The following is a 55,876-nucleotide window of genomic DNA, read 5'->3' as shown; positions in this document are numbered from 1 at the left end:
CGCGGGTCCGCCGATCAGGAAGGCGAGCAGATTGCCGTTCGGGTCCAGACCGCGCTCGGAGAGCGCGATCAGGGCGCCGGCGAGCGGCAGGCCCTTCGGCACGACTACCAACGCTTCCAGTCCCTTGTTGTGGGGTAGCCGCTTGGCGGCCGGCGGCAGCGGCACGATCTCGCCGCGCGCGCCGGTTCCGCCCTTGGCGAAATCGTAGCGCAAGAGCTGGTTGACGCGCTCGAGGCCGACATAGACGATGTCGCCATCGCGAGCGAGCGACTCGGAATCATACCAGCCGCGATCGGTGATGGGCCGTCCGTCCGGACCGAGCAGCGGCGCCGCTTCGACATCGGCGAGCCCCGCGATTTCGCGGCCGGAATAAGCAATGCGGCCGGTGAACCAACCGCCCTTGTCGCTGACCGCGAGGAAGCGTTCACCCTTGGCATCGAGCCGGATGCCAGACAGGCCGCCGAAGCCGGGATAGGACGAGGTCAGCGCCACGCCGCTGCGATACTGCAGCATCCCGAAGCGCAGATGGGTCCTATCGCGGAGGTCGAACGCAGGCAGCGGTCGCGCATTGACCTCGATCTTCGCCGGCGACGTGACGGAGTGCTCGTCGGAAGCTGCGCGTCTGCGGACAGGCGTCGGAGCGAGTTGCGCACGAGCCGTCGTGGACCATGCGAATGCCGACACTCCGCCGATGGTCAGCGCGAGAAAGCGCCTGCGGTCGGCAATCGCCTGCAGCGACATCGTCAGCGGAGCCCCCTCCCCCACCTCCTCCGAAGCGGAGGAGGGACGCAGCCGGCCGACGGCCGCTTACGAATGCAGCCTGCGCTTTTGCCCCGGCGCAGGCTGCGGCGCAGCGTGGGTCTCCGTGAACAATTCGGCGAGCTTCTCGGTGATGGCGCCACCGAGCTCCTCGGCATCGACGATGGTCACCGCACGACGGTAGTAGCGCGTGACGTCGTGGCCGATGCCGATCGCGATCAGCTCGACCGGCGAGCGAGTCTCGATCTCCTCGATGATGTGGCGCAGATGCCGCTCCAGATAGTTGCCCGGATTGACCGACAGCGTGGAGTCATCGACCGGCGCACCGTCCGAGATCATCATCAGGATCTTGCGCTGCTCGGTACGCCCGAGCAGGCGCTTGTGCGCCCAGTCGAGCGCCTCGCCGTCGATGTTCTCCTTCAGCAGCCCCTCGCGCATCATCAGGCCGAGATTCTTGCGCGCCCGCCGCCACGGCGCATCGGCCGACTTGTAGATGATGTGGCGGAGATCGTTGAGGCGGCCGGGATTGGCCGGCTTGCCGGCGGCGAGCCACGCCTCGCGCGACTGCCCGCCCTTCCAGGCCCGCGTCGTGAAGCCGAGGATCTCGACCTTGACGCCGCAGCGCTCGAGCGTGCGGGCGAGAATGTCGGCGCAGGTCGCGGCCACCGTGATCGGGCGTCCGCGCATCGAGCCGGAATTGTCGAGCAGCAGCGTGACGACCGTATCGCGGAAGGTCGCCTCCTTCTCGCGCATGAACGACAGCGGCTGATAGGGATCGATGACCACGCGCGACAGCCGCGCCGGATCGAGGACGCCTTCCTCGAGATCGAACTCCCAGGCGCGGTTCTGCTGCGCCATCAGCCGGCGCTGCAGCCGGTTGGCGAGCCGCGCCACGATGCCTTGCAGGTGCGCAAGCTGCTTGTCGAGATAGGAGCGCAGGCGCTCCAGCTCGTCGTGGTCGCACAGGTCCTCCGCCGCGATGATCTCGTCGAACTTCGGCGCGAAGGCGTGATATTCGGGGCCGCGCGGCTCGTTCGCACCGCCTCGGTTCGGACGCGTCGCCTCACCCGGCGTCTCGTCGTCGCCGAGTTCGCCGTCATCGAGCGTGTCGGACGCCGAGGCCTGTGCCGCCTCCATGGCGCTCTCCGACATCTCGTCCGACGTCGTCTGCGCCTGGTCTGCGCTCATCTCCTGCGCAGCGTCGGATTCGGGCGAGCCCTCGGCGCCGGACTGCTCATTGTCGCCGTCGCGGTTGTCGTCGTTGTCCTCGTCCTCTTCCGAATCGGCGTTGCGCTCATCGCCGAGATCGAGCGCCGACAAGAGATCGTGGACGAGGTCGCCGAACTTGGCCTGATCCTCGGTGAAGCGGCCGAGCTCATCGAGACGCTGGCCGATCCTGTCCTCCAGGAACGGACGCCAGAGATCGACCACCTTGCGCGCCGCATTCGGCGGCGCCATGCCGGTGAGGCGCTCGCGCACCATCATGGCCAGCGCATCCGACAGCGGCGCGTCGGCGCGGTCGGTGATCTCGTCATATTTGCCGCGATGGAAGTGATCGTCGAGCATCGCCGTGAGATTCCTGGCGACGCCGGCCATGCGTTTTGCACCGATCGCCTCGACGCGGGCCTGCTCGACCGCCTCGAACACGCCGCGCGCCTGCGGATTGCCCGGGATCAGCTTGCGATGGATTTTCGGATCATGACAGGCGAGCTTCAGCGCGATCGAGTCGGCATGGCCGCGCACCACGGCGGCGTCGCGCTTGGTCATCTTGCGCGCCGGCTCCGGCAGCCGGGCCTTGCCCGGCGCAAGGCCGGGACGCTCGGCCGCGAAGGAGACTTCGAGCTCGGGCGCCCTGGCGATCGCGCGCAGGCACCCCGTGACCGACCTCTTGAAAGGTTCGGTTGGTGCTTCCTTGACGCCAGGACGGGGCTTGTTGCTCGGTGTGGTCATCTGATTCCTGCGGCTATCGTCCCGGCGAACGCCAGGCCCGATAACCACCGGCGTTCGTTTGTTCGCACTCGCTCTCCCGCATCACCCGACGAGAGAGGCCGCGGCGTATGGGTCCCGGCCCGAGGCCAGGACGACGCCGGTGTGTCAGCTCAGCGCCACGTTGATGGAGGATTCCGGCAGCTCCGCATTGAAGCAGCGCTGATAGAATTCCGCGACCAGCGGACGCTCGAGCTCGTCGCACTTGTTGAGGAACGTCACACGGAAGGCGAAGCCGATGTCGCCGAAGATCTCGGAGTTCTCGGCCCAGGTGATCACCGTGCGCGGGCTCATCACCGTCGACAGATCGCCATTGGCGAAGGCGTTGCGCGTGAGGTCGGCGAGCCGCACCATCTTGTTGACGGTGTCGCGGCCCTGTGCGTTCTGATAGTGCTTGGCCTTGGCCAGCACGATCTCGACCTCCTCGTCATGGGCGAGGTAGTTGAGCGTGGTGACGATCGACCAGCGGTCCATCTGGCCCTGGTTGATCTGCTGGGTGCCGTGATAGAGGCCCGAAGTGTCGCCGAGCCCGATGGTGTTGGCGGTCGCGAACAGACGGAACGCCGGGTGCGGCTTGATCACCTTGTTCTGGTCGAGCAGGGTCAGCCGGCCCGACACTTCAAGCACGCGCTGGATCACGAACATCACGTCCGGACGGCCGGCATCATATTCGTCGAACACCAGCGCGACGTTGTGCTGCAGCGCCCAGGGCAGGATACCATCCCGAAACTCGGTGACCTGCTTGCCGTCTCTGACCACGATCGCGTCCTTGCCGACGAGGTCGATACGGCTGATGTGGCTGTCGAGGTTGACGCGCACGCACGGCCAGTTGAGTCGCGCCGCGACCTGCTCGATATGGGTCGACTTGCCGGTGCCATGGTATCCGGTCACCATCACACGGCGATTCTTGGCGAAGCCGGCCAGGATCGCCAGCGTCGTGGCGCGGTCGAAGCGGTAGTCGGCGTCGACCTCGGGGACATGCGGGTCGCTTGCGGAAAAAGCCGGCACCTCAAGGTCGCTGTCGATCCCAAACACCTGCCGCACCGACACCTTCATGTCGGGCACACCGGTCATCTCCTGCGCATTGGTCGTAGCGGCGGTCGTCATTCATCCTCCGAGGTCCCGGGCATTCCCGAAACCAGATTTCATGTTTGGCTGCGGTTGAAGGGCTTCAACGCCAGCCTAGCAGAGAGCACGCGCGGGCAGAAGCCTAAGCCTTGATCAAAGTTCCGTCGTTATATCATCGAGATAGGCATGAGTGGCCGTTTTCGAAAGGCTGCCCTGCGAATCGTGCCACCTTTTCGCCCACCGGCTCTTCCCAGGATCTCGACGTGGCACCCGGAGCCGGGGTTCCTACTTATCGAGGAGCTCCCGCCCACCCTCTCCACCAACAGGAACCGCGTGGCCCATCTGTTCGATCCCCTCATTGCCTTCGTCTCAGCGCATGCGGGACTGGCCTATCTCACCCTGTTTCTGGCCGCCCTGCTGGAGGCGATCCCGATCATGGGCTCGGTGGTTCCAGGCACGACCATCATCCTGGCGCTGAGCGCGTTGATTCCGGGCGGCGAGCTGACCCTGCAATGGGTGCTGGCGGCGGCCATCCTGGGCGCGGTGCTGGGGGACGGCGGGGCGTTCTGGGTCGGCCATCGCAGGCAGCGCGAGATCCTGACGAGTTGGCCGTTCTCGAACTATCCGCGCCTGGTGGCGCAGAGCGAGGCCTTCTTCCACCGTTTCGGCACCCTGGCGATCTTCTTCGCCCGCTTTGTCGCGCCGATCCGCGCCGTCGTGCCGATCACGGCCGGCGCGCTCGACATCCCTCCGCCGCGCTTCTACGCCGTGAACATCCCTGCCATCGTGCTGTGGGCCTGCGCCCATGTCCTGCCCGGAGTATTCGCCGTGCAGCTGTTGCACCGCTATGGCGGCATTCCGCATCATAGCCATATCGCCAAATCCACCTGGATCATCGCGGCGATCGCCGGAACGATCGTGGTCTGGCTGGTCCTCAGATTGACGCGGAAGCGGCGCGAGACGCAGCTGGCGGCCGGCGCCGCGGATTAGAACGGCTACAGCGAATCCAACATGGCGCCGCGGCCGGGTGCGGGTCCGATATAGCGGGCGCGCGGGCGGATCAGGCGGCCATGCTGCAGCTGCTCGCAGGCGTGGGCGATCCAGCCGACGCAGCGGGCCATCGCGAACAGCGCCAGCTCGCTGCCGGCGGGCAGACGCAGACTATGCACCAGCACCGCAAGCGCGTAGTCGATGTTAACGAACTCGCCGGTCGCCTCTGCGATCCGCTCCGGCACCTCGCGGGTGAATTTGCGCGGCGCGCCGGCCCGCGTCAGCGCCTCCAGCAGCGAGATCGCGCGCGGATCACCGCGCTTGTAGACGCCATGCCCGAACCCGGCGAAGCGCTCGCCCAGCGCCACCCGCTCGCGGATCAGCGGCGCGACATCGCGATCGATGAGTGCCTTCACCAGTTGCGACGCCAGCACGCCGGCACCGCCGTGCTGCGGCCCTTTGAGCGCCACAAGACCCGCGATGACGGCATCGTAGAGGCTGAGGCCCGTCGACGCCGCACAGCGGACGGTGAAGGTCGACGCGTTCAGCTCATGATCGGCAAGCAGCACCAAGGTGCGGCGGATCAGGTCCGGCGCATGTTCGTGTCCGGGCGCCCAGCTCCGCGCGACCTGAACATGGAGCGGATCGGCTGACGCGGGCTGGTTCAGCATGGTTGCGACCACAAGCCGAACGATGCGGGCGCCGACCAGCGCCCGACCGTCGGGTGCGCGGTTGAAGGCCGCGGGATCAGCATGTGTCGCCAGCGCCAGCACCGCGATGGCGCGGTCGATCGGCGCCGCGCGCCGCGCGGCATCGGCGATGAGACTCATCTCCTCCGACGCGGCCGGAAGGTTGTCTGGCGCAAACGGATCGAGCGCGGTCACGTCCCACAACAGTGTCGCGGCATGCTCCAGCGTGTCGCGCTCGGCCAGGTCGACGCAATTGACGCCGCGATAGATCGGACCGGCTTCGGTGATCGTCGACACAGCGGAATCGAACACGGGGAGATCCGCATCGAAGCTGCGGAAAGCGCGCGGCTCAGGGGCCGGCGCACGACGCTCCTTCAGGGCGCGGATGTCCTCGGCGCGATAGCGGCTGCTGCGCGAGTTCGGCGACGGCTCGGAGCGGACCAGGCCGCGGCTGACATAGGCGTAGAGGGTGGCCGGCGAGATCGCGAGCTCGGCCGAAGCTTCACGGGCAGATAGGTAAAGTCCGCTGTCTTTTTTCATATTGATCAGCTTAATCAAGATTGATCAAGTTGTCGACTGGGCGGATCTTGCCGGCGTGACCACTCGTGAAGGAGACCCGCCATGACCATCCACCTCGGCAAGACCCCGATCGGCCTCGACGGCATCGCCGCCGCCGAGACCGTGCTCAGCCACGTCGACGGCCAGCAGGGAGAGCTCATCATCGCCGGCGCCCGTGTGGCCGATCTCGCCGCTGCCAACGGCTTCGAGGGCGTGACGGCCCGGCTATGGAGCGCGGCCACGAAGCGCACCGTCGGCGAGGCCGAGGTCCGCGCCAGCCTTGGTCGTGCCCGCGAGCGTGCCTTTGCCCGGCTGCCCGAGCTGCTCGCCGCGACCTCCGGCCTGTCGATCATCGACGGCTTCCGCGCCGCGGTCGCGGCGCTGCGCCACGAACCCGGGCTCGACGACGAAGCCACGATCGTCGGCGCCTGCCCGGTGATCGCCGGCGCCTTGGTCCAGCGCGCGCAGGGAGCGCAGCCGATTGCCCCCGACCCTGATGCCAGCCACGCCGCCGATACGTTACGGATGGTGCGTGGCGATAGGCCCGAGAGCGGGGAGGTGGCGGCCTTGGACACCTATCTCGTCACCGTCAGCGATCACGGCATGAACGCCTCGACATTCGCCGCGCGGGTCGTGGCCTCGACCCAGGCCGACCTGTTCGCGTCGGTGACCGCCGGCTATTGCGCGCTCACCGGCCCGCTGCATGGCGGAGCGCCGGAGCCGGTGCTGGAGATGCTCAATGCGATCGGGACGCGCGACAACATCAAGCCGTGGGTCGACGCGGCGCTAGGCCGCGGAGAGCGGCTGATGGGGTTCGGGCATCGGATCTATCGCGTGCGCGATCCGCGCGCCGACGTGCTCAAGGGCGCGATCGAGCGGCTGGCGGGCAGCGGGGCTGATCTGCCGTTTGCGAGCGAGGTAGAGGCTTACATCCGCCAAGCGCTGCGGCAGAAGAATCCGGAGCGCGTGCTCGACACCAATGTGGAGTTCTTCACCGCCATCCTGCTCGATGCACTGAAGATTCCGCGGCAGGCGTTCACGCCGATCTTCGCGGTGGCGCGTGCGGCAGGCTGGACGGCGCATGCCCGCGAGCAGCAGCGGACGGGGCGGCTGATCCGGCCCAGCTCGGCCTATATCGGGCCGAAGCCCTGAACCGTCGAGCGCGACGCGCGGCAGCCTCGCGCGCTGTCGCGCATCAGCCCTTCACCACCGTCTTCAGATAGTTGTAGGCCTTGATGATCTCGATCAGGCGATCCTCGGTGGAGCGGTCGCCGCCATTGGCGTCGGGATGGTGCTGCTTCACCAGCGCCTTGTACTTGACCTTGACGTCTTCGAGCGTCGCATCGGGACCGAGGCCCATCACCTGCAGCGCCTTGCGCTCGGCGTTGAAGACCTTGCGCGTCTCGGCCTTGGGGGCCGACTGGGGATCCGGACGCCAGCTGCCGCGGCCGTTGATCTCGGCGAAGACGCTGAACGGATCGGCGGCATCGCCGAGATCGCCCTCGGCGCTGCCGGTGCCGCGCTTGGCCGACGTGTTGGCACCCATCTTCCAGGTCGGGCGATGTCCGGTCAGCGCATCCTTCTGATAGCGCGCGACCGCCTCGGCGTTCATCCCCGAGAAGAAATTATAGGACTGGTTGTACTCGCGCACGTGGTCGAGGCAAAAGTGCCAATACTCGCGCACGTTCTCGCGTCCCTTGGGCGCGCGGTGCGAGCCCTTGTTCTTGCAGTCCGGCCACTGACAGGGCTGGGCCTCCTCGCGCACCACCGGCTGCCGCGCAGCCTGCTTCTTGGGCTTGATGCGGATGGAGTCGAAGAATTTGTTTGAATCGATCGGCATGGCGGACTTTGACTACGCAACGCCGAAAGCTTCAAGTCTTGACATTGCGAATACCTCTGGCGGGGACCGCCGATTGACGAAAAATAATTTGATGCGTATTTCCAGAGACCATGCGGACCCGAGATGCTATCATCGAAAAGTTGCGCGAAGCTTTCTCGCCGGAAAGCCTCGATGTTCAGGACGAATCACATCTGCACGAAGGCCATATGGGCCATCAGCCGAGCGGTGAGACCCATTTCCGCGTGTATATTGTGTCGCAGGCCTTCGCCGGCAAGAGCCGTGTCGATCGCCACCGCCTGATCAACGCCGCATTGGCAGCGGAACTTGCCGGCTCGGTGCACGCGCTCGCGCTGCATGCGAAGGCGCCGGGCGAGGTTTGATCCCCAATTAGAACGCCGTGCCCGCACGGCGCGGCCGCGTCTCCTCGGTTTCGCCGCGGGGCACCGGTACGATGCGCAGCGCGGTGATGCGATTGCGCTCCCGGCGCAGCACGCGAAAGCGGAAGCCGTAGAACGTGAAGCTCTGGCCGCGCTCGGGGATCGAGCGCGCCTCGTGAATCACGAGACCTGCGACAGTGGTCGCCTCCTCGTCCGGCAGCGTCCAGTCCATCGCGCGATTGAGATCACGGATCGGCACCGAACCGTCGACGACGACGGATCCGTCTGGCTGCACGCGCACGCCGGCGACCTGCACGTCCTGCTCGTCGGAGATGTCGCCGACGATTTCTTCCAGGATGTCCTCGAGCGTGACGATGCCTTCGACCTCGCCATACTCGTCGACCACGAGCGCGAAATGCGTCTTGCGGCGGCGGAACGCTTTCAGCTGTTCCGACACCGAACGCATCTCCGGCACGAACCAAGGCGGCAGCGCCAGCGAGGCGACGTCGATGTGCGACACATCGCCCTCGGCGGCGCGGATCGCACGCAGCAGGTCCTTCGCATGCAGCACGCCGATGATGTTCTCCGGCGTCCCGCGCCATAGCGGGATGCGGGTATACTCGGTGGCGAGCACCTCGCGCACCAGTTCCTCCTGCGGCAGGTCCGCATTCACCATCACCATCTCGGTGCGATGGACCATCACGTCGGACACCTGCAATTCGCGCAAGTCGAGCAGGCCGCCGAGCATGTCGCGGTCCTGCTTCTCGACCTTGCCTTCATGATGTAGGAGATCGACGGCGCCGCGCAGGCGTTCGGTCGGCGACAGGATCGGCTGATTGGCCCCGACCTTGAAGCCGATCAGCCGCATCAGCCCACGCACGATCGCTTCGATCACGGCCAGCACGGGACCGAGCACGATCACGGCGGCCCGCATCGGTCTGGCAACCGTGAGCGAGACGCGATCGGGCGCATTGATCGCGATCGTCTTCGGCAGCACCTCGGCGAAGATCACCACCAGCGCGGTCATCACGCCGGTCGCATAGAGCACGCCGACCTCGCCGAACCAGGCGGTGAAGATGCCGGTCGCCAATGCGGAAGCGGCGATATTGGCGATGTTGTTGCCGAGCAGCAGCGCGCCGATCAGCCGCTCGCGCATGTCGAACAGGCTCGACACCACGTCGGCGTCGCGATTGCCCTGCTTCGACAGCCGCAGCATCGAGGCGCGGGAGGCACCGGTCAGCGCGGTCTCGCTCAGCGCAAAGAAGGCAGAGGCGGCGAGGAGGATGATGACGACGGAGAGTGTGATCCAGTCCATGACGCCGATGTCGCTCTGTAGGGAGGCCGCCGATGATCCGTTGGCACTGCTCAACACGGCGTAAAGCCCGGGATCAGCTTCTGCTGCGCAATTTGGCCTGCAGGAAGTCGCGAACGCGCGCCGGATCGACGTCCTTCGCGATGACGGCGCGGCCGATGGCTTCCATCAGGATGAAGGTGAGCTTGCCCCGCTTGACCTTCTTGTCCTGCGCCATCAAGGCCAAAAGCCGGTCGGCGTCGCCGATCCCCTCCTGGGCGAAGCCGGCGATATCCTGCAGATGGGTCGGCAGACCGACCGCGGCAAGGTGACGCTCGATGCGTGTGACGTCGTCGGGCGGCAGCATGCCGAGCTCGGCCGAGAACTGCGCCGCCAGCACCATGCCGACCGCGACGCCCTCGCCATGGAACAGCCGGTCGGAGAAGCCGGTCACGGCCTCCAGCGCATGGCCGAAGGTGTGGCCGAGATTGAGCAGCGCCCGATCACCGGTCTCGCGCTCGTCGCGGGCGACGATCGCCGCCTTGGCGCGGCAGGAGGTTGCAACCGCGTGCTCGCGCGCCGCACCGCCCTTGACGACGTCGGCGTGGTTGGCTTCCAGCCAGGCGAAGAAGCTGGCATCGCCGAGCAGGCCGTATTTGGCGACCTCGGCATAGCCGGCGCGGAACTGGCGCGGCGACAACGTGTCGAGCACCGCGGTGTCGGCGATCACCAGCACCGGCTGGTGGAAGGCGCCGAGCAGGTTCTTGCCCTGCGGCGAGTTGATGCCGGTCTTGCCGCCGACGGAGGAATCGACCTGCGCCAGCAGCGAGGTCGGGACCTGCACGAAGTCGACCCCGCGGCGCAGGATGGCGGCCGCGAAGCCGGCGAGATCGCCGACCACGCCGCCGCCGAGCGCGACGACGAGGTCGTTGCGCTCGATCTTGGCGGCGATCAGTGCCTCGCTGACCTTCTCGAGGCCGGCATAGGTCTTGGAGCCCTCGCCCTCCTCGACCACGATCGTGGACGACGGGATTCCCGCCTCCGCCAGGATCGCCTCGGTCGGCTTCAGCCAGTGCGCGGCCACGGTGCGGTCGGTGACGATGGCCGTCCGGACACCCGGCCGCAGCGCCGAGATGCGCTGGCCAAGCGAGGCGATCACGCCACGGCCGATGACGATGTCATAGGCGCGCTCGCCGAGCGCGACGTCGACGATCATCGGATCGGAATGCTTCAGTGGTGCCGTCATCGGAGCGCGCCCATCGCCTGCGGAGGATCGGATTGAACTGGATCGGGTTGTGGTCCGGTGGGCCTCGCCGCGGTCTCCGGTGGAGAGAAGAACGCCTGCAGCGCCTCCAGGCAGTCCTCGACGACCCGGTCGTGCGGCACGTCGCGCGAGAAGATCGTGAGGTCGGCGAGCTGGTAGACCGGCTCGCGCTCGGTCAGGAGCCGCGCGACCGTGCCTTCGGGATCAGCCGTCTGCAGCAGCGGGCGGTCGGCCCGCCGCCGGACGCGGCGCATGATCACGTCGGCATCGGCCTTCAGCCACACCGAGACCGCCTTCTCCTGGATGCGCCGCCGTGTATCCTCGCGCATGAAGGCGCCGCCACCGGTTGCCAGCACCGCCGGACCATTTTCGAGCAGGCGGGCGATCACCCTCGCCTCGCCGTTGCGGAAATAGTCCTCGCCGCGCGACTCGAAGATTTCCGGTATGGTCATGCCGGCTGCGGTCTCGATCTCGGTATCCGCATCGACGAACGGCAGCCGGAGCCGCGCCGCGAGCCGCCGGCCCACGGTCGATTTGCCGACCCCCATCATGCCGACCAGCACGATCAGCCGCTTGCCGAGGCCTGCGAGAATCGCGGCCTCCTGGGCGACAGGTCCAGATGCTGGTTGCGTCGGTTCGGTCATTTCTCCGCTTCTAACCCAGGCCCTGCTGCTTTCAAAGGCATCCTGTTCCGCTCCCCGAGCCAAGGCGAGCTGCCCGGTCTGCCGACGGGCTTGCAAGGCCGATGCGAACATGTTGGATGAAACCGTTCCCTTTCTGGTGGCCTGCGCGACCGACATGCCCAGCCTGTTCCGCTTCCTGACCGTCATCGCCATCATCGTCGGCGTGGTCTATGGCGCGATCTACGCGCTGGCGAATTTCGTCAACCCGAAGCCGCGCGAGATGACGGTGACGATCCCGCCGGACAGGTTCCAGAAGAGATGATCGGCACCGCTGCGGCGAACCGAAAAGCCACAGGGCATTGATTAAGAATTTTACGATTGTCTGAGGCGGCCGGGCGCCGCGATATCGGCCAGATTTGCAGTCACCGCTCGCCGTGCCGGCACGAATACCTCGTAGTGATTCGATCGCCTCGGACGCAGCGGATTTCACAACATGAAGGTCAAGGCCTCCGACGCCAGGCTGATGAGCCTGTTCCTCGACATGATGGCCGCCGAGCAGGGTGCCGGTCAGAACACGCTGGACGCCTATCGCCGCGACCTCACCGATCTCTCCGACTTTCTCGGCGGCAAGGCCAACGGCTTCGCCACGGCCGACACCCAGGCATTGCGCGACTATCTCGCCGATCTCGACACCAGGGGCTTCAAGTCCTCCAGCGTGGCGCGGCGGTTGTCGGCGATGCGACACCTGTTTCGCTTCCTGCTGAGCGAGCGCATCCGCAGCGACGATCCCGCCGCGATCCTGTCCGGCCCGAAACGCGGCCGGCCGCTGCCCAAGGTACTGTCGATCGGCGATGTCGACCGGATGCTGACCCGCGCGAAGGAGCTGAGCGAGGGCACGGACGCTTCGCCGGCGCAGCGGCTGCGCGCGCTGCGGCTGTATTGCCTGCTCGAGGTGCTCTACGCGACCGGCTTGCGCGTCTCCGAGCTGGTGGCGCTGCCGCGGACGGCCGCCCGCAACGATGCCCGCATGATCGTAGTGCGCGGCAAGGGCAACAAGGAGCGGCTGGTGCCGCTGAACCAGGCCTCGCGCCAGGCGATGGCCGACTATCTCGCCGCCCTGGATGCGTTGAAGCCCGAGAAGAAGGCCAGCGCGACGTTCGGCAAATGGCTGTTTCCCTCGTTCGGCGAGAGCGGCCACCTCACCCGCCAGCACTTCGCCCGCGACCTCAAGGAGCTGGCGGTGGCGAGCGGCCTGCCAGCCCGGCTGGTGTCGCCGCACGTGCTGCGCCATGCCTTCGCCAGCCATCTGCTGCACAACGGCGCCGACCTGCGCATCGTCCAGACCCTGCTCGGCCACACCGACATCTCGACCACCCAGATCTACACCCATGTGGTCGAGGAACGGCTCAAGAGCCTGGTGCGCGACCTGCACCCGCTGGCCGAGACCTGACGTCGCTTCACACCTTCCCGAAACCAAATCCGCCGGCGTGACGCCCGGCCGGCTTGACTTCGCGCCCGTCTGCCCCGAAAGAGCGCCATCCTGCCCGCGATCCCGGCGCGATGCCGGGAGGCTGGGCACCGATCGTACCCTAAGCTCCTGAAGTCCTTCGGCTTCAGGTCCGAAGGCCGAACCGATTTCGTCTCCCAGCGCTCTTCCTTCAGCTCTTCCATGCCGGATCCCATGCGCAGCTACCTCGATTTCGAAAAGCCTGTTGCCGAGCTCGATTCCAAGGTCGACGAACTCCGGGCGATGGCCGCCTCCGGCACCGATATCGGCGAGGAGGTCAGCCGGATCGAGGAGAAGGCCGGCCAGGCGCTGGCCGAGCTCTACGCCACGCTCACGCCATGGCAGAAGACCATGGTGGCCCGCCATCCGCAGCGGCCGCACTTCACGGACTTCGTGGGCGGGCTGATCACCGAGTTCACCCCGCTCGCCGGCGACCGCAAGTTCGGCGAAGACGCCGCTTTGCTCGGCGGCTTCGGCCGCTTCCGCGGCGAGCCGATCTGCGTCATGGGCCAGGAAAAGGGCGCCACCACCGAATCCCGCCTCAAGCACAATTTCGGCATGGCCCGCCCGGAAGGCTACCGCAAGGCGGTCCGCCTGATGGAAATGGCCGAGCGGTTCGGCATCCCCGTGCTGTCGCTGGTGGATTCCGCCGGCGCCTATCCCGGCATCGGCGCCGAGGAGCGCGGCCAGGCCGAGGCCATCGCGCGCTCGACCGATGCCTGCCTGGCGCTCGGCGTTCCCAACGTCGCGATCATCACCGGCGAGGGCATGTCGGGCGGCGCCATCGCGCTGACCACCGCCAACCGCGTCCTGATGCTGGAGCATGCGATCTACAGCGTGATCTCGCCGGAAGCCGCCTCCTCGATCCTCTGGCGCGACGGCACCAAGGCGCAGGAAGCCGCCAACAGCATGAAGATCACCGCCCAGGACATGCTGCGCTTCGGCGTGGTCGACACCATCCTGAAGGAGCCGGTCGGCGGCGCCCACCGCGATCCCGCGGCGATGATCGCGGCCACCGGCGAGGCGATCGCCCAGGCGCTTGACGAGCTGAAGGGCCTCGACGCCGACGCCATCCGCAAGCAGCGCCGGCAGAAGTTCATCGAGATCGGCCGTAAGCTCGGCTGAGCGGGCGGGAGCCGAGCGCTCGGCGCTCGCGGTTTTGTGAGTCTTTCCAGCCGTTTGGCCGCATTTCGGCCCCGCCGGCGGGCTCTGCTGTTTAGAAGTTGTTGACCAAAGCGGCCAGGGCCTCGCGGCTCCACCGGAGCGCGGGTTGCGGGTCGTGGGGTCAAAGGCTACAATTTTAATCAATGGTTTGACGGCATGACGCAGGGTCGACCCGTGATTTATCCAGCTTTCGGGCCGATCGGGTGAGATGAGACTGGGGTGTTGCGGCATGCCGGGTTTGCGGGGAGCATTGTCTTGATCAACCGCGCTTTCGTCCGGGTTCTGATGACCTCGGCGGTGTTGGCCGCCGGTGCGCTGCTGACGGGTTGCAACAGCGATCAGGTCGCGCTCGCCACCAACGCCAAGGCCAACCAGCCGGTGTCGCCGAAGCTCGTCGCGACCATGGGCGAGAAGGACATGGATCTGCAGTCGCCGATCCTGGTCCGCGTGTTCAAGCAGGAGGCCGAGCTCGAGGTCTGGAAGCAGGACCGCTCCGGCAAGTTCGCGCTGCTCAAGACCTATCCGATCTGCCGCTGGTCCGGCGACCTCGGACCCAAGGTGCGCGAGGGCGACCGCCAGGCGCCGGAGGGTTTCTACTCGATCAATCCGAGCCAGATGAATCCGCAGTCGGCCTACTACCTGTCCTTCAACACCGGCTATCCGAACGCCTTCGACAAGGCGCTGGGCCGCAGCGGCTCGCAGCTGATGGTGCATGGCGACTGCTCCTCGCGCGGCTGCTTCGCCATGACCGACGAGCAGATCGCCGAGATCTATGCGCTTGGGCGCGAGTCGTTCTTCGGCGGCCAGCGGGCCTTCCAGTTCCAGGCCTATCCGTTCCGGATGACGCCGGTGAACATGGCCAGGCACCGCAACAATCCGAACATGCCGTTCTGGCGCATGATCAAGGAAGGCTACGACCATTTCGAAGTCACCCGGCAGGAGCCGAAGGTCGACTTCTGCGAAAAGAAGTACGTCTTCGACGCCCAGAAGCCGCCGGGCGCGACGCATGATCCGGTGTTCGACGCCGCCGCCAAGTGCCCGGCCTATGTCGTTCCCGACGAGATCACCGCCGCCGTGCGCGACAAGCAGCAGGCGGACGAGGTGGAATACGCCAAGCTCGTCGCCAAGGGCACGCCGGTCGCGAAGCTCAACACCGGCATCGATGGCGGCATGAATCCGATCTTCGCCAGCCGCGTGCCGGGCGCCTCCACCGGCCTGTCCGATGCCGGCGAAGCGCCGGGACTGTCGCTCGCCAACTTCTCGCCGGCGCCAGGCACGATCCCCGGTCATGTCAACCCGCCGCGCGCGCCCGGCGCCGACGAGGTCGCCGCGATGCCGGCCAGTGCGACTCCGGCTCCCGCAGCGGCGCCCTCCACCCGCGTGGCAGCCGTCAGTGCGCCGGAGAAGCCGAGCTTCATGTCGAGCCTCGCCCGCAAGGTTGGGATCGGCGGCAATGCGGCGGCCGACACCAAGGCTGCGACGGCGAAGCCCGAGACCAGGACCGCGGAGGCCAGGCCCTCGGAGATCAAGCCCGCCGAGATCAAACCTGCGCCCAAGCCGGTCGCGGCCAAGCCGGCCGAGGCCAGGCAGGCTGCCGCGCGGCCGCCGTTCAAGCCCGCCAGCAGCGACGCGCCTACCACCACGGCGCCGGCACAGACCCAGACCGCACTGGTCTCCGGCGCCGTCCCGGTGCTGCAGTCGAACTCGTTCGACAGCCGGTTCGCAGGATTCAAGTAAGCCCGACTATCGAAGCCGTCGTCAGTCGCGCGGCCAGGCGTGACCGATTTGAGTGGCCAATTGCCTGCCCGGCCGTCATTGCGAGCGCAGCGAAGCAATCCAGAGTCCCACCCGAGCCCTGGATTGCTTCGCTGCGCTCGCAATGACGAAGACATGCGTTCCTGTTCTCGCGGCGCCCCTGGCGTCCGAGTGATCCATCGATCTCACCCTCCGAAGCGAGGGTGCAGGGAAGGCCGGACCTCGACTGAGGCCCGTGGCCCGCCTGCGAAAAAAATGCAGGCGGCAGGTACCACAGGTCCAGCCGGACGACCCGGCCCTCCCTGCGCGATAGTCTTAACGGCTGCTTCGCGATCTCCCTGGGGACCGGGCTGTCTTGCCCCCATCACCGGCGAGATGCGCGGGGCATCATCAGCCGACTTGACCTCAGCATCGGGAGGCCAGGACCACGCGACTTGACCGTGCGAGCCGATGTTGTTCGTCCGCGCGAATGATCACGCTGCAAACCGGCCCGCCCATCGCATCCCGCACTCCACGCTTCGTGACGACCGCGCAGCGCCCCTCGTCGATGAGGCGGGACGAACGGAATAAATCACGAAATTCCGAAAACGAGAAGCGGCATATTTTTGCTAAGGGGACTGGACAGCCCAAATCAGCTTGAACGCGCAGGAAAATTCAGTTTTTGCGCGCAGCGCATTTCTCATCGCTGCGAGGCATGGACCCGCCCGCCGCACGCGGGACGCAGGACCGAATCGCCCGACGGGCAGAGGCGCCGGCGTCGTCGCCCAAGCCTTCATGGCCGGGCCGGCCGGTTGACGGCTGGAATATCATGCCATATTAAAAGTTACATGAGACCCAACAGCCAGTTGTCCGGCATCCTGCACGTCCTGCTCCACATGGCGGAGCACGACGGTCCGGTCACGTCCGAGGCGCTCGCAGCGATGATGCAGACCAATCCGGTCGTGATCCGCAGGATCATGGCCGGCCTCCGGGACAGCGGCTATGTGCGCTCCGAGAAAGGCCATGGCGGCGGCTGGACGCTCGCCTGCGATCTGGCGACCGTCACCCTGCGCGACGTCTATGATTCACTCGGGCGCCCGTCGCTGTTCGCCATCGGCCATCGGAGCGAGACTCCCGACTGCCTCGTCGAGCAGGCGGTCAATGCGGCGCTCGACACCTCCATCCGGGCCGCCGAGACCTTGCTGCTGTCCCGTCTCGGCGCCATCACGCTGGCGGCGCTGAGCGCTGATTTCCACGACCGCCTCGAACGACGGAAGCGACCCCGCAAAGGAGACATTTGTCATGCCGGCTGACATCGCCGACGGCGCCCAGCAGTTCATCCGCGCGTTTTCCGATCCCGAGTTCGTCGCGCGCTACACGGATGGTCCGCGGCGCTTCGTGCCCGGTCTCGACGGGCTGCACCGGATGACGGCGGTCCTGCTGGCCGAGCGGGCGCCCGAACACGCGAGGGTGCTCGTGCTGGGCGCGGGCGGCGGGCTCGAGCTCAATGCGTTGGCGGAAGCGCAACCATCGTGGACCTTCGTCGGCGTCGATCCGGCACCGCAGATGCTGCGACTCGCCGAACGCACGCTCGGCCCGCGGACGAGCCGGGTCGAACTGATCGAGGGCACCATCGACGACGCGCCGGCCGGCCCGTTTCACGCGGCGACATGCCTGCTGACGCTGCATTTTCTGGCAGCGCCGGAACGGTTGCGGACAGTCCGCGCCGTGCACGACCGGCTCCGCCCTGGAGCGCCGTTCGTGGTGGCCCATAGCTGCCTGCCCAACGAGCCAGTCGAAAGGTCGCTGTGGCTGGATCGGTACGCGGCCTATGCCGTTGCGTCCGGCACAGACCCCGAGCAGGCCAGGACGATGCGCGCGACCGTCGATGCCAGCGTCAACATGCTGAGCCCAGGGGAGGATGAAGCCATCCTGCGTGACGGCGGCTTTCGCGATGTTCGTCCATTCTTCACAGCGCTGACCTGGCATGGCTGGATCGGCCACGCCTGAACCGCCGCCGAGCATCACGCCGATGCCGCCCTGAACGATCGCGATCAGGGCCTGCTAATTAGTTGCCCGGCCTGCGCCGGCATCCGCGCATGTCCCTCCCTGCGCCCCCCGAAGAGGTGGATGACGCGGCTTACGGACAGGCTTCCACCGGAGCCCTGCCACGTCTCAGCTTGCGTGACGTCGCGCACGGAGCGCGGGGCCGCGATCTGCGACAAACGGCGCCGTCACCCGAGGCGAGGTGACGCAACCGAGAGGAGCAGGTCATGAGCTTTTGGGATGATATCGGAGATGCCGTCAGTTCCGCCGTGGACGACGTGAAGGACGTCGCGAAGGATGTGGCGGGTGCGGTCGGCGGCGCGGCGGGCGCCGTGGTCCATACGGTCGAGCACGTCGCCGGCGATGCGGCCCATGCCGTGGGCAGCGTGGTGCACGGCATCGGCGCGCTCGGCGGCGAGGCCATCCATACCGTGGGTGGCGTGCTCGGTGCGATCGGGCACGGTGCCGAGGCGATCGGCGGCGGCCTGCTTCACACCGTAGGCGACGTGGCCTCGACCGTGGTCCATGTCGGCGGCGACGTCCTCCATACCGGGATCAACGTCGCCGGCGACGTGGCGTCCGGGGTGGGCCATCTGGTGCATGGTGACATCGACGGCGTCATCAACGACGTGAAGCATATCGGCGGCGACATCGTCGACGGCGGGCTCAAGGTCGGGGGCGACGTGGCGCATGGCGCCCTCGACGTCGCTGGCGACCTCGCACACACCGCGGTCGGCCTCGGCGAGGCCGGGTTGGAGGCGGCCGGCGCGGTCGGCCACGGCGCGCTCGGCATGGCCGGCACCATCGTCGGAACGGCCGGCGAGGTCGGCATGGACGCGCTCGACGCCGCAGGCGCGGTGGTGAAGGGCGGCTTCGACGCCGGCGTGGCGGTGGCCGACGGCGCCATCGGCGTGGTCACCGACACGGCGTCGGCGGCGGGCCACCTGGTCGGCGGACCGATCGGCGAGGCGATCTCCGGCATCGCCCACGGCGCCGATGCGGTCGGCACCGGCATCGTCGATGGCATCGGCCATTTCGTCGGCGAGGGTCTCAACGGGCTGGCACAGACCGCCGGCGATTTGAGCCACTCGCTGGGGCAGCAGCTCGACGCGATCGGCCACGACCTGGGCTCGCTCGTCAACGACCTCAGCCATGGCGATCTCGGCGCGGCGATCGGCGATATCTTCAAGCTGGCCCAGGACGGCCTGCGCAGCGACGGCAGCATCCAGATCGCTCATGCGGGACAGGACGGCGGCAGCCATGGCGGGTTCTGGGACTCGATCGCGCAGGCGATCCATCAGTCCGGCGACAACGTCCAGGGCGGCCAGGGCCCCGGCCCCGGCTTCCCCGGCCCGTTGCACGGCGAGGGCTCGTCGCACAACCCGATCATCGTCGACAATTTCGGCGACCATGGCCATGCGGGCAACACCGGCATCGTGCCGCCGAATTTCGACCACGCGCCGGTGGCCGTGCACGACGCGCCGCACGCCGACTACAGCCACATCGTCCAGATGGACGATTCGCATCACTTCGCGATGCATGGCTGAGACACCGGCGCTCAGCCGGCAGGCATCCCGCCGTGACCGTCACGGCGGGATGTCGCGTCAGGACCGATCGGCGGCGTGCTGGACGATGGCCGGCGGCGCGCCGATCGCCTGCGCGCGATCATGCGGCTGATCGTTCATCGCCGAGAGCGCACACAGCGCCAGCGAGCCCCAGACAGCGGCGCTGAAATACAGCGACATCCAGGCGATCTCTTCCTTCCAGTGCTCGAACTCGTGGGTGACGGTCCAGCGCGTCGCGGAGTCGCGCAGGCCGACGAGCGGATGCAGCAGCGGCGTGCCGGCGGCGCGCTCGATGCGCCAGCGCTTCACATACATCGGGACATCGATCACGACGAGGAAGGCGAGATAGCAGGCGACGCCGACGAGGCCAGCGATCAGAAGCCCGCGCACCATACCGTCGAACTCCGGCAGCAGCCGGCCGAGGCCGATGCCGACGAACAGGAAGGCCACCGCCCACAGCGAGTTCTCGATCGCGTTGTAGAGGAAATTCCTGGTGACGACCGCGTACCAGGAACAGATCTCGGCAACGACGATCAGCGGCACGATGATGCGGGCCATGTTGACCGCGGTCTCGGCATCCGCGATCGCGCCGAGCTGCGCCAGGATGATGGCCCATTGCGCCGCGAAGGCGATCTCGGCGATGGTCGCCACGGTGCGGCCGACGAACACGCTCGACAGCCAGCTGTCGACCAGACAGATGCGCTGCACGTCGGCGCGCGGCAGCACCGAGCGGAAGGCGCAGCCGAACACATAGGCCGCCGATAGCACCAGCATCGAACCGGTCTGGGAAGCCTGGCCCAGGGTATTGCTGCCGCCGTTGAGCTGGCGGTACAGGATGAACCAGAACACGATGTTGGCGAGGCTGACGAGCGTCAGCATGGCCCACCACAGACCGACCGGGTTCGACAGGGCTCGCGACTGCGCACGCATCCGGGCACTCCAACTTTCATGTGACTGACATTTGATCGTATTAATTCCGTCACGGAGCGGCAACCCGTTCCGGCCACGGAGGGTCGCAAAAGGCCGTGTGCCGGCGAGCCCTGCGGCCGGCGTCGGGAGTTGCCCGAGTTCCTTGCAGGAACCCGAAGGCGATCGGCGTCACCGTGGCGATGGACGATTTCGGCAAGCCGATGCTGCAGGAGGCCATCAGCAGGATGATTCGTTTGGTCGGAGGTACGCCGGCGGCTGCCGTCGACGTGCAGGCCAAGAAGGCTGCGGCCGCGTGACGGCAGATCTTGTCATCGTGATTGCCTTGCGGCTGAACTGAACAGGCGGCCGCGAATGTGATGGCTCACCCTCCCCTGGAGGGGGAGGGTGACCCCGGCACGCAGCCCGGCCAAGCTCGGCGCAGCGTTACTCAGAACGTCCGGATGATCTTGAAATCGAGTCCGTCAGCCGCGGCGAGATGCATCGCCATGCCGGCCCGGCCCTGCCGGATCGTCACCTCGCCGCGCGCGCCGGAATAGACGATGTTGCGGCCGGCGGCGGCGAGCGGTCGCAGGGATAGCGAGCCGGCGCGCTCGGCGGCCGCCTTGAGAAAGCGCAGGCCCTCGTAGTTCGACTGGCCGACCGATCCGACCGGCGGCGCATCGGCGCCGAACATCGCGGTGTAGCGGCTCATGAACGCGTCATTGGCCTTGGAGCCGATGCAACTGAAATAGCCGGAGGCCGAATACAGGTTCTCGGTGTTGTCGGCGCCGATGCCGAGCAGCACCGTTTCGTCCACCGCGCCGGCGAGACGCAGGGTGGTCGCGGCGAGGCCCGACTCGCCGAACGCGCGATTGAAGGTGATGCTGTCGGTGCCGATCAGCGAGATCAGCACGACATCGGGCCTGGCGGCGCAGATGCGCGCCAGATGCGCCTCGTGATCATCCTCGCCGACCGGCACGAACTCCTCGCCGACCACCTGGCCGCCGGCCTCGGTGATATAGGTCTTGGTCTGAAGGTGGGACTGCCAGGGCCAGACGTAGTCGCTGCCGATCAGATACCAGCGCCGGGCGCGCTTGTTCTCCGCCAGCCAGTGGATCGCGGGGCGGGTCTGGCTGTGCGGCGTCTCGCCGATCGCCATCACGCCGGGCGTGCGCTCGCCGCCTTCATAGACCGGCGTATACACATAAGGGGTGCGGCCGCGCGTGAGCCGGCGCAGCGCCAGCCTGACGGCGCTGATATGCGAGCCCATCACGACGTCGATGTCGTCGAATTCGAGCGCATCCCTGGCACGATCGGTCACCTCGTCCACCGGCCCGCCGGAATCGTAGAACGACAACTCGATCTCGCGCCCGAGAATGCCACCGTGGCGGTTGATCTCGGACACCGCGAGCAGCGCGCTGTTGGTCGCGGCCGGCCCCCAGATGCCGGGCGACCCGGAGAAGGTAAGGAAATTGCCGATGCGCAGCCGGTTCTGGGAGCCGCGCCGCTGGAGACGGTCAGGATCGAACGGGGCGAGTGCGGGAAGGCCGGCCCGCCGGGGCGGGCTCCTGAACAGCAGGGATGGCGGCAGACTGAGACGCCCGGCCGTGACAGATCCTGTCGAGAGCACACCCACTCCTTGGCCGCAACCGTGTCTGGCCCATTGTGGACCGGCGGTCATACGCCGTCAAAATCAGCACGCGTTCGGCAAATATCCTATTCGAAAATGTTGAATGTTCAAGAATTGGGATGCATATAGATCGGGCAGCAACTGCCGGACATTCATTCAAGTCGGGACCGCAAGCGAAATTCACCGTGGCCAAACCGCCCCATCCCAACACCCCCCTCACCGAACATCTCGCCTACCTGCTCGCGCAAGCCAACCGGGAGATCAACCGGCAGCTGGAGTCGCGCCTGAGCACCGAGGGCGTGCCCGTCGAGCAGTGGCGCATCCTCAAGGTGCTCTCGGACGGCGAGGGGCACTCGATGGGCGATCTCGCCGACGCGGTGCTGCTGAACCACCCGACCCTGACCAAGATGATCGACCGCATGGTGTCGGACTCGCTGGTCTACCGGCGCCAGGACGCCCATGACCGCCGCAAGGTGCTGATGTTCATCAGCGATCATGGCAAGGCGCTGTGCAAGCGGCTGAACTCGCTCGCCGCCAGCCAGGAGGCGCACATCCTGGAGAATTACGGCGACAAGGCCACCGGCGAGCTGAAGCGGCTGCTGGAGAATCTGATCGACGCGGCGAGCTGAGCGGCTGCTGTAGGGTGGGCAAAGGCGCGCCGAGCTACTGATTTGACTAAGACTGACTCTCGCACCGAGCACGCCGATGGACGGTGGGCACGGCGCGTTGACTGCATACCGCGGAGCAGCACCGGTGGACGCGCCTTTGCCCACCCTACCGCATCCCGCCTGCGGCAATGTGGCGGCAGGCCCGGCAACGCCGGGATAGACGCAAGACGAATCCTCCCTCATCCTGTCCTCTGACGATCGCGACGAACGGGCCACAGAGCCCGCGCGCGATCCCCGGCCATGCCGGACGAGGACACGACACAGGGAGGACAGGCCATGGGCATTCATCTGCTCGATCGCGCCATCGGCAGCGAGTATCCGACATTCGCCAGCACGGCTGACATCCGCGCTTTCGAACAGATGCCGTACAATGAACGGATCGCCGCGCAGAGCACCTACGAGGCGCTCAAATGCGGCGCCTCGGTCAACCCCGACGCGCCGGCGATCCAGTTTCTGCAAAATGCCGATCCGGCCGATACGCCGGTCGTGATCTCCTATCGCGACTTCATCGCCAGGGTCACCCAGGCCGCCAACATGTTTCATGCGCTCGGCGTCGGCCCCGACGACGTCGTCAGCTTCATGCTGCCCTTGGTGCCCGACGCCTTCGTCACGCTGTTCGGCGCCGAAGCCGCCGGCATCGCCAACCCGGTCAATCCGCTGCTGGAGCCGCACCAGATCGCCGAGATTCTCGATGCCGCCAAGACCAAGGTGCTGGTGGCGCTGGGCCCCCTGCCCGGCACCGACATCTGGCAGAAGGTCGAGAAGGTCCGAGGCAGCCTCAAACACCTCAAGGCGATCGTGCAGGTGCATGGCGGCGGCGGTGATCCGGCGAACGGCATCCACGCCTTCAACGACCTGATCAAGCCGCAGCCGGGCGATCACCTGGTCAGCGGCCGGCAGATCAAGGCCAGCGATACCGCGGCCTATTTCCACACCGGCGGCACCACCGGCACGCCGAAGCTGGTGCGGCACAGCCACGGCAACCAAGTCTACCAGGCCTGGGGCATCAACCTGGTCCTGAAAGCCAAGCCCGGCGGGACGCTGCTGTTCGGCATGCCGCTATTCCATGTCGGGGGATCACTGACGCAGGCGCTGCAGACCCTCTCCGCGGGCGGCAGCCTCGTCGTGCTCTCCGGTGCCGGCTGGCGCAATCCGAATGCGGTGCGCAACATCTGGGGCCTGGTCGAGCGCTTCAAGCCGGAGACGCTGTCGAGCGTGCCGACGGTGCTGGCGGCGACGCTGGCGGTGCCGCAAGGCGCGGCCGACATCTCCAGCCTGCGCTATGCCGCCGGCGGCGGCTCGGCGATTCCGGTCGCCGTGGGGCAGGCGATCATGGACAAGCTGAAGCTGCCGGTGATCGAAGTCTATGGCATGACCGAGACTGCGAGCGTGCACACCATGGCCTATCCGGACCAGCCGATCCGGCTCGGCTCGGTCGGCCTGCCGCTGCCCTATGCGCAGGTGCGCATCGTCAAGCTCGATGCCGACGGGCGCTACGAGCGCGACTGCGCGGCGGATGAGATCGGCGTCGTCATCATGGCCGGGCCCGGCGTGTTCTCAGGCTATCTCGACGACGCCCACAACAAGGGCGCGTTCATCGACGGCCATTGGGTGAACTCCGGCGATCTCGGCCGGCTCGATGCCGACGGCTTCCTCTGGATCACCGGCCGCGCCAAGGACCTCGTGATCCGCGGCGGCCACAACATCGATCCGGCGCCGATCGAGGAGATTTTGTTTCAGCATCCCTCGGTCGGCTTCGCCGCCGTGGTCGGCCAACCCGACGCCTATGCCGGCGAGCTGCCGATCGGCTACGTCCAGCTCAAGCCGGGGGCTGCCGTGCAGCCGGGCGAGCTGGAGGACTGGGTGCGCGCCCGCACGCCCGAGCGCGCCGCGGTGCCGGTGCAGATCATCCCGATCGACCCGATGCCGGTCACGGGCGTCGGCAAGGTGTTCAAGCCGCAATTGCGCTGGGACGCCGCGACGCGCGTGTTCACCAAGGTGCTGTCGCAGGTCACCGACCGCGGCATCGATTGCAGTGTGAAGGTCGGCCCGCACGGCAGCCACGGCAGCATCGCGACGGTGACGTTGCGCAACGTGCCTGCGGAGACCCGCGAGGCGGTCGAGAACGAGGTGCACACCTTGCTGGCGCCGTTCGTGATCCGGCACGAGGTGGTGATGGGGTGAGCCGCGATTCGGCGTGAGACAGCCGTCTCGGCATTTGATCGGGACGGTGGTGCTCTGGCACGATGCTGACGCGCTTCGTCACGTTTGCCAGGCCGGAGACGATGAACCCAACCGACATCACCATCGCGATCGAAGATGCCAGACAGGCTGATGTGGCCGACCTCATCGCGGAGGCCAATGCCTATCTGCGGACGCTATACCCTGCTGAAAGCAATCATCCCGTCGATGCCCACGCGCTCTCGGTGCCCGGAGCCGCATTTTTTGCCGCCCGTCGTGACGGGACGCTGCTCGGATCGATCGCCCTTCGGCTCATCGGTCCAGGACATGCCGAGATCAAGCGATTGTTCGTCCGCGAAACCGCCCGCGGCTGTGGGCTCGGACGCAGGCTCCTCGTGACATTGGAAGACGAGGCCCAAGGTCGCGGGCTTGGCCGCGTGAGCCTCGAAGTGGGCATCAGACAGCCGCAGGCGATCCAGCTCTATCGCAGCTCCGGCTATCAGGATTGCGGGCCGTTCGGGATCTACCGACTCGATCCGCTCAGCCTGTTCATGACCAAACGGCTGGTGGCTTGACCAGGCTGACCCGAACGGTGCTTGGGTGTCCGGATGCATCGAACGTGCAGTCAGGGGGAGTGACGAAAGGTCGGACGACAAAGTATCCCCCAGGCGGCGGCGCCTCACCCCGACGCGTGAGAGCTCTCGGCTCGCTACTCCGGATGCGCCTTTGGCTTCGTCGGTTGCATCCGCAGCTCACCCGTTGGATTTGCTACCCCCTTGTCGGCGGCAACCTTGCGCAGCACATCCGGCCGGTCGGAGATGATGCCGTCGACGCCGTCATCGATCAGTTGCGCCATGTCCGCGGGCCTATTGACCGTCCAGACCACAACCTCCAGGCCAAGCGCATGCGCCTCGGCAATCACCTCCGGCGTGACATCGGTAAAAAAGGGCGACCACACCTTGCCGCCGGCCGCGTGAATCGTCCGCGGCAGCGAGCCGCCGTGATCGGCGGGGTTGAAGCCCGCGGTCCAGCGCGTCGCCTCGGTCGGCGACACCGTGGGCGTCTTGCCGCTTTGCCGTGACAGATAGACGGTGGAGATCCTTGGCGCGCGCTGCTGCACCAGTTGCAAGGTGCGCCAGTCGAACGACTGGATCATGACCCGGTCGGTGAAGTGCTCGGCCTCGATCAGGCCGAGCAGCAGGGATACGAACCGATCGGGGTCCGGCGCTTCATTCGGGAGCGCTGGATCGAGCTTGGTCTCGATGTTGAGGCGCACACGATCCTTGCCCGAGCCCCTGACGAGATCGATGACCTGCTTCAGGGTCGGAATGCGCGGCGGCGGGACGTCCCCGGAGATCACCTGCTGCTCCGGAAACTGCCTGGCGTAGTCGCTGCCGGGACGGATCTGGCCGACGTCGTAGGACTGCACCTCCGCAAGCGACAGATCGATCAGCAGCGGCCCCGGCGGCGCAACGTAGTTGCCATCGGGGGCGCGGGCGAGATCGGGATTGAGCCGTCGCTCATGCGAGACCACCAGCACGCCGTCCTTCGTGACGCCGACGTCGAGCTCGAGCGTGTCGACATGAAAGGCCAGGGACATCTTGAAGGCCTGCAGCGTGTTCTCCGGATACAGCGCGCGCCCGCCGCGATGGGCCTCGATGTCAAAGGCCATGGCAGGGCTCGCAAGCCCGAGCAGCAACAGAGCCGCGGTGAGGAACAGGGTGGGACGGTGCATGGCACCAGCCTACCACGGCCGCGCGGAATGCCCATTCCCCTTGTCTCCGCCGGGCATCTGAACTAGGCCTTTCACCATCGGACCAGCCGACAACGCTGGCCAAGGACGGATCGAAGGGAGGCGATCCGCACGCGCAGCAGCGCCGTGCCTGCATCCCTTTGCCCCTCCTTTCGCGTTCTGCCTTCGAGTTCACGTGCGACGGACCATGCCCATGACCGACCTTCCTGTCATCATCGCCGGCGGCGGCATCGGCGGCCTCGCGACCGCGCTCACGTTGCAGCAGATCGGCGTGCCCTGCGTCGTCCATGAGAGCGTGCGCGAGATGCGGCCGCTCGGGGTCGGCATCAACCTGCAGCCCAACGCGGTGCGGGAATTGTACGACCTCGGCATCTCGGCCGGCGATCTCGACCAGGTCGGCGTTCCCGCGCGCGAATGGGCGCTGGTCGGGCTGAACGGCAACGACATCTATTCCGAACCGCGCGGCCTGCTCGCCGGCTACGACTGGCCGCAATATGCCGTGCATCGCGGCAAGCTGCACATGCTGCTGTACAGCCGGCTGGTGGAACGCGCCGGCGCTGGAAACGTGCGGCTCGGCAGCCGCGTTGCGGGCTACGAGAAGAACTCGGACGGATCGGTAACGGCCCGCATCGAGCATGCCGATGGATCGCGCATCGAGACGCGCGGGCGGCTGCTGATCGGCGCCGACGGCATCCACTCGGCCGTGCGCGCGCAGATGCACCCCTCGCAGCCGCCGATCCATTGGGGCGGCGCCGTGATGTGGCGCGGCGTGACCTGGGCGAAGCCGATGCGCACGGGATCGTCCTTCGTCGGCCTCGGCACCCATCGCCACCGCGTCGTGGTCTATCCGATCTCGCATCCCGACCCGAAGACGGGGCTGGCGCTGATCAACTGGATCGCGGAAGTGACGATGGACAACACCGAGGGCTGGAAGCAGACTGGCTGGTTCCGCCAGGTACCGGTGACGGAGTTCGCGCATCATTTTGCCGGCTGGACCTATGACTGGCTCGACGTGCCCGCGCTGATCGCCGGCGCCGACGGCGCCTATGAGAACCCGATGATCGACCGCGATCCAGTACCGACCTGGGTCGACGGCCCGGTGGCGCTGATGGGCGACGCCGCGCATGCGATGTATCCGACCGGCTCCAACGGCGCCAGCCAGGCCATCGTCGACGCCCGCGTGCTCGGCGCCTGCCTGCTCGCGCACGGCGTCACGCCGGCTGCGCTCGCCGCGTACGACGAGAGACTGTGCGGCCCGATCTCACAAGTCATCCTGCGCAACCGTGGCGCCGGCCCGTTCGGTCTGCTCAACCTGGTCGACGAGCGCTGCGGCGGGACGTTCACGAACATCGACGACGTCATCCCACCGGCCGAGCGCGAGGCGTTCATGGCCGGTTACAAGAAGGCCGCGGGATTCGCCATCGAGCAGTTGAACGCGGCGCCGCGGACGATTGCGGAAGGCGCGCGCGTTGAGGTGGTGAAGGCCGCCTGATCCGAACTCAGCTGATGCCACGAGCAAGCACGCGACGCAGCAGCGCGACTGTTGACCTTCCATGACTTGTTGCTGGCAGAGTTAGAGTTTATGAGTTGGGCAGTGTAGATCGCAGCATCGATTGGGACCCAACGGTTGGCCGGCAAGTCAAGCTCTGCAGGACCCCACTGCACAGTATTCCAGCGATCGGACTCCCTCCGCCAATATTCGGCGGAGGGCTCTGTAAGCTTTTTTGGTGAGTTGACGGATCATGCAACGACCCGACTACGCGGCGAACTACGAAATTTTAATGGCGGTAGTCACCCATCTTGCAGTGAACAAGTGGCCAGCTCGCCAACCGAAAGGCATTGCGAAAGATCTATCGATAGAGAATGTCGATGCGGTGCGCGGCGTGTTAAGGACCTTCAAAGGGCTCTTTCGAGAGTCGAGAGGCGTGTCGCGAGATCATGGAGAACCGCTCTACTCACTTCATTTGAGACATTCTCGATTCGTCGTTACTGACGAAGAGCAGGAACGCCCCCCGCTCAATACCGAAGATCTATTCGCTCTTCTTCGTTTGGTTTCAGAGAAGGCAGCTCAGCAGACCCAACAAGCTTCCGCCCTCAGGATCGCAGCTCTTACTTCAATAATCTCGCTGATGGTTGCTGCCGCATCGCTACTCGTGGCCCTTCACAGGGGCTTATGACGCATTCCTTAGGCAGGTTTCGACATCCGCTCCAACCCAGAACGAATTATTCGTCAACGCGAGCGCAGCTAAGCAATCCAGAGCTGATTTCGAGACTCTGAAATTGCTTCGCTTGCGCTCGCAATGACGATGGAGAGACGGCCTCAGTCCGCGCTTAAGCGTACCTGCCGTGGCAGTGCTTGTACTTCTTCCCCGAGCCGCAGGGGCAGTCCTCGTTGCGGCCGATCTTGCCCCAGGTGGTGGGGTCGTTCGGGTTGCGCGCATCGGCCGGGACCGGAGCGACGCCGGAGGACGGCACCACGGAGACGTTGGCGAAGGCCAGTTCGTCTTCGCCAGTGTTCGGATCGACGTGATGCGCCTGCATCGGCGGCAGCACCGGCTGCTGCTCCTCCGGCGGCACGATCTCGACGCGCATCAGTTGCGCGGTGACCGCCTCGCGCAGATGCGCGATCATGGCCTCGAACAGCGTGAAGGCTTCCGACTTGTACTCCTGCAGCGGATCGCGCTGACCATAGCCTCGCAGGCCGATGACCTGGCGCAGATGGTCGAGCATCACCAGGTGCTCGCGCCAGAGGTGGTCGAGCGTCTGCAGCAGGATGGTCTTCTCGACGTAGCGCATCACGTCGGGGCCCCATTGCGCGACCTTGGCGGCCATGCGCTCGTCGGCATGGGTCTCGATGCGCTTGAGCAGCTCCTCGTCGGCGATGCCCTCTTCCTTCGCCCATTCGTCGACCGGCAGGTCGATGTCGAGCACACGCTTCAGCTCCTCCTTCAGGCCGGCGACGTCCCACTGCTCGGCATAGGCATGCTCGGGCACGTGCTTGGCGACGAGGTCGTCGATGAAGGCGTGACGCATGTCGGTGATCGTCTCGACCACGCTCTCGTCCTGCATCAGCTCGACGCGCTGGTCGAAGATCACCTTGCGCTGGTCGTTCTGGACGTTGTCGAACTTCAGGAGGTTCTTGCGGATGTCGAAGTTGCGCGCCTCGACCTTCTGCTGCGCCTTCTCCAGCGCCTTGTTGATCCAGGGGTGGATGATGGCCTCGCCTTCCTTGAGGCCGAGCCGGGTCAGCATGCTGTCGAGCCGGTCGGAGCCGAAGATGCGCATCAGATCGTCTTCCAGCGACAGGAAGAACTTCGAGCGGCCGGGATCGCCCTGACGGCCGGAACGACCGCGCAGCTGGTTGTCGATGCGGCGCGATTCATGCCGCTCGGAGCCGATGATGTAGAGGCCGCCGGGCTTGGTCACGGTCTTGGCCGGCTTGGAGCCCTTGGCGGGCTCGATCTCGACCGTCTCCTCGGCCTTCAGCACGATCTCGCGGAAGCGGGCGATGTCGGCCTTGATCTGCTCGATCTTGGCGGCCTTCTCGGCCTCGTCGGTGATCCCGGCGGTCTCCTGCTGCAGGCGCATCTCGAGCGAGCCGCCGAGCTTGATGTCGGTGCCGCGGCCGGCCATGTTGGTCGCGATCGTGATCGCGCCGGGCACGCCGGCTTCGGCCACGATATAGGCTTCCTGCTCGTGGAAGCGCGCATTCAGCACCGCGAACAGCTTTGCCGGCTTGCCGGCGCGGGCCGCCGCATAGAGCTTGTCGAGCGCCCGCTCGCTGCCGAAATCGATCTGCTTGTAGCCGTGCTGCTTGAGATAGGCGGCGAGCACCTCCGACTTCTCGATCGAGGCGGTGCCGACCAGCACCGGCTGCAACCGGGAGTTCGCCCGCTCGATCTCGGCCAGGATCGCGGCGTATTTCTCCTGCTGGGTGCGGTAGACCTCGTCGTCCTCGTCGAGACGGGCGACCGGCAAATTGGTCGGGATCTCCAGCACTTCGAGCTTGTAGATGTCGAACAGCTCGTCGGCCTCGGTCGCGGCCGTGCCGGTCATGCCGGCGAGCTTGGCATACATGCGGAAGTAGTTCTGGAAGGTGATCGAGGCCAGCGTCTGGTTCTCGGGCTGCACCGGCTGGTGCTCCTTGGCCTCGAGCGCCTGGTGCAGGCCTTCGGAATAGCGCCGGCCCGGCATCATGCGGCCGGTGAATTCGTCGATGATCACGACCTCGCCGTCGCGGACGATGTAGTCCTTGTCGCGGGTGAACAGCGTGTGAGCGCGCAGCGCCTGGTTGATGTGGTGGACGACGGAGACGTTCTCGACGTCGTAGAGCGACTCGCCCTTGAGCTGGCCGGCATCGCGCAGCAGGGTCTCGATCTTCTCCATGCCGGCTTCGGTGAGCGTCACCGTGCGCTGCTTCTCGTCGACCTCGTAGTCGGTCTTGTCGAGCTTCGGCACGAAGGTGTCGATGGTGTTGTAGAACTCCGAGCGGTCGTCGAGCGGGCCGGAGATGATCAGCGGCGTGCGCGCTTCATCGATCAGGATGGAGTCCACCTCGTCGACGATCGCGAAGAAGTGTCCGCGCTGGACCATGTCCTCCAGGCGGTACTTCATGTTGTCGCGCAGATAGTCGAAGCCGTATTCGTTGTTGGTGCCGTAGGTGATGTCGCAGGCATAGGCCGCCTTGCGCTCGGCATCGTCGAGGCCGTGCACGATCACGCCTGTGGTCAGGCCGAGGAAGCCGTAGATCTGGCTCATCCAGCCGGCGTCGCGGCGGGCAAGGTAGTCGTTCACCGTCACGACGTGGACGCCCTTGCCGGCCAGCGCGTTCAGGTAGACCGCGAGCGTCGCCACCAGCGTCTTGCCTTCGCCGGTCTTCATCTCGGCGATGTCGCCCTCGTGAAGCACCATGCCGCCGATCAGCTGGACGTCGAAATGACGCTGGCCGAGGGTGCGCTTGGAGGCCTCGCGGACGGTGGCGAAGGCCGGGACCAGGATGTCGTCGAGCGTCTTGCCGTCGGCGAGCTGCTTCTTGAACTCCTCGGTGCGCGCCTTGAGCTGCTCGTCGGTCAGGTTTGCGAGCTCCGGCTCCAGCGCATTGATGGCGTTGACACGGGACTGATAGCCCTTGACGCGACGGTCGTTGGCGGAGCCGAATAGCTTACGGGCGAGCGCGCCGATCATTGCTGAAATCCTGCCTCTATGGGTCTGCGTTGCAGCCGCAACTCATGGTTTGGGTTTGCTGTTCCCGACGTGATGCACCGCAGCACCCGCGCCAGCCTCGACCTTCGGCGCCGGGCGGCGTCCGCCAGATGAGTGGGAGACAGGCAAACCAGGGTTCAACGGCCAAAAACGCAGCAAAATAAGCGCTATCGCCCTTGAAGCGACCGGGGAGAGATATGGCTGGGGGGGAACGTTGTCAACGGCGCCCGACAGCCGGGCCGTCGCCGCCCACCTGTCGCCGATTTCACGAAATTGACAGACTTTTCGCGTTGCCAAGGCACGGCGATTGGGCGAGTGTCCCGGCCGCCCTGAGGCCTCCCCCCTCGAGCCCCCTCTTCTCAACAAGGATTTTCCATGACCACGTCGTTCCCGGTTACGAAAACCGGCCTGCGCCTCGGCCTTGCCACCGCTCTCGCCGGAAGTCTCGCGTTGTCCCTGCTTGCCGCGCCCGCACGCGCCGCCGACGATGCCAACCCGGTGCTGGCCAAGGTGAACGGCGCCGAGATCCGCAAGAGCGACGTGACGCTCGCCGAGGAGGAGCTCGGACAGAGCCTCGCGCAGATGGATCCGGCGACCAAGGACGAGAACGTGCTGTCGTTCCTGATCGACATGAAGCTGGTCGCCAAGGCGGCCGAGGACAAGAAGGTCGCCGACAGCGAGGAGTTCAAGAAGCGCCTCGCCTTCACCCGCAACCGGCTGCTGATGGACAGCCTGCTTGCCAGCGAGGGCAAGGCCGCGACCACGCCGGACGCGATGAAGAAGGTCTACGAGGAGGCCGCCAAGCAGATCGGCGGCGAGCAGGAGGTGCACGCCCGCCACATCCTGGTCGAGACCGAGGACGAGGCCAAGGCCGTCAAGGCCGAGCTCGCCAAGGGCGCCGATTTCGCAGAACTCGCCAAGAAGAAGTCCAAGGACCCCGGCGCCTCGGACGGCGGCGACCTCGGCTTCTTCACCAAGGAGCAGATGGTGCCGGAGTTCGCCAACGTCGCCTTCGCGATGGAGCCGGGCAAGATCTCGGACCCGGTGAAGACCCAGTTCGGCTGGCACGTGATCAAGGTCGAGGAAAAGCGCAGCCGCAAGCCGCCGGAGTTCGACCAGGTCAAGAGCCAGATCGAGACCTACGTCACCCGCAAGGCCCAGGCCGACTATGTCGGCAAGCTGCGCGAGGCCGCCAAGATCGAGCGCCTGGACAAGCCGGCCGCCGACGCCGCCAAGCCGGCGGAGGCGAAGCCGGCCGAGCCGGCGAAGAAGTAAGCGGCTCGGCTACTTGGCTTGAGGCGCGACATGGTCGCGTCATAAATGGTGTCGTCCCGGCGAAAGCCGGGACCCATACCGCGTGATGTTTGAAACAGGCACGTGGCCGATACCGGGGCTCCCAACTGGACCCTGTGGTTATGGATCCCGGCGTTCGCCGGGATGACAGCAGTGGGTGCAGTGACATCCACTCCCACAACGACGACCGAGATGATACAGAGCGCTTCCCGCTCATCCTCTGCCGGAAGCCCTCGATGTCCTCAGCCGTCTCCCCGCTCGCCCCCACCGATGTCCCCGACATGCCCGCCGTTGCGGGCGTCAAGCTCGCGACCGCGGCGGCCGGCATCCGCTACAAGAACCGCACCGACGTGCTGCTGGCGCTGCTCGATCCCGGCACCGCCGTCGCCGGCGTGTTCACGCTGTCGAAATGCCCGTCGGCGCCGGTCGAATGGTGCCGGGCCAAGCTGAAGGGCGGCAAGGCGCGCGCCCTGGTGGTCAACTCCGGCAACGCCAACGCCTTCACCGGCAAGACAGGCAAGCAGTCGACGGCGCTGACGGCGGCGATCGCCGCCAAGGCGGTCGGCTGCAAGCAGGACGAGATCTTCCTCGCCTCGACCGGCGTGATCGGCGAGCCGCTGGATGCGACCAAGTTCGACGGCGTGCTCGAAGGGTTGGCCGGCACCGCGGCGCCTGAGGACTGGATGGGCGCAGCGCGCGCCATCATGACCACCGACACCTTCCCGAAGGTCGCGACCGCGACCGTCAAGCTCGGCAAGGCCAAGGTGACGATCAACGGCATGGCCAAGGGCGCCGGCATGATCGCGCCCGACATGGCGACGATGCTGTCGTTCATCTTCACCGATGCGCCGATTTCGGCACCCGCGCTGCAGGCCCTGCTCAAGGCCGGCGTCGAGGACACCTTCAACGCGGTGACGATCGACGGCGACACCTCGACATCCGACACGCTGCTCGCCTTCGCCACCGGGACCGCCGCGGCGAAGGGCGCACCGAAGATCAGCCGCGCCAGCGATCCGCGCGCGAAAGCGTTCGTGAAGGCGTTCAATGCCGTGCTGGCCGACCTCGCCGAGCAGGTCGCGCGCGACGGCGAGGGCGCCCGCAAGCTGGTCGAGATCATCGTCGAGGGCGCCAAGAGCAAGCCGTCGGCGCGCAAGATCGCGATGTCGATCGCCAACTCGCCGCTGGTCAAGACCGCGATCGCCGGCGAGGACGCCAATTGGGGCCGCGTCGTGATGGCCGTCGGCAAGGCCGGCGAGCCGGCCGACCGCGACAAGCTCTCGATCTCCTTCAACGGCATCCGCGTCGCATCGAAGGGCGCGCGCGATCCGTCCTATGACGAGACGGAAGTCTCCGAGGCGATGAAGGCGCAGAAGGTGCAGATCAAGGTGGCGCTCGGCCTCGGCAAGGGCCGCGACCGCGTGCTGACCTGCGACCTGACCAAGGAGTATGTCGCGATCAACGGCGACTACCGGTCCTGATTCCGCAACCGACCGCGGCCAGGAAGCGCGCAGATGCCGGCGCGCTTCCGGGGGCCGAGTCGATCAGCTCGCGATCCGTGCGTCGGCGACCGCCTTCTGGAACAGCGCCTTCATCGCCTCCGCGATGCCCTGCGTCGGCGACACCTCGAAATAGAACCCGTCCGAGGCGCAAGCCTGCATCTTCTGCGCGATCTCGCTGTTCGGCGACGGGCCGAACGGCCCCTTGTTGAAGGGATCGATCCAGCTCATGTACCAGCTGTTGGTCGGCAGCTGCAGATAGGTGGTGTAGAGCACCGCGATCTTGATGCCGCGGTTCTTGAGCGTGGTGCAGAGCGCCGGATTGATCGGCGACTGGCAGCGGTTGCCGCTGGCCTTTGGCTTCAGGCAGGCGGCGTTGCTCTCGTCCGCGACGCCATCGGAGACGAAGAACAGGTATTTCAACGGCGAGCCGGTGGTGCCGTCGCCCGGCGTCGAGATCTCGTTGTTGATGGCGGGGAACACCGTGGTGAACGGCGTATCCTTGTCGGCCGTGTAGGAGTCGTTGTTGCCGTAGACGCCCATCAGGTCGATGTTGCCTGCGGCGCTCTTGGCGCTGGACAGGCTCGACGACAGCGAGAACAGCGCCCGCAATCCGATCGTCTTCGACGCCGCGCCGAAATCGTAGATCGCCATGCGGAACTGGTTCGTATAGGTCTGCGTCTGCTGCGCCGTGTCCATCAGCTGCTGGGTGGCGCTGCGCAGCACGTCGATCCGGGTGGTCACGCCGAGCGTCTTGGCGAGATTATAGTAGTTGTTGGAGTCGTTGTAGTCGTGGCAGGCGAAGGCGCATTTGTCCGAAGTCGCATTGACCATCTTGGTCACGTCCGCCGGCGTCGCCGCCACGCCCATCGACGGCGAATTGTCGAGCAGCAGGTAGAAATCGATGTATCGCGGCATCGAGGCCTTCGCCGTCGACGAGCCGTTCAGGGTCATGGTCTTGAACCCGACGATGTTCATGAACATCATGGGCACGGTGGCCGAGAACGACACGGTGGCGCTCAGCACCGAGCCGGCCTTCTTCACCTCCGGCGTCAGGCTGGTCAGCGTATAGCCCGATGTGCCGGACATGTTGCCGTTGAAGATCTTCGCCGCGTCGTCATTGCCGGCGGCGATCACCCCGTCCGAGGTCATCGCGCCCGCGGCGATGAAGGCCGGCGCCGTCCGGGACACCGCGCCGACCGACGCGGCGTCGACCGCCGCCTGCAGCTTGGCGCGCATCTGGTTGGCGCGGCTGTAGTCGACGCCGCAGCCGACCGCCGTGATCAGCGGAACGCAGACGATGGCGAACGTCACCGCGACGTTGCCGCTGACGTCGCGGCGAAGGCGGGCAAGCAGGCTGGATACAATTCGCATGAATGATGCCTAACGAGCCATGAGGGGGTCACGGCGTTCACCCGTGAAAATACGCGGGCGGCCATTAAGGTTGGCTTATTTCAACCGTGGAAACGGGGCTCAAAACGGCCTAGGTTAAAACTCCCTCAACAGGCGCGCCTGGTTCTCGGACCGGCCCATCCCTCTCGAAACCCGATCGGACCATGCCCGACCTGAAACTCACGCTCGTGGTCGCCTGCGCGCTCGTCGACGCCGACAATCGCGTGCTGCTGGCGCAGCGGCCGCCCGGCAAGGCGCTCGCGGGCCTCTGGGAATTTCCCGGCGGCAAGCTCGAGCCCGGCGAGCGCCCGGAAGCCAGCCTGATCCGCGAGCTCGACGAGGAGCTCGGCATCACCGTGCGCGAAGCCTGCCTCGCGCCGCTGACCTTCGCCAGCCACGCCTATGAGACGTTCCATCTGCTGATGCCGCTCTACATCTGCCGGCGCTGGGAAGGCCTGGTGACCGCGCGCGAGGGCCAGCAACTGGCCTGGGTGCGGCCCAACAAGCTGCGCGACTACCCGATGCCGCCCGCGGACATCCCGCTGCTGCCGCATCTGATCGACTTGTTGATGTGAGCCGCGGCGATAGCCTCACGCTCACGCGTCATGCGCGGGCCTGACCCGCGCATCCATCTACATTTCGGACTCTTCAAGAGGGATGGATCGCCGGGTCAAGCCCGGCGATGACGAGAGTGGCTATTCATCCGCTCCCGCGCGAGGGCTCCGCTTCACTGCCGCCTCGAGGCTCGCCGTCGCCGAACCCGGCTTCAGCGGCTTCTGCTGGCTCTCATGCGGGGCCCAGCCTGACAGCCAGATGATATCGAAGGTGGCGCGGATGCGGCCGTCGGGATCGGCGAAGCGCTCGGCATAGATCTCGGCCATGCGGAGCAGGGTGGCGCGGCGCGTCGGCGTGCGACGGCGCTCGACCAGGCTGTTGGTCGCGCCCATGCGGCGGAGATCCTGCATCAGGCCGAACGCGCTGGCATAGCGGACCACGACGCGGTCGACGTCGGTGACGGGTAGCGCGAAGCCTGCACGCTGCAGCAGACCGCCGACGTCGCGCAGATCGGCGAACGGCGCGACGCGCGGTGATACGCCGCCCTCGCACTCTGCCTCGGCGGCGGCGAAGGATTGCCGGAGCTCGGTCAGCGTATCGCCGCCGATCATGGCCGCCAGCAGCAGACCATCGGGGTGCAAGGCCCGGCGAATCTGCACCAGCAGTCCGGGCAGATCGTTGACGAATTGAAAGGCCAGCGCCGACAGCGCGAGATCGAGCGATTGCGCGGCCAGCGGCAGCCGCTCATCCGCCGTTTCGGGCGCAGCGATATGTGCGAGCTGCGAGAGGCGTCCCGAAAGATACGGCTTCAAGCCCGCGGCCGGCGTCCAGACGTCGGCAGCCGCGGTGAAGGACCGGTTCACTGCCGCAAGCCGATCCTCGATGTCCTCCGCAACGCGCTCCAACAGGAAGGTCTCCGGCGCTGCCGCAGCCCGCCGCTGCCTGAGCGCGAGCAGGCTGCGATCGAACAGAACGGGAGTGGTGACGGACTGGATCATTGGGGCTGGTTACGCCGATCCTCGCGGCCGGGCAATGCACCGCTTGAGCAGCGTGGGTTGCGGCGCTAGCCTCAATACATGGGTGTGACGTTTGCTCCAATCGGCGTCGGACGACTTCGTGCAGCCGTAGGCGCGCTGCACGGCGGTCTCGCGCATGTCGCGAAGCTCGCGCTCGACGTCGCGCTGCCGACGCTGTGCATCGCCTGCCGCGAGCCGGTCGACGGCGAGGGCGTCTGCGCGGCCTGCTGGGGCAAATTGTCGTTCATCGAGCGGCCGTATTGCCCGAAGCTCGGCATCCCCTTCGTCTACGATCCCGGCCCCGAGCTGCTGTCGATGGAGGCGATCGCGGCGCCGCCGGCCTATGCCCGGGCGCGCGCCGCCGTGCGCTATGACGAGGTCGCGCGCACCCTGGTGCATCAGCTGAAATATCAGGACCGCACCGATCTGGCGCCGATCATGGGCCGCTGGATGGCTCGCGCCGGCCGCGAGCTGCTGGCCGAAGCCGACCTCGTGGTGCCCGTGCCGCTGCACTGGCGGCGCGGCTTCAGCCGCCGCTACAACCAGTCCGGCGCGCTGGCGCGGGTGATCGCCCGGTCCAGCGGCGTCCGAATGCACGGCGATGCGCTGCGCCGCGTGCGGGCGACCGAGCAGCAGGTCGGGCTGTCGCGCGCCCAGCGCGCCAGCAATGTGCAGGGCGCATTCCAGGTATCTTCAGACTGCCTGCATGACGTGCAGGGGCGCCGCATCGTCATCGTCGACGACGTGCTGACCACCGGCGCGACGGTGGATGCCTGCGCCCGCGCTCTGCTGCGCGCCAAGGCGGCCGAGGTCAGCGTGCTGGTTTTCGCCCGGGTTGTCGATGCCCCCCGCGCTCCCATATAATCTGTCGTTCCGTAACAGCTGAGCGCGACATGACCGCTGCGATCGAAATCTATACCCGTCCGGGGTGCGGCTACTGCACGGCCGCCAAATCGCTTCTGAGCCGCAAGAACGTCCCCTTCACCGAGCATGACGCGGGCAAGGATCCGACGATCCGGCAGAAGATGTATGATCGTGTCGGCCCGGGCTCGACCTTTCCGCAGATCTTCATTGGCCACACCCATGTCGGCGGCTGCGACGATCTCTATGCGCTCGATCGCGAGGGCAGACTCGACGCCATGCTGGCGGGAGACAAGGCGACATCATGAGCAACGACCGCAGCTTTACCGCCGCCATGGTGCAGATGCGCACCTCGCTCCTGCCCGAGCCGAGCCTCGAGCAGGGCACCAGGCTGATCCGGGAAGCGGTCGCGCAGGGCGCGGAGTACGTCCAGACGCCGGAAGTGAGCAACATGATGCAGCTCAACCGGACGGCGCTGTTCGAGCAGCTCAAGAGCGAGGCGGACGATCCCTCTCTCAAAACCTATCAGGCGCTCGCCAAGGAGCTGAGCATCCATCTGCACATCGGATCGCTGGCGCTGCGCTTCTCGGCAGACAAGGCCGTGAACCGCTCGTTCCTGATCGGCCCCGAGGGCAACGTGCTGGCGAGCTACGACAAGATCCACATGTTCGACATCGACCTGCCGGGCGGTGAGAGCTATCGCGAGTCGGCCAATTATCAGCCGGGCGAGACGGCGGTGATCTCGGATCTGCCCTGGGGTCGTCTGGGGCTGACGATCTGCTACGACGTGCGCTTCCCGGCGCTGTATCGTGCGCTGGCCGAGAGCGGCGCCTCGTTCATCAGCGTGCCCTCCGCCTTCACGCGCAAGACCGGCGAGGCGCATTGGCACACCTTGCTGCGCGCCCGCGCCATCGAGACGGGTTGCTTCGTGTTCGCCGCCGCCCAGTGCGGCCTGCACGAGAACAAGCGCGAGACCTTCGGCCACTCGCTGATCATCGATCCATGGGGCGAGATTCTCGCCGAGGGCGGCGTCGAGCCCGGCGTGATCGTGGCGCGCATCGATCCGTCGCGGGTCGAGAGCGTGCGCCAGACCATTCCTTCGCTGCAGCACGGCCGCCGGTTCGGCATCGCCGACCCCAACGCGGGTCCGGACTATCTGCACCTGGTGCGGGGCTCGGCATGATCCGCTATGCGCTGCGCTGCGAGCGTGACCACACGTTCGAAAGCTGGTTCCAGAGCTCCTCGACCTACGATTCGCAGGTGAAGCGCAAGCTGGTGGAATGCCCGACCTGCGGCTCGACCAAGGTCGAGAAGGCGATCATGGCGCCGCGCATCGTCAGCAAGAAGGGCCGCGAGGCCGTGCCAGTGCCGGTGCCGGCCTCACCGCCGCCAGCGCAGGAAGTGATTCCGCCGGGATCGACCGCGCTGATGATGGCGCAGGAGCGCGAGCTGCGCGCCAAGCTCAAGGAGCTGCGCGACCACATCGTCAAGAACGCCGACGACGTCGGCGAGCGTTTCCCGACGGAAGCGCGCAAGATGCATTACGGCGAGACCGAGCACCGGCCGATCTATGGCGAGGCCTCGCTCGACGAGGCCCGCGAACTGATCGAGGAAGGCATCGAGGTCGCCCCGATCCCGGTGCTGCCGGACGACCGGAATTGAGCAATCGAGAAGGCCTCTTCGTCATTGCGAGCGAAGCGAAGCAATCCAGGAGTCGAGGACAGATTCTGGATTGCTTCGCTTCGCTCGCAATGACGGGGGAGAGATCTCGGCCTGCACTCTCTCTTTCGCCGGTGTGACGACATGTCCCCCCCTCTCCTCCTCCTGGCAGCTCTGGGCTCTGCTGTCGGCGCTATTTGCGGCCCTCACCGCCATCTTCGCCAAGGTCGGCGTCGAAGGTCTCAACTCCGATCTCGCCACGCTGATCCGCACCGCGATCGTGCTGGTGACGCTGGCCCTGATCCTGTTCGCGACGGGCCAACTGACGAGCCCCGGCCCGATCTCGATGAAGAGCTGGATCTTCCTGACGCTGTCGGCGCTCGGCACCGGCGCCTCGTGGTTGTGCTATTTCCGTGCCCTGAAGCTCGGCCCCGCGACGCTGGTCGCTCCGATCGACAAGCTCAGCGTCGTGCTGGTCGCCTTGTTCGGCGTCGTGTTTCTCGGCGAACGACCGAGCCTGCAGGGCTGGATCGGCATCGCCCTGATCGCGGCCGGCGCCGTGCTGATCGCGATCAAGGGCTGACTACGCCGCGATCAGCAGCGCTACCCCGGCAACGATCAGCACGATGCCACAGATCTCGCGCAGCGAAACCGGCTGCTTGAACGAGTAGTACGACACGCCCTGCGCGAACAGCACCTCGATCAGCGCCAGCGTGCGGACGTTGGCGGCCGCCGTCAGCGCGAAAGCCAGGAACCAGAATTGCGACGCGAAGGCGCCGACGAAGCCGGCCATCATCGACGGCCGCCACAGCGACAGGATTCCGCGCAGGATGTCCGGCGCGCGCGCCAGCAGGTAGACGGTCAGGATCGCGGTTTGCACGAACAGGCCCCAGACCAGCGTGTACGATGCGGCGGTCACGAAGGAGACGCCGTCGACGGCGATGATGGCGCCGCGGAAGCCGACCGCCGACAGGGCGAACGCCGCCGCCGCAACGAGGCCGGTCACGGTCGGCTTCAACTCCGCAAAGCTCTTGTCGCCACCGGGCCGAAGCGCCGTGACGACGACGCCGATGGTGGCGATCAGGATCGCGATTACCTTCGGCACCAAGAGCGGATCGCCGAGGAAGATGAAGCCGAAGATCGCGGTCTGGATCGCTTCGGTCTTCAGATAGGCCGTGGTGACGACGAAGGAGCGGTCGGTCATCGCCAGCAGCATCAGCCCGGTGGCGATGATCTGGCTGAGCGCGCCGAGCAGCAGCCACGGCCAGAACACAGAAGGCGGCCACGGCAGGTGGTCGCCGGTGGCCAGCAGCACCGCGGTCAGGAACACCAGCGAGAACGGGAAGCCGAACAGGAAGCGGATGTTGGTCGCGCCCCAGGTGCCGAGCTTCGCCGTCAGCGACCGCTGCATCGCATTGCGTGCGACCTGACCGGCCGCAGCCACCAGCGTGAAGGGAATCCAGAGCGAGGCGATGGAGAGCATGCGCGGCACTGTGCGACGGTGAGGCCGGCACCGTGACGAGCGCGGGGCGCCGGGTCAACAGGACAGGCGACGATTCGGTCGCATGTCAGGATTGCAAGTCAGCGGCGGGACGACGCGCACTTGTCCGAGGTTTATGGTACGCTCGTGCCGCACGACCAGTGTCGTCCCTGCGAACGCAGGGACCCATAACCACTGGCTTCAATTGGTTCAGACGATGTCTCCACACGATGGTGCGGCGATGTATTACGTCTACATTCTCGCCAGCGGCCGTCACGGCACCCTGTATATCGGTGTTACCAACTCGATACAAAAACGGATTGGGCAGCATCGCGATGGCGAAGGCTCGGATTTCGTCAAGAAGTACGGCGTGTTTCGGCTGGTCTACGTGGAAACATACGCTGTCGCCGAGGAAGCAATCACCCGCGAAAAGCAGCTCAAGCGCTGGAAGCGCGACTGGAAGATCGAGCTGATCGAGCGCGACAATCTCGAATGGCGCGATCTCAGCGACCTGATCTCCTAGGGTGCCACAAACCAATCCCTGTGGTTATGGGTCCCTGCGTTCGCAGGGACGACACCATCTATGCGGCAACTTGCGTGCCTCACACCAGTGTTTCCATCACACCATCTGCTCGGCAACCATCATGTAGTTCACGTCCATGTCGGTCGACAGACTCCAGCGGTCGGCGAAGGGGCTGTAGACCACGCCGCTCTGCTCGGTGATGACCAGACGATTGTCGAGCAGGTATTTCGTCAGCTCGTCCGGCGTGACGAACTTGCTCCACTCATGCGTGCCGCGCGGCAGCCAGCGCAGCACATATTCGGCACCGACGATGGCGAGCGCAAAGCTCTTCCAGTTGCGGTTCAGCGTCGAGACCACCATCATGCCGCCCGGCTTCAGCACGGCGGCACAGCGGCCGAGGAAGGCACCGACATCGGTGACGTGCTCGACGACCTCCATCGCCAGCACGATGTCGAAGCGCTCGCGCGGATCCATCTCCTCGATCGTGGTGCAGCGGTAGTCGATCGACAGATGGCCCTTTTCCGCGTGCAGCCTGGCAGCGGCAATGTTGCTGGCCGAGGGATCGACGCCGACGACCTGCGCGCCCAGCCGCGTGAACGGCTCGCACAGCAATCCCGCGCCGCAGCCGATGTCGAGCATGCGCAGTCCCGAGAGGCAGTTCAGGCTCTTGGCGTTGCGCTCGAATTTCCGGCAGGCGGCATCGCGGATGTAGGTCAGGCGCAGCGGGTTGATCTTGTGCAGGGGCGCCATCTTGCCCTTGGGGTCCCACCAGGTCTCGGACAGTTTCGAGAACTTCGCGATCTCGGCCGGATCGACGGTCGAGCTGGAGGGAACAGAAGTGCTGCGGGAATCCTGAGGCATTGTCATCGCTGAATACTCAATGATCGAAGCTGCGGCGCCGTACCGGGCTAACGCGCCGTGATGGCGTTCCGGAACGCCAGCGGCTCCGCGATGGTCGAAATGGTTTCCTTGCCCTCGCCCACCCCCAAGATGGTGACGTCGCCGTAATTGAGAACCCGTCCCATGATGGTCTGGTTGACGTCGACGCTCTCGACCTTGTCGAGGGCCATCTCGAAGGTACGGCGCTTGATGAAACCGGTTTTATGGACGACGCGACGATTGGTGACGTCCGTCTCCGTGGTGAGGCGATGGAACCAGGCCCGGACCGTCCAATACAGGGCGACAATGGCGATGACGGCGGCGGTGGCCAGGCACAGCATGACCAGACTGTCGTTCACGGTCATGCGGGAGAGGACGAGCAATCCAAACACGACGATCCAGGCCCCGATCGCGGGCAGGTAGAACATCCAATGCGCGTTGGTCGAATACAGCACCTTCTCGCCGGGTTGCAGGATTTCGTCGATGTAACGCGCCATTCCAAGCCTCTCACCTGACCCTGTCACCAACCTGACCCTGTCACCACAAGGAACCGTCTTGCCCCCAGCCGCGGCGCTATGTATACGCGCGTTTCGGCTGGCGCGCCTCCGGTTTCGCGCTCAGCCGGTCAACTTATCCTCCTGATGGGAATGAGCGCGTCGTCATGGGTCGCCTCGTGCTGAAATTCGGCGGCACATCCGTCGCCAACATCGACCGCATCCGCAACGTCGCGCGCCACGTCAAACGCGAGGTCGATGCCGGTCATGAGGTTGCCGTGGTCGTCTCGGCGATGTCGGGCAAGACCAACGAGCTGGTCGCCTGGTGCACCGAGGCGTCGCCGATGCATGATGCGCGCGAATACGACGCCGTGGTGGCCTCGGGCGAGCAGGTCACGTCCGGCCTGCTGGCGATCGTGCTGCAGAGCATGGGCATCCAGGCCCGCTCGTGGCAGGGCTGGCAGATCCCGATCAAGACCAGCGACGCCCATGCCTCGGCGCGGATCGTCGATATCGACGGCTCCGAGCTGATCCAGCGCTTCCGCGACCGCAAGGAAGTTGCGGTCATCGCCGGCTTCCAGGGCATCAACGCCGAAACCGGGCGAATCACCACGCTCGGCCGCGGCGGCTCGGACACTTCGGCGGTGGCGATCGCGGCCGCCATCAAGGCCGACCGCTGCGACATCTATACCGACGTCGACGGCGTCTACACCACCGACCCGCGGGTGGTGCCGAAGGCCAAGCGGCTCGACAAGATCGCCTTCGAGGACATGCTGGAGCTGGCGTCCCAGGGCGCCAAGGTGCTGCAGGTCCGCTCGGTGGAACTGGGCATGGTGCACAACATGCCGATCTTCGTCCGCTCCTCATTCGACAAGCCCGAGGATATCGACCCGCACGCCAACCAGCCGCCGGGGACGCTGATCTGCAGCGAGGAACAAATCATGGAAAATCACGTCGTGACCGGCATCGCCTTCTCCAAGGACGAGGCCCAGATCTCGGTGCGCCAGATCGAGGACAAGCCGGGCGTTGCCGCGTCGATCTTCGGACCGCTGGCTGATGCCAACATCAATGTCGACATGATCGTCCAGAACGTCTCGGAAGATGGCAAGACCACCGATCTGACCTTCACGGTGCCGGCGACCGACTACAACCGGGCGCGCGAGACCATCACCGCGGCCAAGGACAAGATCGGCTACCAGCGCTTGGATACCGCAACCGACGTCGCCAAGGTCTCGGTGATCGGCTCGGGCATGCGCAGCCATGCCGGCGTCGCCGCCAAGGGATTTGCCGCGCTCGCCGCCCGCAACATCAACATTCGCGCGATCACGACCTCCGAGATCAAGTTCTCGGTGCTGATCGACGCCGCCTATACCGAGCTCGCCGTCCGCACGCTGCACACGCTCTACGGACTGGACCAGGCCTAGAAAATCCTCCTCCGCGACCACACCTGTCCCGTTATGTGACAGCGGGACGGGCCGGAGGTCGTTCGAAAGCCGTTGACGCCGCCCGCGGTGGCAGGCGTTTTGCTTGGCAAAACAAGCCCTAATTCGCTATACGCCATCGCAGGATGGCAGCCGCAAACTGTGCTCCAGTGATGGTTGTTCTGGTTCGGGCCGGCACTCTGAGCGTGCGATAGTGCCGAATCGAGAAAGCTGTTCGATGCCGCGAGTTTAGCGCCAGATCCGGCCGCGTGCCGGGCTGGCCCCAGGAAGGGGGATTGTGCCACATGCGAAGCGCGTCGGGAGGCCCCCGCGTCCTGCTCAGACGGCTTCGCGAGACCATGGCGGAGCAGGTCTCGGCACAGGAGCGACTCGACAAGATCGTGGTGCTGATCGCGGCCAACATGGTCGCGGAGGTCTGCTCGGTCTATGTGCTTCGCGTCGACAACACGCTCGAGCTCTACGCCACCGAAGGTCTGAACCGCGACGCCGTTCACATGACCGTGCTGAGCGCGCATGAGGGCCTCGTCGGCCTCGTCGCGAGCGAGGCGACGCCGCTCAATCTGAACGACGCGCAGAGCCACCCCGCCTTCTCGTATCGGCCGGAAACCGGCGAAGAGATCTACCACTCCTTCCTTGGCGTGCCGATCCTGCGCGCCGGCAACACGCTCGGCGTGCTGGTGGTGCAGAACCGCGCCAAGCGCACCTATGTCGAGGAAGAGGTCGAGGCGCTGCAGACCACCGCGATGGTGCTCGCCGAGATGATCGCCTCCGGCGAGCTCGCAGCGCTCGCCCAGCCCGGCGCCGAGCCGGCGGCGCGGCACTCGATCCACAAGACCGGCACCGTGCTGTCCGATGGCATCGCGCTCGGCCACGTCGTGCTGCACGAGCCGCGCGTCGTCATCAACAACTACATCGCCGAGGACCTGCCCAAGGAGATCAAGCGGCTCGACGCCGCGCTGCTCAAGCTGCGGGCCGACCTCGACCGCATGCTGGAGCGCGGTGACGTCGCCGATGGCGGCGAGCACCGCGAGGTGCTCGAAGCCTATCGCATGTTCGCCAACGACCAGGGCTGGTCGCACAAGCTGCACGAGGCGGTCGCGACCGGCCTCACGGCGGAAGCCGCCGTCGAGCGCGTGCAGTCCGACACCCGCGCCCGCATGCTGCGCTCCACCGATCCGTATTTGCGCGAGCGGCTGCACGATCTCGAGGACCTCGGCTACCGGCTGCTGCGCCAACTGGTGGGCCAGGACCACGCGCCCCGGCGCGAGCACCTGCCCGACAATGCCATCCTGATCGCGCGCGCAATGGGCCCGGCGGCGCTGCTCGACTACGACCGCAAGCGGCTGCGCGGCCTCGTGCTCGAGGAAGGCACTGCCAACTCGCATGTCGCGATCGTGGCGCGTGCGCTCGGCATTCCCGCCGTCGGCGAGGTGCCGAACGCGCCGGGCATCGCCGATCCCGGCGACGCCATCATCGTCGATGGCACGTCGGGCTCGATCTACGTTCGGCCGTCGTCCGAGATCGAGTCCGCCTATGCCGAGCGGGTGCGCTTCCGCGCTCGCCGCCAGGCGCAATATGGCGAGCTGCGCAACAAGCCCTGCGTGACCAAGGACGGCCAGCCGATCGAGCTGATGATCAATGCGGGCCTGGTCATCGACCTGCCGCATATCGAGGACACCGGCAGCGCCGGCATCGGCCTGTTCCGCACCGAGCTGCAATTCATGGTGTCCGCCAGCCTGCCGCGCTCGAGCGACCAGCTGGCGCTGTATCGCACGGTTCTCGACGCCGCCGGCCACAAGCCCGTCACGTTCCGCACTTTGGACATCGGCGGCGACAAGGCGCTGCCCTACATGGAGACCGTGATCGAGGAGAATCCGGCGCTCGGCTGGCGCGCGATCCGCCTCGGCCTCGACCGTCCGGGCCTGCTGCGCGGCCAGATCCGGGCGCTGCTGCGCGCCGGCGGCGGCCGCTCGCTGCGCATCATGTTCCCGATGATCTCGGAAGTCGCCGAGTTCGACACGGCCAAGGCGATCGTCGAGCGCGAGCTGACTTACTTGCGCCAGCACGGTCACACGCTGCCGGAGCGCGTCGACGTCGGCACCATGCTCGAGGTCCCGGCGCTGCTGTATCAGCTCGACGAGCTGCTTTCGAAGGTCGATTTCATCTCGGTCGGCTCGAACGACCTGTTCCAGTTCCTGTTCGCGGTCGATCGCGGCAATGCCAAGGTCTCCGAGCGCTTCGACACGCTGTCGACGCCGATCCTGCGGGCGTTGCAGCAGATCGTGCACAAGGCCAAGGCGGCCAAGCGGTCGGTGTCGCTGTGCGGCGAGATGGCCTCCAAGCCGATCGGCGCGCTGGCGCTGATCTCGCTCGGCTACCGCTCGCTGTCGCTGTCGGCCACCGCGCACGGCCCCGTGAAGGCGATGATCCTCGAACTCGACGCCGGCAAGGCGGCGACGAAGATGGCCGAATGGCTGGCCGCACCGGCCGGCAGCTTCTCGATGCGGCAGAAGCTGACCGAGTTCGCCGAGAGCGAAGGCCTCGCGCTGTAGCGGGCCCGTCGCGCCAAGCGTCTTCCGTTCGTATCGTTTGCTCCTAGATCAGATTGCATCATGTCGTCGCTTCCCGAAGCCAAACTGGATGTCCTGCTCGCGCATCACGCCTCGCTCGAGGCGGAGCTGCTAGGCCAGGTCAATTCCGACCGCTACGTGCAGATCACCCGTGAGCTCGCCGAGCTCAATCCGCTGATCGACGCGGTGAAGGCGTATCGCGCCGGCGTCAAGGAGCTCGCCGAGACGGAGGCGCTCATCGCCGATCCCGCGACCGACGCCGAGATGCGCGCGATGGCCGAGGCCGAGCGCGACGAGCTGATCGCGCGCCGCGGCGAGCTGGAGCAGCAGATCCGCGTCGCGCTGCTGCCGAAGGATGCGATGGACGACCGCAACGTCGTGCTCGAAATCCGCGCCGGCACCGGCGGCGACGAGGCCTCGTTGTTCGCCGGCGACCTGTTCCGGATGTATGAGCGCTTCGCCGCCCTGCAGGGCTGGAAGGTCGAGGTGATCTCGGCCTCCGAAGGCACCGTCGGCGGCTACAAGGAAATCATCGCCGAGGTGCAGGGCCGCGGCGCCTTCGCCAAGCTGAAATTCGAATCCGGGGTGCACCGCGTGCAGCGCGTGCCCGATACCGAGACCCAGGGGCGCATCCACACCTCGGCCGCCACGGTTGCCGTGCTGCCGGAGGTCGAGGAGGTCGATGTCGACATCAAGCCGGACGACCTGCGCATCGAGACCATGCGCGCCCAAGGCGCCGGCGGCCAGCACGTCAACAAGACGGAATCGGCGATCCGCATCACCCACATCCCGACCGGGATCGTCGTGATGATGCAGGACAGCCGCTCGCAGCACAAGAACCGCGCCTCGGCGATGAACATCCTGCGCTCGCGCATCTACGACGCCGAGCGGCAGAAGGTCGACGCGGCGCGCTCGGCCGAGCGCAAGGAGAAGGTCGGCTCCGGCGACCGCTCCGAGCGCATCCGTACCTATAATTTCCCGCAAGGGCGCGTCACCGACCACCGCATCAACCTGACGCTCTACAAGCTGCCGCAGGTGATCGCGGGCGAAGCGCTGAGCGAACTGATCGACGCGCTGACGACCGAGCACCAGGCAGCCCAGCTCGCCGCGCAAGGTGCGGCGGCGTGATGCGCACCGGCGCATTGCAGGAGGCGATGCGACGCTGCCCCGACACAAACGGTGTCGTCCCGGCGAACGCCGGGACCCATAGCCACCGGCCTTCGTGGCTGTCACAGAAGGCAACTCCGACCGCCCGTCCCGCAACGGCACGGCGTATGGATCCCCGCGTTCGCGGGGATGACGCGTGGAGGGAGCTTGCGCGATGACCGGCCTCATCGCCGGCGTGACCATCGATGCCGCCCGCCGTGCCCTGGCCGCACGCTTTGCAGATGCGGGCCTCGACTCGCCCGAGCTCGATGCGCGGCTGCTGATCGGCCATGCGCTGCAGCTCGACCTCACCGGGCTCGTGATGCACGGGAGACGACAGCTCTCCCATGACGACGCGCAGCGCCTGGAAACGCTGATGCAGCGCCGGCTGGCCGGCGAACCGGTCGCCCGCATCCTCGGCACCAAAGAGTTCTGGGGCCTGGACCTGCGATTGTCGGCCGATACGCTGGTGCCGCGACCGGACACTGAGACCGTGGTCGAGCTGGCACTGGAACATCTCGCGGCCGGCGGCGACCTGAAGCGTCGCTTGCGCATCGCCGATCTCGGCACGGGCTCCGGCGCGATCCTGCTGGCGCTGCTGTCCGAGCTGCCGTGGGCCTTTGGACTGGGCACCGACATCAGCTTGGCCGCGCTGACGACCGCGCGGGACAATGCGCGCGCGCTCGGATTGGCCGACCGCGCTGGCTTCGTTGCCTGCTCCTACGCCGCAGCGCTGGCTGTAGGTTTCGACCTGATCGTGTCGAACCCGCCCTACATCCCGTCGTCCGAGATCGGCGCGCTCGACGCCGAGGTGCGCGCTCATGATCCGCTACGCGCACTGGACGGGGGCAAGGACGGGCTCGACGCCTACCGCGCGCTGATCCCGCAGGCAGCGGCCCTGCTTCAGCCCGGCGGCGCTGTCATCGTGGAGGTCGGGCTTGGCCAGAGTGACGACGTCGCTGCATTGATGGTGAGGGCTGGCCTGACGGCCGATTCCTCGACGATCCGGGCCGATCTGGCCGGTATTCCCCGAACCGTCATGGGCCTAAAAAAGCTCCGGTAAAGGTCGGGGGATAGAGAAAAAGCTCTTGGAATATCCCCCGGGAGCGACTACGTTCCACCCATAGCACCGGCGCAGGCCACGACGAGCGGTATTCACGGAACACCGCAGCAGTCAGATGCCAGAGAGCCGCGCCGGGCGATAGGTTCCAGAACGCAGATCTGCTGAGCGCGAGAGCCGGATGGCTGCGCAGCCCGCGACTGCAAAGCGAACGAAAGCCTGACTTTGCACTTGAGGTCTTACGCTAAGCAAACTGGGTCGGTCGTGGCGCATCTCGCCGTGGCTGGCTGAATGACGTGGTTCGCTGGTCCCAGGGGGCTGGCGGGTGGGGAACGCGTTTTGAACGCGCTTTTGTCGAGAGAATCGGCTGTCGATCACATCGGCATGGGTCGAACCGGCATGTCGGAACCGGCATGGGGCGGATGGCCATTTGGACCGCGCACGAGGCGTCCGAGCCCGGCGAAGGTATTTCAATACGCTTTCGGTATTCCGATAACAATCAGTGCTCACTATCAGTGCTCAGCAATCGGTGCTCCTAACGCAGGGTTGGAATAAAGGCAGGACATGAGAAACGGTCAGAACAACAAGCGGATGCGCAACCGGAACAGCGGCGGTAACAACAACAATAACCGGCGCGGCCAGAATCCGCTGACCAGGGTGTTCGAGTCCAATGGACCGGACATCAAGATCCGCGGTACCGCCTCTCATGTCGCCGAGAAATATGTCCAGCTTGCCCGCGACGCCCGCTCCTCGGGTGACCCCGTTGCCGCCGAGAACTACTACCAGCACGCCGAGCACTATTTCCGCCTGATTGCCGCCGCGCAGGAGCAGTTCCGCCAGAACCAGCCGCAGCAGCAACCGCGCAACGCCGATGACCTGACCGTCGACGACCTCGATGATGAAGGCGAGAGCTTCTCGCATTTCGGCCAGGAGCCCGGCTTCGTTCCGGCCCAGCCGCAGCCTCAACCCCAACCCTTCATGCGCGATCGCGAAGGCGGCCAGCGCGAGCGCGGCGACAACCAGCCCTATCAGCGCGAGCAGCAGCCGCGCGAGCATCGCGAGCCGCGCGAACACCGCGAGCCGCGGGAGCACCGTGAACCGCGTGAGCATCGTGAGCGGGAGCCGCGCGAGCACCGCGAGCGTCCGCAGCCCGTCCAGTACCAGCCCCAGCCGCAACCCCAGCCCGTCATCGCCGACAGCGGGGTCGATCGGTTGCCGTCCTTCATCACCGGCCCGCAGCCGCAGATCGCCAATGCCCCGGCCGCCTTCGAGGGCGCTGCCGAGCGCTATCCGCGCCGCCGCCGGCGTCCGCATGGTCCGCGCGGTGAAGCAGCCGCTGCTGCGCCGGCGCCGAGCGAGGACCTCAATCCGGGCGAATAGCGATTTCGCTCCGTCATGACGAAACGGGTGGGCCCTGAGCCCACCCGTTTTTCTTTGCGCTGAGAGGCACGCAGGGAGCGACCCGGTGTCATCCGTCACGCGACGGCAGACCGACCTCGCGGCGGCCGGAGCCACCGGATCCTGGGGCCGACGGTGACGGCGCCAGCACGGGTTCGAGTCGTGGGATCAGCCGGATGCGCTCGCGGCGCGCCGGGATCACCCGGTAGACCTGCTTGGTCGCCTCGACGATGTGGACACCGGCGAACGGCAGCGACAGCGCAGCGCCGACGCGCTCCCAGGCCATCGCCGATTTCAGGAACCAGCCACCGACCGGGGGCATGAACAGCGCCTCGCCCCAGCCGGTCGGCGTGAACCAGGTCTGCCGCAGCAACTGCGTGATCTGCGAGCGGGAATAGGGCCGGCCATGGCCGAATGGCGTGTTGTCGGTCCGCGTCCAGACGCCGCGCCGGTTCGGGATCACGATGATCATGCGTCCCGCCGGCGCCAGCACCCGCCACATCTCCCGCAGCAGCCCGGCCGGGTCGTCCGACATCTCCAGCGCATGCACGATCAGGATGCGGTCGACCGCCGCATCGGGCAGCGGCAGCGAGAACTCGTCCACCAGCGAGGCCAGGGTCGGCCGCGCCGTCGGCCATTTCAGCACCCCCTGCGCCGCCGGCATAAAGGCGATGCAGCGTTCGGAATCCTCGCGGAACAAGCCGAGATAGGGCGTGGGATAGCCGATGCCGAGCACCCGCTGCCCGGCCGCGTTCGGCCAGCGCGCGCGGATGCCGCGGTTGATCAAGAGCCGCGCGACGATCCCGAGGCGACCCGAATAGAAATTCCGCAGATCGATCACGTCCATGACGTCAATGTATCATGCGGGCGCGCGCTGCCACGCGCCGAATATTGCGTTGCGCCTCCAGCGTTAACGCCATATCTCTGCCCGGGACATCGGAGGCGCCCCGCAGCGCTGCGCCCGGGCTCCGCTTCCACGACCTTCTGGCATCGCGAGCGCTACCATCGTGCCTCGCCCGGTCCCGCCGACGGAGACATCATGGCCGCCGACATCCGCGTCTTCACCTGCCTGTCCGACAATTTCGGCTATCTGATCCATGACCCCGCGACCGGCGCGACTGCCTCGATCGACGCCCCCGAGGCCGGACCGATCGTCCGGCAATTGGACGCCGAAGGCTGGACGCTCACCGACATCCTGATCACGCATCACCATCACGACCACGTCGGCGGCGTCGCCGAGCTCAAACAGAAATATGGCTGCCGGGTGGTCGCGCCGCACGACAAGACGACGGCGATCGCCAACGTCGACCTGCGCGTCGCCCATGGCGATGTCGTGAAGATCGGCGAGCTGCTCGCGCGCGTGCTGGAAACGCCCGGCCATACGCTCGACCACGTCTCCTACGTGTTCGACGCCGACAAGGCGTTGTTTGCGGCCGACACGCTGTTCTCGGTCGGCTGCGGCCGCGTGTTCGAAGGCACCTATCCGATGATGTGGGACTCGCTTCTCAAGCTGCGCGCGCTGCCGGACGACTTCCGGCTCTATTGCGGCCACGAATACACAGCCTCGAACGTCAAATTCGCGCTCACCGTCGACGGAGACAATGAGGCGCTGAAGACCCGCGCCGAGGAGGTCACGCGGCTGCGTGCCGCCAACCGGCCGACCATTCCGTCGCTGCTCGGCGACGAGAAGACCGCCAACGTGTTCCTGCGCGCCGACGATCCGGCCGTCGCTTTGCGGCTGCGCATGAAGGGCGCCAGCGCCGAGCAGGTGTTCGGCGAGCTGCGTGAGCGCAAGAACAAGTCGTAAGGCTGAGGACGACGATGACCACGCTCTCGGCTGCCGACATCATCGCGCGCCTTGGTCTGCAGCCGCATCCGGAGGGCGGACATTTTCGCGAGACCTTCCGCGATCCGGCCGTGGACGCCTCCGGCCGCGCCGCGTCGACCCTGATCTATTTCCTGCTCGCCCGCGGCGAGCGTTCGCATTGGCACCGGGTCGACGCGGTCGAGACCTGGCATTTCTATGCCGGGGCACCGCTGACCTTGCGGATCGCCGCCGAAGGCCAGGCGTCGCAAATGACGACGCTGGGGATCGACCTCGCAGCCGGCCAGCAACCGCAGGCGATCGTCCCTGCCCATGCCTGGCAAGCCGCCGAGAGCACCGGCGATTGGACGCTGGTGGGCTGCACGGTGGCGCCGGGCTTCATGTTCGAAGGATTCGAACTCGCGCCGCCCGGCTGGGAGCCGGAGGTCTGAGTCAGGCGCTCGCGCCCGCGACCTTCGCGGCGGGCTCGGCGAAGCGCTGGCGCTCCTGGGCGAGGAAGCCGGAAATCGCGTCGGCCGGCATCGGCTTCGCGAAGTAGTAGCCCTGGATGTAGTCCGCGCCCAAACGCCGGAGGCTGTCGAGCTGCTCCTTGGTCTCGACACCTTCGACCACACACGAGATTTCCATGTCGGCGCAGAGGCCGGTCAGCGACTTGATAATCTTGTGGCTGATCGGGTTGGCATTGACGTCGCTCACGAAACTGCGGTCAACCTTGAGCTTGTCGAGCGGCAGCCGGTGAACGTGGCTGAGCGACGAGTAGCCGGTGCCGAAATCGTCCAGCGAGATACCGCAACCGATCGCCTTCAGCGCCGCGATCGACTGCTCGGCGCGGGCGAAATCAAAGGTGACGGCGGTCTCCGTGATCTCGAACTCGATTCGGCGCGGCGGAACGCCGCTGGCATGAATGACCGCCAGCAGCGGAAGAACACCGTCCGGCGAACAGATGTCGTGCGCGGAGAGATTGAACGACACGCGAATGTCGTCCGGCCAGGTCCGCGCCGCCGCGAGCGCCTTGACCAGCAGACAGCGCGTCAGGCTGCGGATGACGCCGATCCGCTCGGCCGCCGGGATGAAGCTTGCGGGCGACACCGTGCCCAGTTTGGGGCTGTGCCAGCGCGCCAGCACCTCGAATCCGGTGGTGCGCGAATTCGTCGCGTCCATGATCGGCTGAAACGCCAGATCCATCTCGGCTTCGAAATCGGCCGTGCGCAACAGGTGCTCGATCACGCTGCGGCTGCGGATCTCCGCCTCGAGCTCGGTCGAGAAGATGATGGCCTGGCCGCGGGCGCGGCGCTTGGCGTGGTAGAGCGCATAGTCGGCGCATTCGTACAGCGCATCCGCGGCCATGGCCGAGCGCGGATATAGCGCAAAGCCGGTCGAGCACGACAGGCCAGTATGCGTCGTGTCGAACTGATAGGGCAGCTTGATCAGCTCGGTGATCTGCCGTCCGAGGTTGAGCAGATCGTCGTCCGTGGGGTTGCCGGCGACCACCAGTCCGAACTCGTCGCCGCCGAGCCGGGCGAGATGGACCTGGCCGCCATGGCCGGCACAGGCGTCGCGGACGCGGCGCGCGGCCTCCATCAGCACGCGGTCACCGACCGTATGTCCATAGGTGTCGTTGATCGGCTTGAAGCCGTCGAGATCGATGATGCCGACGGCGAGCCGCGTGCCGTCCCGCTCGGCCTCGGCGAATGCCTGCGTGAGCTCCGAGAAGAAGCGGCGGCGATTGGGCAGATCGGTCAGCGCGTCCAGATTGGCGAGGCGGAAGTTTTCATCCGACAGCGCTTGCGTCGCGGCCTGCTCTGCGAGCAGCGATTTGCGGCTGGCGACGAGCGCGGCGAAATCCCGATAGTAGATGAACAGCACCGTGACCATGGCGCCGGACACGAGCAACTGATTGACCGCGATCGCACGCAGCGCGTGAACGCCCGTGGACATGAAGAAGATGACGTAGGGGACGATGACCACGAGGGTCACGATCAGCGCCGCGGAGCGCAAATGCATCAGGCAGAAGATGATGCCGATGACCGTGACCGCCATGTAGAACGCGACCTGCCCCTTGGCGAACGGATCGCCATAGGGAAACAACGCGAATGACCAGACGACGAACAGCGCCCCGATCGGGCCGGCGATCCGGTTGGTGACGCGCAGGTTGCGCAGCACCTCGGCGTCGTTGCTGGCGGCCTCGCCCTGCCGCAGCCACCACAGCATCCGCGCGCCGGTAATCGTCGATAGCAGGGCCGGCACCGAAATCGTGAGCCACGTCGGCGCCAGCGGCAGGAAGGTGTAGGCGAGCGCCAGGCTGTTGGTGATGAGAATGAAATAGAGCAGCGGCACCTGCTTCGAGAACGCCTGGAACTGCGCGCGCGTCAGCTCGGGATTGTCGGCGGGGACGCGAAACAACTCCCCCGCGCGGGCCATGTAACGTCTCACGTCCGGCATCGCCGCCCCGTTGTCAGCACCATTTGCCGCGAACTATCGCGCGGGACGGGTAAAGGGCGGGTTAGGTGCAGACCGCGCCAAACCGTAATCGGCGGTTGTGAGCTACCGGCCGGCGCGCTGGTTTTGCGCACGGTTAAGTGCGCATCAAGGATAACCGGCGGATTCGGGCCGCCGTACCGAAGTCCGCATGCGAGCGGGCACCGCCTGGCTTTCGCTCAACCTGACGCGGTCAGCGCTTGCGCAGAAGGAACATGTCCTTGGCCGCGACCAGACCGCCGCCGGCGATCAGCAGCGCCGCCACGGCGATGGTCGCGCTCGGCCGCGCGTAGCCGGCAACGATCAGGAACGCCGTCGACAGCAGCGGCGTCGCATAGGACGCCGCACCGAGCACCCGAATGTCGCCCCGCTTCATGCCGATGTCCCAGGCGTAGAACGCAGCACCCACCGGGCCGATGCCGAGACCGGCAACAGCGAGCCACTGCGTCGGGCTGTCGGGCCAGACCGTTCGCTCGACCGCAACATGGACCAGGGCCGCCAGCGC

52 protein-coding genes (2 of these 52 cut by a window edge) are annotated in these 55,876 nt (G+C 66.5%); 32 read left to right on the top strand and 20 right to left on the bottom strand.

The window, feature by feature from the left end; genetic code table 11:
- From QX039_RS14685 to cobS, 3 genes are all read right to left on the bottom strand, one after another.
- Nucleotides 1-741 carry the 5' portion of an esterase-like activity of phytase family protein gene (locus QX039_RS14685; RefSeq protein ID WP_315735173.1) on the bottom strand. Its footprint begins 336 nt before the window's first position, so only the first 741 of its 1,077 coding nucleotides appear in the window; its start codon is at nucleotides 739-741; its stop codon lies off the left edge, out of view.
- Nucleotides 742-807: 66 nt separating this feature from the next.
- Nucleotides 808-2,709 (bottom strand): cobaltochelatase subunit CobT, encoded by a 1,902-nt coding sequence (cobT, locus tag QX039_RS14680; RefSeq protein WP_315735175.1) that lies wholly within the window; start codon nucleotides 2,707-2,709, stop codon nucleotides 808-810.
- A gap of 144 nt (nucleotides 2,710-2,853) precedes the next feature.
- A complete protein-coding gene (cobS, locus tag QX039_RS14675; RefSeq protein ID WP_315735178.1) occupies nucleotides 2,854-3,852 on the bottom strand; it encodes a cobaltochelatase subunit CobS in 999 nt (332 codons plus the stop codon).
- 294 nt (nucleotides 3,853-4,146) lie between these two features.
- Here cobS and QX039_RS14670 point away from each other — a divergent pair, with 294 nt between their 5' ends.
- Nucleotides 4,147-4,803: a DedA family protein gene (locus QX039_RS14670; protein ID WP_315735180.1), complete on the top strand. Its 657-nt coding sequence runs from the start codon at nucleotides 4,147-4,149 to the stop codon at nucleotides 4,801-4,803.
- Nucleotides 4,804-4,808: 5 nt separating this feature from the next.
- Here QX039_RS14670 and QX039_RS14665 read toward each other — a convergent pair whose 3' ends face one another.
- The gene (locus tag QX039_RS14665; RefSeq protein WP_315735182.1) at nucleotides 4,809-6,032 is read right to left on the bottom strand and encodes a citrate synthase family protein; all 1,224 of its coding nucleotides are present in this window, start codon (nucleotides 6,030-6,032) and stop codon (nucleotides 4,809-4,811) included.
- 81 nt (nucleotides 6,033-6,113) lie between these two features.
- On the opposite strand from QX039_RS14665, the gene QX039_RS14660 reads away from it, so the two are divergent.
- The gene (locus QX039_RS14660; RefSeq protein WP_315735184.1) at nucleotides 6,114-7,202 is read left to right on the top strand and encodes a citrate synthase/methylcitrate synthase; all 1,089 of its coding nucleotides are present in this window, start codon (nucleotides 6,114-6,116) and stop codon (nucleotides 7,200-7,202) included.
- 43 nt (nucleotides 7,203-7,245) lie between these two features.
- Here the strand turns inward: QX039_RS14660 and QX039_RS14655 are convergent, their stop codons facing one another.
- Nucleotides 7,246-7,890, bottom strand: a complete 645-nt coding sequence (locus QX039_RS14655) for a J domain-containing protein (RefSeq protein WP_315735186.1) — start codon at nucleotides 7,888-7,890, stop codon at nucleotides 7,246-7,248.
- Between the two features lie 110 nt (nucleotides 7,891-8,000).
- Between QX039_RS14655 and QX039_RS14650 the strand changes: the two genes are divergently transcribed.
- Complete coding sequence (locus QX039_RS14650; protein WP_315735188.1) at nucleotides 8,001-8,270, top strand: BolA family protein; 270 nt, start codon at nucleotides 8,001-8,003, stop codon at nucleotides 8,268-8,270.
- Nucleotides 8,271-8,277: 7 nt separating this feature from the next.
- Here the strand turns inward: QX039_RS14650 and QX039_RS14645 are convergent, their stop codons facing one another.
- From QX039_RS14645 to QX039_RS14635, 3 genes are all read right to left on the bottom strand, one after another.
- Nucleotides 8,278-9,582 (bottom strand): HlyC/CorC family transporter, encoded by a 1,305-nt coding sequence (locus QX039_RS14645; protein WP_315735190.1) that lies wholly within the window; start codon nucleotides 9,580-9,582, stop codon nucleotides 8,278-8,280.
- A 73-nt stretch (nucleotides 9,583-9,655) separates the two neighbouring features.
- Nucleotides 9,656-10,804, bottom strand: coding sequence for a 3-dehydroquinate synthase (aroB, locus tag QX039_RS14640; protein ID WP_315735192.1), 1,149 nt, complete (start codon nucleotides 10,802-10,804; stop codon nucleotides 9,656-9,658).
- Nucleotides 10,801-11,466 carry a shikimate kinase gene (locus QX039_RS14635; protein WP_315735194.1) on the bottom strand — a complete coding sequence of 222 codons (666 nt, stop codon included), beginning with the start codon at nucleotides 11,464-11,466 and terminating at the stop codon, nucleotides 10,801-10,803. Before QX039_RS14635 ends, aroB begins: the two co-directional genes overlap by 4 nt.
- 154 nt (nucleotides 11,467-11,620) lie before the next feature.
- Here QX039_RS14635 and QX039_RS14630 point away from each other — a divergent pair, with 154 nt between their 5' ends.
- The 7 genes from QX039_RS14630 (at nucleotide 11,621) to QX039_RS14600 (ending at nucleotide 19,443) form a co-directional block, all read left to right on the top strand.
- Nucleotides 11,621-11,767, top strand: a complete 147-nt coding sequence (locus QX039_RS14630; RefSeq protein ID WP_315735738.1) for a histidine kinase — start codon at nucleotides 11,621-11,623, stop codon at nucleotides 11,765-11,767.
- A 171-nt stretch (nucleotides 11,768-11,938) separates the two neighbouring features.
- Entirely contained in the window at nucleotides 11,939-12,895 is a 957-nt protein-coding gene (xerD, locus tag QX039_RS14625) for a site-specific tyrosine recombinase XerD (RefSeq protein WP_315735196.1), read from the top strand.
- A 219-nt stretch (nucleotides 12,896-13,114) separates the two neighbouring features.
- Nucleotides 13,115-14,077 carry an acetyl-CoA carboxylase carboxyltransferase subunit alpha gene (locus tag QX039_RS14620; protein ID WP_315756907.1) on the top strand — a complete coding sequence of 321 codons (963 nt, stop codon included), beginning with the start codon at nucleotides 13,115-13,117 and terminating at the stop codon, nucleotides 14,075-14,077.
- Nucleotides 14,078-14,371: 294 nt separating this feature from the next.
- Nucleotides 14,372-15,853, top strand: a complete 1,482-nt coding sequence (locus QX039_RS14615; protein ID WP_315735200.1) for a L,D-transpeptidase family protein — start codon at nucleotides 14,372-14,374, stop codon at nucleotides 15,851-15,853.
- Nucleotides 15,854-16,698: 845 nt separating this feature from the next.
- Nucleotides 16,699-17,163: an Rrf2 family transcriptional regulator gene (locus tag QX039_RS14610; protein WP_315735202.1), complete on the top strand. Its 465-nt coding sequence runs from the start codon at nucleotides 16,699-16,701 to the stop codon at nucleotides 17,161-17,163.
- Complete coding sequence (locus tag QX039_RS14605) at nucleotides 17,153-17,860, top strand: class I SAM-dependent methyltransferase (RefSeq protein WP_315735204.1); 708 nt, start codon at nucleotides 17,153-17,155, stop codon at nucleotides 17,858-17,860. The genes QX039_RS14610 and QX039_RS14605 overlap by 11 nt, the downstream gene beginning before the upstream one ends.
- A 263-nt stretch (nucleotides 17,861-18,123) precedes the next feature.
- Nucleotides 18,124-19,443, top strand: coding sequence for a hypothetical protein (locus QX039_RS14600; protein WP_315735206.1), 1,320 nt, complete (start codon nucleotides 18,124-18,126; stop codon nucleotides 19,441-19,443).
- Between the two features lie 57 nt (nucleotides 19,444-19,500).
- On the opposite strand, the gene QX039_RS14595 is transcribed toward QX039_RS14600, so the two are convergent.
- A complete protein-coding gene (locus QX039_RS14595) occupies nucleotides 19,501-20,391 on the bottom strand; it encodes a hypothetical protein (protein ID WP_315735208.1) in 891 nt (296 codons plus the stop codon).
- A 173-nt stretch (nucleotides 20,392-20,564) separates the two neighbouring features.
- Between QX039_RS14595 and QX039_RS14590 the strand changes: the two genes are divergently transcribed.
- Nucleotides 20,565-20,687, top strand: a complete 123-nt coding sequence (locus QX039_RS14590; RefSeq protein ID WP_315735210.1) for a hypothetical protein — start codon at nucleotides 20,565-20,567, stop codon at nucleotides 20,685-20,687.
- A 131-nt stretch (nucleotides 20,688-20,818) separates the two neighbouring features.
- Here the strand turns inward: QX039_RS14590 and QX039_RS14585 are convergent, their stop codons facing one another.
- Nucleotides 20,819-22,000, bottom strand: coding sequence for a substrate-binding domain-containing protein (locus tag QX039_RS14585; protein ID WP_315735212.1), 1,182 nt, complete (start codon nucleotides 21,998-22,000; stop codon nucleotides 20,819-20,821).
- 185 nt (nucleotides 22,001-22,185) lie between these two features.
- On the opposite strand from QX039_RS14585, the gene QX039_RS14580 reads away from it, so the two are divergent.
- The 3 genes from QX039_RS14580 to QX039_RS14570 all read left to right on the top strand — a co-directional run bounded on the left by QX039_RS14580 (nucleotide 22,186) and on the right by QX039_RS14570 (nucleotide 25,424).
- A complete protein-coding gene (locus tag QX039_RS14580; RefSeq protein WP_315735215.1) occupies nucleotides 22,186-22,629 on the top strand; it encodes a MarR family winged helix-turn-helix transcriptional regulator in 444 nt (147 codons plus the stop codon).
- A gap of 315 nt (nucleotides 22,630-22,944) precedes the next feature.
- Nucleotides 22,945-24,852 carry an acyl-CoA synthetase gene (locus QX039_RS14575; RefSeq protein ID WP_315773196.1) on the top strand — a complete coding sequence of 636 codons (1,908 nt, stop codon included), beginning with the start codon at nucleotides 22,945-22,947 and terminating at the stop codon, nucleotides 24,850-24,852.
- 62 nt (nucleotides 24,853-24,914) lie between these two features.
- Nucleotides 24,915-25,424, top strand: coding sequence for a GNAT family N-acetyltransferase (locus tag QX039_RS14570; RefSeq protein ID WP_315735218.1), 510 nt, complete (start codon nucleotides 24,915-24,917; stop codon nucleotides 25,422-25,424).
- A 134-nt stretch (nucleotides 25,425-25,558) separates the two neighbouring features.
- On the opposite strand, the gene QX039_RS14565 is transcribed toward QX039_RS14570, so the two are convergent.
- A complete protein-coding gene (locus QX039_RS14565; RefSeq protein WP_315735220.1) occupies nucleotides 25,559-26,584 on the bottom strand; it encodes a glycerophosphodiester phosphodiesterase in 1,026 nt (341 codons plus the stop codon).
- Between the two features lie 211 nt (nucleotides 26,585-26,795).
- Here QX039_RS14565 and QX039_RS14560 point away from each other — a divergent pair, with 211 nt between their 5' ends.
- Entirely contained in the window at nucleotides 26,796-28,094 is a 1,299-nt protein-coding gene (locus QX039_RS14560; protein ID WP_315773195.1) for a flavin-dependent oxidoreductase, read from the top strand.
- A gap of 250 nt (nucleotides 28,095-28,344) precedes the next feature.
- Complete coding sequence (locus tag QX039_RS14555) at nucleotides 28,345-28,779, top strand: hypothetical protein (RefSeq protein WP_315773193.1); 435 nt, start codon at nucleotides 28,345-28,347, stop codon at nucleotides 28,777-28,779.
- A 154-nt stretch (nucleotides 28,780-28,933) separates the two neighbouring features.
- On the opposite strand, the gene secA is transcribed toward QX039_RS14555, so the two are convergent.
- Nucleotides 28,934-31,786 (bottom strand): preprotein translocase subunit SecA, encoded by a 2,853-nt coding sequence (secA, locus tag QX039_RS14550; protein ID WP_315773192.1) that lies wholly within the window; start codon nucleotides 31,784-31,786, stop codon nucleotides 28,934-28,936.
- A 393-nt stretch (nucleotides 31,787-32,179) separates the two neighbouring features.
- Here secA and QX039_RS14545 point away from each other — a divergent pair, with 393 nt between their 5' ends.
- Together QX039_RS14545 and argJ are read left to right on the top strand one after the other, a co-directional pair.
- The gene (locus tag QX039_RS14545) at nucleotides 32,180-33,079 is read left to right on the top strand and encodes a peptidylprolyl isomerase (protein ID WP_315773190.1); all 900 of its coding nucleotides are present in this window, start codon (nucleotides 32,180-32,182) and stop codon (nucleotides 33,077-33,079) included.
- Between the two features lie 254 nt (nucleotides 33,080-33,333).
- Nucleotides 33,334-34,575, top strand: a complete 1,242-nt coding sequence (argJ, locus tag QX039_RS14540; RefSeq protein ID WP_315773188.1) for a bifunctional glutamate N-acetyltransferase/amino-acid acetyltransferase ArgJ — start codon at nucleotides 33,334-33,336, stop codon at nucleotides 34,573-34,575.
- A gap of 63 nt (nucleotides 34,576-34,638) precedes the next feature.
- Here argJ and QX039_RS14535 read toward each other — a convergent pair whose 3' ends face one another.
- Complete coding sequence (locus tag QX039_RS14535) at nucleotides 34,639-35,967, bottom strand: TadE/TadG family type IV pilus assembly protein (RefSeq protein WP_315773186.1); 1,329 nt, start codon at nucleotides 35,965-35,967, stop codon at nucleotides 34,639-34,641.
- Between the two features lie 182 nt (nucleotides 35,968-36,149).
- Between QX039_RS14535 and QX039_RS14530 the strand changes: the two genes are divergently transcribed.
- A complete protein-coding gene (locus QX039_RS14530) occupies nucleotides 36,150-36,560 on the top strand; it encodes a (deoxy)nucleoside triphosphate pyrophosphohydrolase (protein WP_315735232.1) in 411 nt (136 codons plus the stop codon).
- 120 nt (nucleotides 36,561-36,680) lie between these two features.
- On the opposite strand, the gene QX039_RS14525 is transcribed toward QX039_RS14530, so the two are convergent.
- Nucleotides 36,681-37,538 (bottom strand): methyltransferase domain-containing protein, encoded by an 858-nt coding sequence (locus QX039_RS14525; RefSeq protein ID WP_315773184.1) that lies wholly within the window; start codon nucleotides 37,536-37,538, stop codon nucleotides 36,681-36,683.
- A 78-nt stretch (nucleotides 37,539-37,616) separates the two neighbouring features.
- On the opposite strand from QX039_RS14525, the gene QX039_RS14520 reads away from it, so the two are divergent.
- The 5 genes from QX039_RS14520 to QX039_RS14500 all read left to right on the top strand — a co-directional run bounded on the left by QX039_RS14520 (nucleotide 37,617) and on the right by QX039_RS14500 (nucleotide 40,659).
- Nucleotides 37,617-38,420 carry a ComF family protein gene (locus QX039_RS14520; RefSeq protein WP_315773183.1) on the top strand — a complete coding sequence of 268 codons (804 nt, stop codon included), beginning with the start codon at nucleotides 37,617-37,619 and terminating at the stop codon, nucleotides 38,418-38,420.
- Between the two features lie 29 nt (nucleotides 38,421-38,449).
- The gene (gene grxC, locus QX039_RS14515; protein ID WP_315751938.1) at nucleotides 38,450-38,725 is read left to right on the top strand and encodes a glutaredoxin 3; all 276 of its coding nucleotides are present in this window, start codon (nucleotides 38,450-38,452) and stop codon (nucleotides 38,723-38,725) included.
- Nucleotides 38,722-39,600 carry a carbon-nitrogen hydrolase family protein gene (locus QX039_RS14510; RefSeq protein ID WP_315773181.1) on the top strand — a complete coding sequence of 293 codons (879 nt, stop codon included), beginning with the start codon at nucleotides 38,722-38,724 and terminating at the stop codon, nucleotides 39,598-39,600. Before grxC ends, QX039_RS14510 begins: the two co-directional genes overlap by 4 nt.
- Nucleotides 39,597-40,079, top strand: a complete 483-nt coding sequence (locus QX039_RS14505) for a DUF1178 family protein (protein ID WP_315773180.1) — start codon at nucleotides 39,597-39,599, stop codon at nucleotides 40,077-40,079. The genes QX039_RS14510 and QX039_RS14505 overlap by 4 nt, the downstream gene beginning before the upstream one ends.
- A gap of 133 nt (nucleotides 40,080-40,212) precedes the next feature.
- Nucleotides 40,213-40,659, top strand: coding sequence for an EamA family transporter (locus tag QX039_RS14500; protein ID WP_315773220.1), 447 nt, complete (start codon nucleotides 40,213-40,215; stop codon nucleotides 40,657-40,659).
- On the opposite strand, the gene QX039_RS14495 is transcribed toward QX039_RS14500, so the two are convergent.
- The gene (locus QX039_RS14495) at nucleotides 40,660-41,559 is read right to left on the bottom strand and encodes an EamA family transporter (protein WP_315773178.1); all 900 of its coding nucleotides are present in this window, start codon (nucleotides 41,557-41,559) and stop codon (nucleotides 40,660-40,662) included.
- A 238-nt stretch (nucleotides 41,560-41,797) separates the two neighbouring features.
- On the opposite strand from QX039_RS14495, the gene QX039_RS14490 reads away from it, so the two are divergent.
- Nucleotides 41,798-42,079, top strand: a complete 282-nt coding sequence (locus QX039_RS14490) for a GIY-YIG nuclease family protein (protein ID WP_315773218.1) — start codon at nucleotides 41,798-41,800, stop codon at nucleotides 42,077-42,079.
- A gap of 96 nt (nucleotides 42,080-42,175) precedes the next feature.
- Here QX039_RS14490 and ubiG read toward each other — a convergent pair whose 3' ends face one another.
- Entirely contained in the window at nucleotides 42,176-42,940 is a 765-nt protein-coding gene (gene ubiG, locus QX039_RS14485; RefSeq protein ID WP_409998076.1) for a bifunctional 2-polyprenyl-6-hydroxyphenol methylase/3-demethylubiquinol 3-O-methyltransferase UbiG, read from the bottom strand.
- Nucleotides 42,941-42,987: 47 nt separating this feature from the next.
- Nucleotides 42,988-43,455, bottom strand: a complete 468-nt coding sequence (locus QX039_RS14480) for a PH domain-containing protein (RefSeq protein WP_315735252.1) — start codon at nucleotides 43,453-43,455, stop codon at nucleotides 42,988-42,990.
- A gap of 164 nt (nucleotides 43,456-43,619) precedes the next feature.
- On the opposite strand from QX039_RS14480, the gene QX039_RS14475 reads away from it, so the two are divergent.
- From QX039_RS14475 to QX039_RS14455, 5 genes are all read left to right on the top strand, one after another.
- On the top strand, nucleotides 43,620-44,876 hold the full coding sequence (locus QX039_RS14475; RefSeq protein WP_315735254.1) for an aspartate kinase: 1,257 nt from the start codon (nucleotides 43,620-43,622) through the stop codon (nucleotides 44,874-44,876).
- A 302-nt stretch (nucleotides 44,877-45,178) separates the two neighbouring features.
- Nucleotides 45,179-47,446, top strand: a complete 2,268-nt coding sequence (ptsP, locus tag QX039_RS14470; RefSeq protein ID WP_315735256.1) for a phosphoenolpyruvate--protein phosphotransferase — start codon at nucleotides 45,179-45,181, stop codon at nucleotides 47,444-47,446.
- A 60-nt stretch (nucleotides 47,447-47,506) separates the two neighbouring features.
- Entirely contained in the window at nucleotides 47,507-48,592 is a 1,086-nt protein-coding gene (gene prfA, locus QX039_RS14465; RefSeq protein ID WP_315735257.1) for a peptide chain release factor 1, read from the top strand.
- 193 nt (nucleotides 48,593-48,785) lie between these two features.
- Nucleotides 48,786-49,673 (top strand): peptide chain release factor N(5)-glutamine methyltransferase, encoded by an 888-nt coding sequence (gene prmC, locus QX039_RS14460; RefSeq protein WP_315735260.1) that lies wholly within the window; start codon nucleotides 48,786-48,788, stop codon nucleotides 49,671-49,673.
- Between the two features lie 561 nt (nucleotides 49,674-50,234).
- The gene (locus QX039_RS14455; protein WP_315735262.1) at nucleotides 50,235-51,050 is read left to right on the top strand and encodes a DUF4167 domain-containing protein; all 816 of its coding nucleotides are present in this window, start codon (nucleotides 50,235-50,237) and stop codon (nucleotides 51,048-51,050) included.
- An 88-nt stretch (nucleotides 51,051-51,138) separates the two neighbouring features.
- Here the strand turns inward: QX039_RS14455 and QX039_RS14450 are convergent, their stop codons facing one another.
- Complete coding sequence (locus tag QX039_RS14450; protein ID WP_315735264.1) at nucleotides 51,139-51,915, bottom strand: class I SAM-dependent methyltransferase; 777 nt, start codon at nucleotides 51,913-51,915, stop codon at nucleotides 51,139-51,141.
- 192 nt (nucleotides 51,916-52,107) lie between these two features.
- On the opposite strand from QX039_RS14450, the gene gloB reads away from it, so the two are divergent.
- Together gloB and QX039_RS14440 are read left to right on the top strand one after the other, a co-directional pair.
- Nucleotides 52,108-52,875, top strand: a complete 768-nt coding sequence (gene gloB, locus QX039_RS14445) for a hydroxyacylglutathione hydrolase (RefSeq protein ID WP_315735266.1) — start codon at nucleotides 52,108-52,110, stop codon at nucleotides 52,873-52,875.
- Between the two features lie 14 nt (nucleotides 52,876-52,889).
- Nucleotides 52,890-53,324, top strand: coding sequence for a cupin domain-containing protein (locus QX039_RS14440; RefSeq protein ID WP_315735268.1), 435 nt, complete (start codon nucleotides 52,890-52,892; stop codon nucleotides 53,322-53,324).
- Between the two features lies 1 nt (nucleotide 53,325).
- Here QX039_RS14440 and QX039_RS14435 read toward each other — a convergent pair whose 3' ends face one another.
- A complete protein-coding gene (locus QX039_RS14435) occupies nucleotides 53,326-55,335 on the bottom strand; it encodes a putative bifunctional diguanylate cyclase/phosphodiesterase (RefSeq protein ID WP_315735270.1) in 2,010 nt (669 codons plus the stop codon).
- 229 nt (nucleotides 55,336-55,564) lie between these two features.
- On the bottom strand, nucleotides 55,565-55,876 hold the 3' end of the coding sequence (locus QX039_RS14430) for a DMT family transporter (protein WP_315735272.1). It continues 561 nt past the right edge of the window; 312 of the gene's 873 nt are visible here — the last part of the coding sequence; its start codon lies beyond the right edge, outside the window; the stop codon is at nucleotides 55,565-55,567.

It is taken from the genome of Bradyrhizobium sp. SZCCHNR1043 (assembly GCF_032489675.1).
Taxonomy (GTDB): Bacteria; Pseudomonadota; Alphaproteobacteria; order Rhizobiales; family Xanthobacteraceae; genus Bradyrhizobium.
Note: the sequence above shows the minus strand (reverse complement) of the source record. Positions and strands in the feature narration are given on the sequence as shown.

What these genes read in the sequence shown, in the direction of transcription:
- cobT (WP_315735175.1), bottom strand. Translation starts at nt 2,709, where the DNA reads ATGACCACACCGAGCAACAAGCCCCGTCCTGGCGTCAAGGAAGCACCA.
- cobS (WP_315735178.1), bottom strand. Translation starts at nt 3,852, where the DNA reads ATGACGACCGCCGCTACGACCAATGCGCAGGAGATGACCGGTGTGCCC.
- QX039_RS14665 (WP_315735182.1), bottom strand. Translation starts at nt 6,032, where the DNA reads ATGAAAAAAGACAGCGGACTTTACCTATCTGCCCGTGAAGCTTCGGCC.
- QX039_RS14660 (WP_315735184.1), top strand. Translation starts at nt 6,114, where the DNA reads ATGACCATCCACCTCGGCAAGACCCCGATCGGCCTCGACGGCATCGCC.
- QX039_RS14655 (WP_315735186.1), bottom strand. Translation starts at nt 7,890, where the DNA reads ATGCCGATCGATTCAAACAAATTCTTCGACTCCATCCGCATCAAGCCC.
- QX039_RS14650 (WP_315735188.1), top strand. Translation starts at nt 8,001, where the DNA reads ATGCGGACCCGAGATGCTATCATCGAAAAGTTGCGCGAAGCTTTCTCG.
- QX039_RS14645 (WP_315735190.1), bottom strand. Translation starts at nt 9,582, where the DNA reads ATGGACTGGATCACACTCTCCGTCGTCATCATCCTCCTCGCCGCCTCT.
- aroB (WP_315735192.1), bottom strand. Translation starts at nt 10,804, where the DNA reads ATGACGGCACCACTGAAGCATTCCGATCCGATGATCGTCGACGTCGCG.
- QX039_RS14635 (WP_315735194.1), bottom strand. Translation starts at nt 11,466, where the DNA reads ATGACCGAACCGACGCAACCAGCATCTGGACCTGTCGCCCAGGAGGCC.
- QX039_RS14630 (WP_315735738.1), top strand. Translation starts at nt 11,621, where the DNA reads ATGCCCAGCCTGTTCCGCTTCCTGACCGTCATCGCCATCATCGTCGGC.
- xerD (WP_315735196.1), top strand. Translation starts at nt 11,939, where the DNA reads ATGAAGGTCAAGGCCTCCGACGCCAGGCTGATGAGCCTGTTCCTCGAC.
- QX039_RS14620 (WP_315756907.1), top strand. Translation starts at nt 13,115, where the DNA reads ATGCCGGATCCCATGCGCAGCTACCTCGATTTCGAAAAGCCTGTTGCC.
- QX039_RS14610 (WP_315735202.1), top strand. Translation starts at nt 16,699, where the DNA reads ATGAGACCCAACAGCCAGTTGTCCGGCATCCTGCACGTCCTGCTCCAC.
- QX039_RS14605 (WP_315735204.1), top strand. Translation starts at nt 17,153, where the DNA reads ATGCCGGCTGACATCGCCGACGGCGCCCAGCAGTTCATCCGCGCGTTT.
- QX039_RS14600 (WP_315735206.1), top strand. Translation starts at nt 18,124, where the DNA reads ATGAGCTTTTGGGATGATATCGGAGATGCCGTCAGTTCCGCCGTGGAC.
- QX039_RS14595 (WP_315735208.1), bottom strand. Translation starts at nt 20,391, where the DNA reads ATGCGTGCGCAGTCGCGAGCCCTGTCGAACCCGGTCGGTCTGTGGTGG.
- QX039_RS14575 (WP_315773196.1), top strand. Translation starts at nt 22,945, where the DNA reads ATGGGCATTCATCTGCTCGATCGCGCCATCGGCAGCGAGTATCCGACA.
- QX039_RS14570 (WP_315735218.1), top strand. Translation starts at nt 24,915, where the DNA reads ATGCTGACGCGCTTCGTCACGTTTGCCAGGCCGGAGACGATGAACCCA.
- QX039_RS14565 (WP_315735220.1), bottom strand. Translation starts at nt 26,584, where the DNA reads ATGCACCGTCCCACCCTGTTCCTCACCGCGGCTCTGTTGCTGCTCGGG.
- QX039_RS14560 (WP_315773195.1), top strand. Translation starts at nt 26,796, where the DNA reads ATGACCGACCTTCCTGTCATCATCGCCGGCGGCGGCATCGGCGGCCTC.
- QX039_RS14555 (WP_315773193.1), top strand. Translation starts at nt 28,345, where the DNA reads ATGCAACGACCCGACTACGCGGCGAACTACGAAATTTTAATGGCGGTA.
- secA (WP_315773192.1), bottom strand. Translation starts at nt 31,786, where the DNA reads ATGATCGGCGCGCTCGCCCGTAAGCTATTCGGCTCCGCCAACGACCGT.
- QX039_RS14545 (WP_315773190.1), top strand. Translation starts at nt 32,180, where the DNA reads ATGACCACGTCGTTCCCGGTTACGAAAACCGGCCTGCGCCTCGGCCTT.
- argJ (WP_315773188.1), top strand. Translation starts at nt 33,334, where the DNA reads ATGTCCTCAGCCGTCTCCCCGCTCGCCCCCACCGATGTCCCCGACATG.
- QX039_RS14535 (WP_315773186.1), bottom strand. Translation starts at nt 35,967, where the DNA reads ATGCGAATTGTATCCAGCCTGCTTGCCCGCCTTCGCCGCGACGTCAGC.
- QX039_RS14530 (WP_315735232.1), top strand. Translation starts at nt 36,150, where the DNA reads ATGCCCGACCTGAAACTCACGCTCGTGGTCGCCTGCGCGCTCGTCGAC.
- QX039_RS14525 (WP_315773184.1), bottom strand. Translation starts at nt 37,538, where the DNA reads ATGATCCAGTCCGTCACCACTCCCGTTCTGTTCGATCGCAGCCTGCTC.
- QX039_RS14520 (WP_315773183.1), top strand. Translation starts at nt 37,617, where the DNA reads ATGGGTGTGACGTTTGCTCCAATCGGCGTCGGACGACTTCGTGCAGCC.
- grxC (WP_315751938.1), top strand. Translation starts at nt 38,450, where the DNA reads ATGACCGCTGCGATCGAAATCTATACCCGTCCGGGGTGCGGCTACTGC.
- QX039_RS14510 (WP_315773181.1), top strand. Translation starts at nt 38,722, where the DNA reads ATGAGCAACGACCGCAGCTTTACCGCCGCCATGGTGCAGATGCGCACC.
- QX039_RS14505 (WP_315773180.1), top strand. Translation starts at nt 39,597, where the DNA reads ATGATCCGCTATGCGCTGCGCTGCGAGCGTGACCACACGTTCGAAAGC.
- QX039_RS14495 (WP_315773178.1), bottom strand. Translation starts at nt 41,559, where the DNA reads ATGCTCTCCATCGCCTCGCTCTGGATTCCCTTCACGCTGGTGGCTGCG.
- QX039_RS14490 (WP_315773218.1), top strand. Translation starts at nt 41,798, where the DNA reads ATGTATTACGTCTACATTCTCGCCAGCGGCCGTCACGGCACCCTGTAT.
- ubiG (WP_409998076.1), bottom strand. Translation starts at nt 42,940, where the DNA reads ATGCCTCAGGATTCCCGCAGCACTTCTGTTCCCTCCAGCTCGACCGTC.
- QX039_RS14480 (WP_315735252.1), bottom strand. Translation starts at nt 43,455, where the DNA reads ATGGCGCGTTACATCGACGAAATCCTGCAACCCGGCGAGAAGGTGCTG.
- QX039_RS14475 (WP_315735254.1), top strand. Translation starts at nt 43,620, where the DNA reads ATGGGTCGCCTCGTGCTGAAATTCGGCGGCACATCCGTCGCCAACATC.
- ptsP (WP_315735256.1), top strand. Translation starts at nt 45,179, where the DNA reads ATGCGAAGCGCGTCGGGAGGCCCCCGCGTCCTGCTCAGACGGCTTCGC.
- prfA (WP_315735257.1), top strand. Translation starts at nt 47,507, where the DNA reads ATGTCGTCGCTTCCCGAAGCCAAACTGGATGTCCTGCTCGCGCATCAC.
- prmC (WP_315735260.1), top strand. Translation starts at nt 48,786, where the DNA reads ATGACCGGCCTCATCGCCGGCGTGACCATCGATGCCGCCCGCCGTGCC.
- QX039_RS14455 (WP_315735262.1), top strand. Translation starts at nt 50,235, where the DNA reads ATGAGAAACGGTCAGAACAACAAGCGGATGCGCAACCGGAACAGCGGC.
- QX039_RS14450 (WP_315735264.1), bottom strand. Translation starts at nt 51,915, where the DNA reads ATGGACGTGATCGATCTGCGGAATTTCTATTCGGGTCGCCTCGGGATC.
- gloB (WP_315735266.1), top strand. Translation starts at nt 52,108, where the DNA reads ATGGCCGCCGACATCCGCGTCTTCACCTGCCTGTCCGACAATTTCGGC.
- QX039_RS14440 (WP_315735268.1), top strand. Translation starts at nt 52,890, where the DNA reads ATGACCACGCTCTCGGCTGCCGACATCATCGCGCGCCTTGGTCTGCAG.
- QX039_RS14435 (WP_315735270.1), bottom strand. Translation starts at nt 55,335, where the DNA reads ATGCCGGACGTGAGACGTTACATGGCCCGCGCGGGGGAGTTGTTTCGC.